This window comes from Stutzerimonas nosocomialis, assembly GCF_005876855.1.
Taxonomy (GTDB): Bacteria; Pseudomonadota; Gammaproteobacteria; order Pseudomonadales; family Pseudomonadaceae; genus Stutzerimonas; species Stutzerimonas nosocomialis.
Genome location: NZ_QLAE01000007.1, coordinates 1 through 56,724, shown reverse-complemented (window position 1 = coordinate 56,724; position 56,724 = coordinate 1). Strand labels below are relative to the sequence as shown.

50 protein-coding genes and 3 tRNA genes (1 of these 53 only partly in view) are annotated in these 56,724 nt (G+C 63.9%); 30 read left to right on the top strand and 23 right to left on the bottom strand.

The window, feature by feature from the left end; genetic code table 11:
• Positions 1-257, top strand: partial view of an FKBP-type peptidyl-prolyl cis-trans isomerase gene (locus DN824_RS06150; protein WP_138407466.1) — the 3' portion only. 85 nt of this gene lie to the left of the window's left edge; 257 of the gene's 342 nt are visible here — the last part of the coding sequence; the start codon falls outside the window, past its left edge; it ends in the stop codon at positions 255-257.
• Between the two features lie 52 nt (positions 258-309).
• Positions 310-2,274: a DEAD/DEAH box helicase gene (locus DN824_RS06145; protein WP_138407465.1), complete on the top strand. Its 1,965-nt coding sequence runs from the start codon at positions 310-312 to the stop codon at positions 2,272-2,274.
• A gap of 15 nt (positions 2,275-2,289) precedes the next feature.
• Here the strand turns inward: DN824_RS06145 and DN824_RS06140 are convergent, their stop codons facing one another.
• Complete coding sequence (locus DN824_RS06140; protein WP_138407464.1) at positions 2,290-4,143, bottom strand: sigma-54-dependent Fis family transcriptional regulator; 1,854 nt, start codon at positions 4,141-4,143, stop codon at positions 2,290-2,292.
• Positions 4,144-4,365: 222 nt separating this feature from the next.
• On the opposite strand from DN824_RS06140, the gene DN824_RS06135 reads away from it, so the two are divergent.
• The 6 genes from DN824_RS06135 to DN824_RS06110 are packed head-to-tail and all read left to right on the top strand — an operon-like array spanning position 4,366 to position 10,293.
• The gene (locus DN824_RS06135) at positions 4,366-5,448 is read left to right on the top strand and encodes an ABC transporter ATP-binding protein (protein WP_138407463.1); all 1,083 of its coding nucleotides are present in this window, start codon (positions 4,366-4,368) and stop codon (positions 5,446-5,448) included.
• A gap of 9 nt (positions 5,449-5,457) precedes the next feature.
• Complete coding sequence (locus DN824_RS06130; protein ID WP_138407462.1) at positions 5,458-6,555, top strand: ABC transporter ATP-binding protein; 1,098 nt, start codon at positions 5,458-5,460, stop codon at positions 6,553-6,555.
• Positions 6,552-7,418, top strand: a complete 867-nt coding sequence (locus tag DN824_RS06125; protein ID WP_138407461.1) for a carbohydrate ABC transporter permease — start codon at positions 6,552-6,554, stop codon at positions 7,416-7,418. Before DN824_RS06130 ends, DN824_RS06125 begins: the two co-directional genes overlap by 4 nt.
• A 10-nt stretch (positions 7,419-7,428) precedes the next feature.
• Complete coding sequence (locus DN824_RS06120; protein WP_138407460.1) at positions 7,429-8,229, top strand: carbohydrate ABC transporter permease; 801 nt, start codon at positions 7,429-7,431, stop codon at positions 8,227-8,229.
• Between the two features lie 8 nt (positions 8,230-8,237).
• Positions 8,238-8,510 carry a DUF2160 domain-containing protein gene (locus DN824_RS06115; protein WP_138407459.1) on the top strand — a complete coding sequence of 91 codons (273 nt, stop codon included), beginning with the start codon at positions 8,238-8,240 and terminating at the stop codon, positions 8,508-8,510.
• A 43-nt stretch (positions 8,511-8,553) separates the two neighbouring features.
• The gene (locus DN824_RS06110; RefSeq protein ID WP_138407458.1) at positions 8,554-10,293 is read left to right on the top strand and encodes an ABC transporter substrate-binding protein; all 1,740 of its coding nucleotides are present in this window, start codon (positions 8,554-8,556) and stop codon (positions 10,291-10,293) included.
• Between the two features lie 67 nt (positions 10,294-10,360).
• Here the strand turns inward: DN824_RS06110 and folD are convergent, their stop codons facing one another.
• On the bottom strand, positions 10,361-11,215 hold the full coding sequence (folD, locus tag DN824_RS06105) for a bifunctional methylenetetrahydrofolate dehydrogenase/methenyltetrahydrofolate cyclohydrolase FolD (protein WP_138407457.1): 855 nt from the start codon (positions 11,213-11,215) through the stop codon (positions 10,361-10,363).
• 268 nt (positions 11,216-11,483) lie between these two features.
• Here folD and DN824_RS06100 point away from each other — a divergent pair.
• The 3 genes from DN824_RS06100 to DN824_RS06090 all read left to right on the top strand — a co-directional run bounded on the left by DN824_RS06100 (position 11,484) and on the right by DN824_RS06090 (position 11,807).
• Positions 11,484-11,560 (top strand) — tRNA-Arg (locus DN824_RS06100).
• Positions 11,561-11,591: 31 nt separating this feature from the next.
• Positions 11,592-11,667: transfer RNA gene (locus tag DN824_RS06095), tRNA-His, on the top strand.
• Positions 11,668-11,722: 55 nt separating this feature from the next.
• Positions 11,723-11,807 (top strand) — tRNA-Leu (locus tag DN824_RS06090).
• Positions 11,808-11,918: 111 nt separating this feature from the next.
• Here DN824_RS06090 and DN824_RS06085 read toward each other — a convergent pair.
• Entirely contained in the window at positions 11,919-12,611 is a 693-nt protein-coding gene (locus DN824_RS06085; protein ID WP_138407570.1) for an RES family NAD+ phosphorylase, read from the bottom strand.
• Complete coding sequence (locus DN824_RS06080) at positions 12,608-13,012, bottom strand: antitoxin Xre-like helix-turn-helix domain-containing protein (RefSeq protein WP_138407456.1); 405 nt, start codon at positions 13,010-13,012, stop codon at positions 12,608-12,610. The genes DN824_RS06085 and DN824_RS06080 overlap by 4 nt, the downstream gene beginning before the upstream one ends.
• 322 nt (positions 13,013-13,334) lie before the next feature.
• Between DN824_RS06080 and tig the strand changes: the two genes are divergently transcribed.
• From tig to DN824_RS06050, 6 genes are all read left to right on the top strand, one after another.
• Positions 13,335-14,645: a trigger factor gene (tig, locus tag DN824_RS06075; protein ID WP_138407455.1), complete on the top strand. Its 1,311-nt coding sequence runs from the start codon at positions 13,335-13,337 to the stop codon at positions 14,643-14,645.
• 90 nt (positions 14,646-14,735) lie between these two features.
• Positions 14,736-15,380 carry an ATP-dependent Clp endopeptidase proteolytic subunit ClpP gene (gene clpP / locus DN824_RS06070; protein WP_138407454.1) on the top strand — a complete coding sequence of 215 codons (645 nt, stop codon included), beginning with the start codon at positions 14,736-14,738 and terminating at the stop codon, positions 15,378-15,380.
• A gap of 100 nt (positions 15,381-15,480) precedes the next feature.
• A complete protein-coding gene (gene clpX / locus DN824_RS06065) occupies positions 15,481-16,761 on the top strand; it encodes an ATP-dependent Clp protease ATP-binding subunit ClpX (protein ID WP_138407453.1) in 1,281 nt (426 codons plus the stop codon).
• A 130-nt stretch (positions 16,762-16,891) separates the two neighbouring features.
• Positions 16,892-19,288, top strand: a complete 2,397-nt coding sequence (lon, locus tag DN824_RS06060) for an endopeptidase La (RefSeq protein WP_138407452.1) — start codon at positions 16,892-16,894, stop codon at positions 19,286-19,288.
• Between the two features lie 131 nt (positions 19,289-19,419).
• Positions 19,420-19,692, top strand: a complete 273-nt coding sequence (locus DN824_RS06055; RefSeq protein WP_004422505.1) for an HU family DNA-binding protein — start codon at positions 19,420-19,422, stop codon at positions 19,690-19,692.
• Positions 19,693-19,897: 205 nt separating this feature from the next.
• Positions 19,898-21,754, top strand: coding sequence for a SurA N-terminal domain-containing protein (locus tag DN824_RS06050; protein WP_138407451.1), 1,857 nt, complete (start codon positions 19,898-19,900; stop codon positions 21,752-21,754).
• A gap of 94 nt (positions 21,755-21,848) precedes the next feature.
• Here the strand turns inward: DN824_RS06050 and fabI are convergent, their stop codons facing one another.
• Genes fabI through DN824_RS06020 form a run of 6 tightly spaced genes read right to left on the bottom strand, consistent with a single transcriptional unit; the run spans position 21,849 to position 30,081 of the window.
• Positions 21,849-22,643: an enoyl-ACP reductase FabI gene (gene fabI, locus DN824_RS06045; protein ID WP_138407450.1), complete on the bottom strand. Its 795-nt coding sequence runs from the start codon at positions 22,641-22,643 to the stop codon at positions 21,849-21,851.
• Positions 22,624-24,273 carry an ABC transporter ATP-binding protein gene (locus DN824_RS06040; protein WP_138407449.1) on the bottom strand — a complete coding sequence of 550 codons (1,650 nt, stop codon included), beginning with the start codon at positions 24,271-24,273 and terminating at the stop codon, positions 22,624-22,626. The genes fabI and DN824_RS06040 overlap by 20 nt, the downstream gene beginning before the upstream one ends.
• A 1-nt stretch (position 24,274) precedes the next feature.
• The gene (locus tag DN824_RS06035; protein WP_138407448.1) at positions 24,275-25,294 is read right to left on the bottom strand and encodes an ABC transporter permease; all 1,020 of its coding nucleotides are present in this window, start codon (positions 25,292-25,294) and stop codon (positions 24,275-24,277) included.
• Between the two features lies 1 nt (position 25,295).
• Positions 25,296-26,369, bottom strand: a complete 1,074-nt coding sequence (locus DN824_RS06030; protein WP_138407447.1) for a microcin C ABC transporter permease YejB — start codon at positions 26,367-26,369, stop codon at positions 25,296-25,298.
• 2 nt (positions 26,370-26,371) lie between these two features.
• A complete protein-coding gene (locus DN824_RS06025; RefSeq protein WP_138407446.1) occupies positions 26,372-28,258 on the bottom strand; it encodes an extracellular solute-binding protein in 1,887 nt (628 codons plus the stop codon).
• Positions 28,255-30,081, bottom strand: coding sequence for an extracellular solute-binding protein (locus DN824_RS06020; RefSeq protein ID WP_138407445.1), 1,827 nt, complete (start codon positions 30,079-30,081; stop codon positions 28,255-28,257). The genes DN824_RS06025 and DN824_RS06020 overlap by 4 nt, the downstream gene beginning before the upstream one ends.
• A gap of 164 nt (positions 30,082-30,245) precedes the next feature.
• Between DN824_RS06020 and DN824_RS06015 the strand changes: the two genes are divergently transcribed.
• On the top strand, positions 30,246-31,688 hold the full coding sequence (locus DN824_RS06015; protein WP_414718398.1) for an HDOD domain-containing protein: 1,443 nt from the start codon (positions 30,246-30,248) through the stop codon (positions 31,686-31,688).
• Here the strand turns inward: DN824_RS06015 and DN824_RS06010 are convergent.
• Positions 31,676-33,238, bottom strand: a complete 1,563-nt coding sequence (locus DN824_RS06010) for a LysM peptidoglycan-binding domain-containing protein (RefSeq protein ID WP_138407443.1) — start codon at positions 33,236-33,238, stop codon at positions 31,676-31,678. The two genes, DN824_RS06015 and DN824_RS06010, sit on opposite strands and share 13 nt — an antisense overlap.
• A 101-nt stretch (positions 33,239-33,339) precedes the next feature.
• A complete protein-coding gene (gene gloB, locus DN824_RS06005; RefSeq protein WP_138407442.1) occupies positions 33,340-34,116 on the bottom strand; it encodes a hydroxyacylglutathione hydrolase in 777 nt (258 codons plus the stop codon).
• A 104-nt stretch (positions 34,117-34,220) separates the two neighbouring features.
• Between gloB and DN824_RS06000 the strand changes: the two genes are divergently transcribed.
• The 8 genes from DN824_RS06000 to DN824_RS05965 all read left to right on the top strand — a co-directional run bounded on the left by DN824_RS06000 (position 34,221) and on the right by DN824_RS05965 (position 42,914).
• Positions 34,221-34,979, top strand: coding sequence for a class I SAM-dependent methyltransferase (locus DN824_RS06000; RefSeq protein WP_138407441.1), 759 nt, complete (start codon positions 34,221-34,223; stop codon positions 34,977-34,979).
• Positions 34,980-35,056: 77 nt separating this feature from the next.
• Entirely contained in the window at positions 35,057-35,512 is a 456-nt protein-coding gene (gene rnhA / locus DN824_RS05995; RefSeq protein WP_138407440.1) for a ribonuclease HI, read from the top strand.
• An 11-nt stretch (positions 35,513-35,523) separates the two neighbouring features.
• Positions 35,524-36,270: a DNA polymerase III subunit epsilon gene (gene dnaQ / locus DN824_RS05990; protein WP_138407439.1), complete on the top strand. Its 747-nt coding sequence runs from the start codon at positions 35,524-35,526 to the stop codon at positions 36,268-36,270.
• 72 nt (positions 36,271-36,342) lie between these two features.
• Positions 36,343-38,595 carry an Orn/Lys/Arg family decarboxylase gene (locus tag DN824_RS05985; RefSeq protein ID WP_138407438.1) on the top strand — a complete coding sequence of 751 codons (2,253 nt, stop codon included), beginning with the start codon at positions 36,343-36,345 and terminating at the stop codon, positions 38,593-38,595.
• 175 nt (positions 38,596-38,770) lie between these two features.
• Positions 38,771-39,583 carry a crotonase/enoyl-CoA hydratase family protein gene (locus tag DN824_RS05980; protein WP_138407437.1) on the top strand — a complete coding sequence of 271 codons (813 nt, stop codon included), beginning with the start codon at positions 38,771-38,773 and terminating at the stop codon, positions 39,581-39,583.
• A 37-nt stretch (positions 39,584-39,620) separates the two neighbouring features.
• Positions 39,621-41,303, top strand: a complete 1,683-nt coding sequence (locus DN824_RS05975; protein WP_138407436.1) for a FimL-related protein — start codon at positions 39,621-39,623, stop codon at positions 41,301-41,303.
• The gene (nudC, locus tag DN824_RS05970; RefSeq protein ID WP_138407435.1) at positions 41,303-42,136 is read left to right on the top strand and encodes an NAD(+) diphosphatase; all 834 of its coding nucleotides are present in this window, start codon (positions 41,303-41,305) and stop codon (positions 42,134-42,136) included. The genes DN824_RS05975 and nudC overlap by 1 nt, the downstream gene beginning before the upstream one ends.
• A gap of 130 nt (positions 42,137-42,266) precedes the next feature.
• Positions 42,267-42,914: a hypothetical protein gene (locus DN824_RS05965; RefSeq protein ID WP_138407434.1), complete on the top strand. Its 648-nt coding sequence runs from the start codon at positions 42,267-42,269 to the stop codon at positions 42,912-42,914.
• A 58-nt stretch (positions 42,915-42,972) separates the two neighbouring features.
• Here the strand turns inward: DN824_RS05965 and DN824_RS05960 are convergent, their stop codons facing one another.
• The 4 genes from DN824_RS05960 to DN824_RS05945 form a co-directional block, all read right to left on the bottom strand.
• The gene (locus DN824_RS05960; protein WP_138407433.1) at positions 42,973-43,740 is read right to left on the bottom strand and encodes an SDR family oxidoreductase; all 768 of its coding nucleotides are present in this window, start codon (positions 43,738-43,740) and stop codon (positions 42,973-42,975) included.
• A 59-nt stretch (positions 43,741-43,799) separates the two neighbouring features.
• Positions 43,800-44,867, bottom strand: coding sequence for a phosphotransferase family protein (locus DN824_RS05955; protein ID WP_138407432.1), 1,068 nt, complete (start codon positions 44,865-44,867; stop codon positions 43,800-43,802).
• Positions 44,868-45,067: 200 nt separating this feature from the next.
• Positions 45,068-45,382: an SCP2 sterol-binding domain-containing protein gene (locus tag DN824_RS05950; protein ID WP_138407431.1), complete on the bottom strand. Its 315-nt coding sequence runs from the start codon at positions 45,380-45,382 to the stop codon at positions 45,068-45,070.
• Positions 45,383-45,442: 60 nt separating this feature from the next.
• On the bottom strand, positions 45,443-46,153 hold the full coding sequence (locus DN824_RS05945) for a histidine phosphatase family protein (protein WP_138407430.1): 711 nt from the start codon (positions 46,151-46,153) through the stop codon (positions 45,443-45,445).
• Between the two features lie 183 nt (positions 46,154-46,336).
• Here DN824_RS05945 and sohB point away from each other — a divergent pair, with 183 nt between their 5' ends.
• Together sohB and DN824_RS05935 are read left to right on the top strand one after the other, a co-directional pair.
• Positions 46,337-47,362 carry a protease SohB gene (sohB, locus tag DN824_RS05940; protein WP_138407429.1) on the top strand — a complete coding sequence of 342 codons (1,026 nt, stop codon included), beginning with the start codon at positions 46,337-46,339 and terminating at the stop codon, positions 47,360-47,362.
• A gap of 9 nt (positions 47,363-47,371) precedes the next feature.
• A complete protein-coding gene (locus DN824_RS05935; protein WP_138407428.1) occupies positions 47,372-48,364 on the top strand; it encodes a YhdH/YhfP family quinone oxidoreductase in 993 nt (330 codons plus the stop codon).
• A 248-nt stretch (positions 48,365-48,612) separates the two neighbouring features.
• Here DN824_RS05935 and DN824_RS05930 read toward each other — a convergent pair whose 3' ends face one another.
• The 3 genes from DN824_RS05930 to DN824_RS05920 form a co-directional block, all read right to left on the bottom strand.
• Entirely contained in the window at positions 48,613-49,113 is a 501-nt protein-coding gene (locus DN824_RS05930; RefSeq protein WP_138407427.1) for a DUF934 domain-containing protein, read from the bottom strand.
• A complete protein-coding gene (locus DN824_RS05925) occupies positions 49,097-50,755 on the bottom strand; it encodes a nitrite/sulfite reductase (RefSeq protein ID WP_138407426.1) in 1,659 nt (552 codons plus the stop codon). The genes DN824_RS05930 and DN824_RS05925 overlap by 17 nt, the downstream gene beginning before the upstream one ends.
• Positions 50,756-51,103: 348 nt before the next feature.
• Entirely contained in the window at positions 51,104-51,322 is a 219-nt protein-coding gene (locus tag DN824_RS05920; protein ID WP_138407425.1) for a DUF2970 domain-containing protein, read from the bottom strand.
• Between the two features lie 286 nt (positions 51,323-51,608).
• Here DN824_RS05920 and DN824_RS05915 point away from each other — a divergent pair, with 286 nt between their 5' ends.
• A complete protein-coding gene (locus DN824_RS05915; RefSeq protein WP_158295367.1) occupies positions 51,609-52,295 on the top strand; it encodes a substrate-binding periplasmic protein in 687 nt (228 codons plus the stop codon).
• On the opposite strand, the gene DN824_RS05910 is transcribed toward DN824_RS05915, so the two are convergent.
• The 3 genes from DN824_RS05910 to DN824_RS05900 form a co-directional block, all read right to left on the bottom strand.
• Complete coding sequence (locus DN824_RS05910; protein ID WP_138407423.1) at positions 52,292-52,696, bottom strand: 3-phosphoshikimate 1-carboxyvinyltransferase; 405 nt, start codon at positions 52,694-52,696, stop codon at positions 52,292-52,294. The two genes, DN824_RS05915 and DN824_RS05910, sit on opposite strands and share 4 nt — an antisense overlap.
• A 68-nt stretch (positions 52,697-52,764) precedes the next feature.
• Positions 52,765-54,084: a leucine-rich repeat-containing protein kinase family protein gene (locus tag DN824_RS05905; protein WP_138407422.1), complete on the bottom strand. Its 1,320-nt coding sequence runs from the start codon at positions 54,082-54,084 to the stop codon at positions 52,765-52,767.
• Positions 54,085-54,342: 258 nt separating this feature from the next.
• Positions 54,343-55,380, bottom strand: a complete 1,038-nt coding sequence (locus DN824_RS05900; protein ID WP_138407421.1) for an RNA methyltransferase — start codon at positions 55,378-55,380, stop codon at positions 54,343-54,345.
• A gap of 136 nt (positions 55,381-55,516) precedes the next feature.
• On the opposite strand from DN824_RS05900, the gene DN824_RS05895 reads away from it, so the two are divergent.
• Positions 55,517-55,819: a DUF1883 domain-containing protein gene (locus DN824_RS05895; protein WP_138407420.1), complete on the top strand. Its 303-nt coding sequence runs from the start codon at positions 55,517-55,519 to the stop codon at positions 55,817-55,819.
• Between the two features lie 145 nt (positions 55,820-55,964).
• Here DN824_RS05895 and DN824_RS22870 read toward each other — a convergent pair whose 3' ends face one another.
• Entirely contained in the window at positions 55,965-56,318 is a 354-nt protein-coding gene (locus DN824_RS22870) for an Imm50 family immunity protein (RefSeq protein ID WP_138407419.1), read from the bottom strand.
• Between the last annotated feature and the right edge of the window lie 406 nt (positions 56,319-56,724).

Below are 56,724 nucleotides of genomic sequence, written 5' to 3'. Positions count from 1 at the left end.
ATGGCACCCTGGAGGACGGCACGCGGTTCGATTCCTCCCATGCGCGCGGCAAGCCGTTTCAGTGCGTGATCGGTACCGGCCGGGTCATCAAGGGTTGGGACCAGGGGCTGATGGGGATGCGCGTCGGCGGCAAGCGTCGGCTGTTCGTACCGGCATCGCTGGCCTACGGCGAGCGGCAGGTGGGCGAGCACATCAAGCCGCATTCCAACCTGATCTTCGAGATCGAGCTGCTCGAAGTGCTGACCCGCGACGACTGATCCAGAACCCGGCCCAGTCACCTCGGCCATCCCTTCCGGTTGGACCCTTTCGATGCCCTCCGCTGTACAGCGCTACACGCAACTCATCGCCAAGGCGCTCGCGCGCTATTTCCCACGCACCACCGCCTATCTGCGGGCCGAGCGCGAGGCCGCCGCCCGTGCGGCGAAACCCAAGCGCCGCAAGGCGGCGACGAAGCCGCGCAAGACCTCGTCCCGGGCCAAGACGGCGTCCGCCGAGGGGAGCGGAAAGCGCAAGGCCGCAGCGACACCGAAGGTAGCCCGCGCGCGGGGCATCTACAGCGCGACGCCGATGCCCGTGACGCAGGCGAAAATCCAGGCGATGCGCGCCCAGGTCGCGGCTGCGGCGCGGGCCGGCGTGGTCAGCGAGCCGTCTCCGGCGCAGTGGGCGATGATCCTCAGCGACCAGCCGCTGACCCGGATCTTCGCCGGGGCCGGGTCGGGCAAGTCGACGACGCTGGTGCTGCGCCTGGTGTTCATGCTCCGCCACCTGGACATCGAGCCCGGGCGCATCACGGTGATCTCCTTCACCAACGCCTCCTGTGCGGAGTTGCGCGCGCAGCTGATCAGGGTGCTCGCGTTCTGGCAGCATCCCTTCGACCAGACGCAGGCGCGCCAATGCGTGCGTACCTTCCATTCGGCGATGGGGGTGATGGCCAAGGCGCTGCTGGGCAATCCGGCCTGGTTCGAGCAGCTGGGCGAGGGCGCGGCGGCGGGTACCAGGGAGCTGGACAACCCCCTCGCGGGCGGCCGGCTCGGCGCCGCGCAGCGGCAGCTGCTGCACCAGGCGTACGACAGTGCCTATGCCGGTGACGCTCGTTTTCGCCGCCATGTCCACGCCTTGCTCGGCTCCTCACCACCCGATGAAAGCGAGCCGCTGCCCAGAGCGCCGACGACGCCCTTCAGGCTCGAAGGCGAGCTGAGCCCGGCGCCGCTGCACGAGGCCTTCTTCCAGCAGGCCGGGTTCATGCAGAGCATCGGCCTTTGCATCGGCAGCCTGGACCCGCAATCGCTGGCCTGCAGCGCTCGCGAGCGGACGTTCTGCGAGGCGCTGGTGCTGTTCTGGGAACATTTCCAGGCCGCGCTGCGAGCCCGAGACCTGATGACCTTCGATGACGCCTTCGCCCAGCTGACCGCGAGGCTGGCCGGCAACGAGCCGATGCCCGGCGAGCTGCTCGAGCCGTTCGGGCATCTGTTGATCGATGAGTTCCAGGACATCTCCCCGCAGATCGTACAGTGGCTGCAGGCGCTGCACCGGCGGCTGGCTGGCGAGCGGCGGGCGGTCAGCCTGATGGCCATTGGCGACGACTGGCAGTCGATCTACGGCTGGCGGGGCAGTTCGCCGGAGCTGTTCATCGATTTCGATCGACACTTCCCGGTCAAGGGCAAGGCGCGCAGTACGCAACTGGTGCTGGGTACCAACTACCGCTCCATCGAGCCGATCATCCGCGACGGGGAAGCGGTGCTTTCGGCGGTCGCCTGCAAGCAGCCCAAGCAGAGCGAAGCGGTTCGGCCGCTGCAGGACGGCGATCATGGCGTCCGGCTGGTCACGCCCTTCGACATCCGCACGGGATTGCCGGGCCTGCTGCAGGAGATCGCGACGCAGTGCCGGCATGCCGCCGCGCGCGGCGGGCGCGAACGGACGGCGGTTTTGCTGCTGAGCCGGCGAAACGAGCCCCTCAAGCAGATCCAGGCACAGCTGGCGCCCGGCTTGCCGGTGAAGGCGATGACGATTCACCGGGCCAAGGGGCTGCAGGCGGAGGTGGCGATCATCGTCGACGACTGCCTGCCGGGCGCCCCGCACCCGCTGCGCAACGCGTTGTATGCCCGGTGCGGTTTCTTTCGCAGCAGCTATGACCAGGCGATGGCCGATGAGTCGCTGCGGCTGGCGTACGTCGCGATCACACGGGGTGTGAGCCGGGTGCTCTGGTTCGCCCGCAAGCCCCAGGGCGCCACCGCGCTGCTCGGCCCGCGCGAATCCCAGGGCAGGGCGCGATGAGTGCCGTATCGGGCGCTATGCGGAGTCGATGGAGGAATACAGCCCTTCGGCGCGCAGGCGCTTGTAGAGCGTGTTGCGGCTGATGCCCAGGCGCCGTGCGAGGTTCGAGACATTGCCGCCGCACGCCGCGAGCTGTTCGCCCAAGGCCCTGCCATCGAGCGATCGGAACGGCAGCACGTCGGAGAGCGTGGCGAGGGACCGGCGCTCGCAGGTCGAGGCGTCGAGATCGGCGAAGAAGTCTTCCGGCAGGTGCTCGAGGCCGATCGGCTGCTCCTCGGCCAGCGCCAGCGCGACCTGAACGACGCTGCTGGCCTGACGCAGATTGCCCGGCCAGGGATGCCGCGCGAACAGCTCCAGCACTTCCTGGCTCAGGCCTTGCGTCTGGTGCGGTTCGCGGTGCTGCGCCCACAGCTGCTGAAACAGCGCCTGACGGTCGCTGCGCTCGCGTAACGGCGGAAGGGTCAGGCTAAGCCCGCTGATGCGGTAGTACAGGTCCTGCCGGAAGCGCCCGGCCTGGATCTCCTCGCGCAGCGAGCGATGGGTGGCGCAGATCAGCCGAAAATCCACCGCGCAGGGCTCGCCGCCCCCGAGCGGTTGCACGCTGCGCTCCTGCAGCACGCGCAACAGCCGCGCCTGCAGCGCCGGCGGCATGTCGCCTATCTCGTCGAGAAACAGGATGCCGCCGTTGGCCTTGCGGATCAGCCCGACGCTGCCCTTGTGGCTGGCGCCGGTAAAGGCGCCTTTTTCGTAGCCGAACAGCTCGGACTCGATCAGCTCGGCCGGTATCGCCGCGCAGTTGACGGCGATCAGCGGCGCATCGGCCCGGCTGCTGCGCCGATGCAGCACCCTGACCAGCACTTCCTTGCCAACGCCGGTTTCGCCCTGGATGAGCAGGGGGATGTCCTTCTCCAGCAGACGCTGCGCCTGCTCGACCTTGGCGTGCACGCGGGGATCGCCCAGTTCGATCGCCGGAGATGCGTGCCGGTGCGCGCAGGCCTGGGCCGGGCGCCTTGGCCGCAACGGGCGGCGCAACCGACCGTGGAAGCGATGCCGACCGGTCGCATGCAGCACCAGCGGGCGATCCTCGGGCTGATCCAGCAGCTGGCGCAGCGGCAGGTCGAACAGCGACTCGATGCGCATCCGCGCCAGCGGCATGCCCAGCAGGCTGTCGGCCCGCCGGTTGGCGCAGACCACTTCGCCCGCTTCGTCGAAGATCAGCAGGCCCGCCCACTGGCTGTCGAGGCTGTCCTGTCCGGTGTTGAAGGTCAGCTGGAAATAGTCGTCATGGAACAGGTTGAGCAGCAGGCGGTTCTCCACCGACTGGCTCATCACCTTGACCATGCCCAGGGTGTGGGAGGGCGGCAGGTAACTGTCGCTGGAGACATCGAGCACGCCGACCAGCCGCCGCTCGGCATCGAAGATCGGCGCCGCCGCGCCGGTGAGGTAGCGGTTGGCCTCGAGGAAATGCTCGTCGCGCTGGATGTGCACCGCCTGGCCGCTGAACAGCGCCGTGCCGATCGCATTGGTGCCGGTGGTGCGCTCGACCCAGCTGGCGCCGCTGGCGAACCCGGCCTGCTGCGTCGGCTCGACGAAGCGCCGGTCGCCCCAGGCCTGCAGGAGCCGACCCTGGTCGTCCGCCAGCAGGATCAGGCAACGGGTGTTGGAGAGGATGTTGTCGTAGTAGGGCAGCACCTCGCGCTGGGTCGTGTGCACCAGGCGCTCTCGCCGCTCGAGCAGGAGGCTGACCTCGTCGGCCGCGGGTCGACCGAAGACCGGATGGCTGCGGTGGGTGAGGCCGTATTCTTCGCACCGCGCCCAGGACTCTCTGATCATGGCGTGATGGGATGCGACCTTGGCGCTATGGACCATGGCTGTGCCTTGCGCGCTGCGCGTTCTTGTTGTTCTGGCGAGGCTCGCGGGGGAGCTAACTGAACAGTCTTGTTCAGATCTGTTCACTGTCAATGTTCGAAAATGTTCATTTGAACAGCGGCAAACTCCGTCTCCAGCGGAGAAGGGCCGTGCCAGACGCGGCCGTGGGCGATGGCATGGTTGTCGCTATGGGAGTCGGCATGACAACCATAAGGATGCGTCATGTCACTTACCCTGGATCATGTCTCCAGAGCGGTGGACGGCCAGCTTCACATCGATGAGGCGAACCTGCATTTCGAGCCCGGTTCCTTCAACGTGCTGATCGGTCGCACGCTGTCCGGCAAGACCTCGCTGATGCGCCTGATGGCCGGGCTGGACAAGCCGACCCGCGGACGGATCCTGATCGACGGGGTGGACGTGACCGGCGTGCCGGTGCGCAAGCGCAACGTGTCGATGGTCTATCAGCAGTTCATCAACTACCCGACCTTGAGCGTCTTCGAGAACATCGCCTCGCCGTTGCGCCAGGCCGGCGTGGCCAGGGCCGAAGTCGAGCGCCGGGTCCGCGAAACCGCCGAAATGCTGCACATCGAGGCGTATCTGGATCGGCTCCCGCTGGAGCTCTCCGGCGGGCAGCAGCAGCGCACGGCGATGGCCCGCGCGCTGGTCAAGGACGCCGAGCTGGTGCTGTTCGACGAGCCCCTGGTCAACCTCGACTACAAGCTGCGCGAGGAGCTGCGCCAGGAGATGCGCGAGCTGTTCCGCACCCGCCGCAGCATCGCGGTATACGCCACCACCGAGCCCAACGAGGCGCTGGCCCTGGGCGGCACCGCCACCGTTCTGCACGAGGGACGGGTGCTGCAGAGCGGGCCGACCGCCGAGGTCTACCATCGGCCCAACCAGATGCTCGCGGCCGAGCTGTTCTCCGAGCCGCCGATCAACCTGTTGCCCGGGCGCATCGCCGCCGCCGAGGTGAGCTTCATGGATTGCCTGCACTTTCCCCTGAACGCCGACCTGCGAACGCTCGGCGAAGGCGATTACCGCTTCGGCGTCAGGCCGAGCCACATTGGCCTGGTGCCTTCTAACGACGATGACCTCGAGGTATCGGGCAGCGTCGAGCTGGCCGAAATCAGCGGCTCGGAGACCTTCCTCCACGTGCGCAACGACCACTTCGGCCTGGTGCTGCACCTGCAAGGGGTGCACGACTACCCGGTGGATTCGCCGATCCGCGTCTACATCCCGACCCACAAGCTGTTCGTGTTCGACGCGCAGGGCCGCCTGGCCCAGGCGCCGGCGCGGCGTGCCTAGGAGCTGACCATGGCCGAAATCCGCCTGCAGAACCTGGCCCACAGCTATGCCGAACGGCCGGCGGGGCCGCAGGACTATGCGATCCGCGAGATGGACCATGTCTGGGAGCAGGGCGGCGCCTACGCCCTGCTGGGGCCGTCCGGCTGTGGCAAGTCGACCCTGCTCAACATCATCTCCGGCCTGCTCAGCCCGTCCGAAGGCAAAGTGCTGTTCGACGCGCGGGAGGTGAACCGGCTGACGCCGGAGCAGCGCAACATCGCCCAGGTTTTCCAATTTCCGGTGGTGTACGACACCATGACGGTGTTCGACAACCTGGCCTTCCCGCTGCGCAATCAGGGCCTGGCCGAGGCGCGGGTGACGAGCAAGGTGAACGAGATCGCCGAGGTACTGGACCTGCAGCCGTTGCTGGGCCGGAAGGCGCGCAACCTGACGGCCGACGAGAAGCAGAAGGTCTCGATGGGGCGTGGCCTGGTACGTGACGACGTCTCCGCGATCCTCTTCGACGAACCGCTGACGGTGATCGACCCGCACCTCAAATGGAAGCTGCGGCGCAAGCTCAAGCAGATCCACGAGCAGTTCAACATCACCATGATCTACGTCACCCACGATCAGCTGGAGGCCTCGACCTTCGCCGACAAGATCGCGGTGATGCACGGCGGGCAGATCGTCCAGTTCGGCACGCCGCGCGAGCTGTTCGAGCGGCCACGCCACACCTTCGTCGGTTTTTTCGTCGGCAGCCCCGGGATGAACCTGATCGAGGTCCAGGCCGAGCAGGGCGGCGTCGGCTTCGGCGAACAGCACCTGCCGCTGCCCGAGGCGCTGCGCGGGCAGCTTCCGGCGCTGGCGGGCAAGCGCCTGCAGATCGGCATCCGTCCCGAGTTCATTCATGTCGTCGACGAGCCCTGTGCCGGCGCGATGCAGGCCGAGGTGGTGCGCCTCGAAGACCTGGGCACCTACAAGATCCTCAGCGTTCGCCTGCAGGGCCATCTGCTCAAGGCCCGCCTGCCGGAGGAGCAGAGCCCGGCGCGCGAGGTGGTCTGGGTGTCGTTCCCGGCGCAGTGGCTGATGCTTTATGCCGACGACCTGCTGGTGGAGGCGCACCCATGAACCGCACCCCTAACAACCGCGCCTGGTGGCTGGTGTTGCCGGTATTCGCGCTGGTGGCCTTCAGCGCCGTCCTGCCGATGATGACCGTGGTCAACTATTCGGTGCAGGACATCTTCGATTCCTCGACCCGCTTCCTGGTCGGTGCCGACTGGTACCGCCAGGTGCTGCGCGACCCCCGCCTGCACGACTCGCTGCTGCGCCAGTTCATCTTTTCCGGCTGCGTGCTGCTGATCCAGATTCCGCTGGGCATCGCCGTTGCGCTGACGATGCCGACCCGGGGGCGCTGGGCCTCGTTCTGCCTGATCGTGATGGCCATTCCGCTGCTGATTCCGTGGAACGTGGTGGGGACCATCTGGCAGATTTTCGGCCGCGCCGACATCGGCCTGCTGGGCTACGCGCTGAACGCCCTGGGGATCAGCTACAACTACGCCTCCAACACCCGCGACGCCTGGGTGACGGTGCTGGTGATGGACGTCTGGCACTGGACTTCGCTGGTCGCGCTGCTCTGTTACTCGGGGCTGCGCGCGATCCCGGACGTGTATTACCAGGCCGCGCGTATCGACCGCGCCTCGGCCTGGGCGGTGTTTCGCCACATCCAGCTGCCCAAGCTCAAGAGCGTGCTGCTGATCGCCGTGATGCTGCGCTTCATGGACAGCTTCATGATCTACACCGAACCCTTCGTGCTGACCGGCGGCGGGCCTGGCAACGCGACCACCTTCCTCAGCCAGACGCTGACCAAGATGGCGGTCGGCCAGTTCGACCTGGGGCCTGCGGCGGCGTTCTCGCTGATCTACTTCCTCATCATCCTGCTGGTGTCCTGGCTGTTCTACACGGCCATGACGCACGGCGATCAGACGCGCTGAGGAGCCAACCATGAGCCTGCGCAAGCGTGTCGTGCTGCTGGTGTACATCCTCTTCCTGATGGTGCCCATCTACTGGCTGATGAACATGTCGTTCAAGAGCAACACCGAGATACTCGGTGGGCTCACGCTCTGGCCACGGGACTTCACCCTGGACAACTACCGGGTGATCTTCACCGACCGATCCTGGTACAGCGGCTACATCAATTCGCTGTACTACGTCTGTCTCAATACGGTGATCTCGCTGGTGGTGGCACTGCCGGCCGCGTACGCGTTCTCGCGCTTCCGCTTTCTCGGCGACAAGCACCTGTTCTTCTGGCTGCTGACCAACCGCATGGCGCCGCCCGCGGTGTTCCTGTTGCCGTTCTTCCAGCTCTATTCGTCGATCGGGTTGTTCGACACCCACATCGCCGTGGCGCTGGCGCATTGCCTGTTCAACGTGCCGCTGGCGGTGTGGATTCTCGAGGGCTTCATGTCGGGCGTGCCCAAGGAAATCGACGAGACGGCCTACCTCGACGGCTACAGCTTTCCCAAGTTCTTCGTGAAGCTGTTCATCCCCCTGATCGGCTCGGGGATCGGCGTGACGGCCTTCTTCTGCTTCATGTTTTCCTGGGTGGAGCTGCTGCTGGCCCGCACCCTGACCTCGGTCGATGCCAAGCCCATCGTCGCCGTGATGACCCGGACCGTTTCGGCTTCCGGCATCGACTGGGGCGTGCTCGCGGCGGCGGGCGTGCTCACCATCCTGCCCGGGATGCTGGTGATCTGGTTCGTTCGCAATCATGTGGCCAAGGGTTTCGCCCTTGGCCGGGTATAGGAGGCGACATGAGCTGGATGGCCTGGACCCTGCCCACGGCGCTGTTTTTCTGCGCGATAGGGCTGACGCTGGTGACCATGACCCTGTGGGAGCTGCGCCATCCCTGCGCGCCGCGTCGTGGCTGGCTGCCGATCACCACCACCCGGGGCGACCGGCTGTTCATCGGATTGCTCGGCAGCGCCTACTGGCACCTGATGCTGGTGGGGCTGACCGACTGGAGCATCTGGATAGCGTCCGCGCTGTCCGTCGTCTGGCTGTTTGCGGTGATGCGCTGGGGGTGAGCCGCAAGGCCGCTCTGTTCCGAATAACCCAATGGAGGTGTCTATGTTCGACAATAAAAACAACACCCGACAGGGCATGGCGCTGGCGGCCCTGCTGACGTTGTCCGGCGTCACCGGCTCGGCCTGGGCCGATGCCTACGAAGAGGCGGCCAAAAAGTGGATCGAATCCGAGTTCAACCCCTCGACGCTGACGCCCGAGCAGCAGATGGAGGAGTTGCGCTGGTTCATCAAGGCGGCCGAACCCTTTCGCGGCATGGATATCAACGTGGCGTCGGAGACCATCACCACCCACGAGTACGAATCCAAGACCCTGGCGCGCGCCTTCCAGGAGATCACCGGCATCCGGCTGCGCCACGACCTGATGCAGGAGGGGGATGTGGTGGAGAAACTGCAGACCCAGATGCAGTCGGGCAAGAACATCTACGACGGCTACATCAACGATTCGGACCTGATCGGCACGCATTTTCGCTATGGCAAGGCGGTCGCCATCAGCGACATGATCGAGAACGAGGCCAAGGACTACACCTTGCCGACCCTCGATCTGCAGGACTTCATCGGTCTGTCGTTCACCACCGGGCCGGACGGCAAGGTGTACCAGCTGCCGGTCCAGCAGTTCGCCAACCTCTACTGGTTCCGCGCCGACTGGTTCGAGCGTCCGGAACTCAAGGCGCAGTTCAAGGAGCGCTATGGCTACGAGCTGGGTGTGCCGATCAACTGGTCGGCCTACGAAGACATCGCCGAGTTCTTCAGCAAGCACGTGAAGGAAATCGACGGCCAGCGGGTGTATGGCCACATGGATTACGGCAAGAAGGACCCGTCGCTCGGTTGGCGCTTCACCGATGCCTGGTTCTCCATGGCCGGTGCCGGCGACAAGGGCCTGCCCAACGGGTTGCCGGTCGACGAATGGGGCATTCGCGTCGAGGATTGCCATCCGGTGGGTTCGAGCGTCTCGCGCGGCGGCGCGACCAATGGTCCGGCGGCCGTCTATGCCACCCAGAAGTACGTCGACTGGATGCGCGAGTACGCGCCGCGCGAAGCCCAGGGCATGACCTTTTCCGAGTCCGGCCCCGTGCCTGCGCAAGGCAACATCGCTCAGCAGATCTTCTGGTACACCGCCTTCACGGCCGACATGACCAAGCCGGGGCTGCCGGTGGTCAACGAGGACGGTACGCCCAAGTGGCGCATGGCGCCGTCGCCGAAGGGGCCGTACTGGGAGGAGGGCATGAAGCTCGGTTATCAGGACGCTGGCGCCTGGACCTTCCTCGACTCGACCCCGGAGAAGCGCCGGCTGGCGGCCTGGTTGTACGCGCAGTTCACCGTGTCCAAGACCGTATCGCTGAAGAAGACGCTGGTGGGGCTGACGCCGATCCGCGAGTCGGACATCAACTCCCAGGCGATGACCGAGGCAGCGCCGAAACTGGGCGGCCTGGTGGAGTTCTATCGCAGCCCGGCCCGGGTGCAGTGGACGCCGACCGGCACCAACGTGCCGGATTATCCGCGCCTGGCGCAGCTGTGGTGGCAGTTCATCGCCGAGGCGGCCAGCGGGGACAAGACGCCCCAGGAGGCGCTCGATGGCCTTGCCGAAGCCCAGGACACCATGATGGCGCGACTGGAGCGCGCCAAGGTGCAGCCCAAGTGCGGCCCGAAGATGAACGAGCCGCGCGACCCCGAGTACTGGCTGAGCCAGCCCGGCGCGCCGAAGCCCAAGCTTTCCAACGAAAAGCCCCAGGGCCAGACGGTGAGCTATGGGGAACTGATCAAGTCCTGGCAGACGCCGCGCTGATCGCGCTGCGCCCGTAACGCAAAACGGCACCCGAGGGTGCCGTTTTCATGCCGGCTTCAGGCGAGCATCAGGCGTGCAGATGCTCGGCCGCGTGCAGGGTGTTTTCCAGCAGGCAGGCGCGGGTCATCGGGCCGACGCCGCCCGGGACCGGCGTGATCCAGCCGGCACGCTGCAGGGCCGGCTCGTACTCCACGTCGCCGACCAGCTTGCCATCGGCCTGCCGGTTGATGCCGACATCGATGACGATCGCCCCCGGCTTGATCCACTCGCCCTTGACCAGTCCGGTAATGCCGGTGGCCACCACCACCAGGTCGGCGCGGCGGACGTGGTCGGCCAGGTCTCGGGTGAAGCGGTGGGTGACGGTGGTCGTGCAGCCGGCCAGCAACAGCTCGAGGGCCATCGGCCGGCCGACGATGTTCGATGCGCCCACCACCACGGCGTCGAGCCCGTAGAGGTCGACGCCGGTGCTCTGCAGCAGGGTCATGATGCCCTTGGGGGTGCAGGGCCTCAGCAGCGGCATGCGCTGGGCGAGGCGGCCGATGTTGTAGGGGTGGAAGCCGTCGACATCCTTGTCCGGGCGGATGCGTTCGAGCAGCAGGGAAGCGTCCAGGTGCCTGGGCAGCGGCAGCTGGACGAGGATGCCGTCCACCGACGGGTCTTCGTTGAGCTGGTCGATCAGCTCGAGCAGGGCATCCTGTGCGGTGTCGGCGGGCAGGTCATAGGCCTGGGACTTGAAACCGACCTCTTCGCAGTCCTTGCGCTTGTGGGCCACGTATACCTGCGAAGCCGGATCGGTGCCGACCAGGATCACCGCCAGGCCAGGCGCCCGCAAACCCTGTTCGCGACGCTCGGTAACCTGCCTGGCGATCTGTTGGCGGATATCGGCTGCGATCGTTTTACCGTCGATCAATTGTGCGGTCATGACGCTTGGCTAACCATCGGATGGGTTGAAAAAGGACGCGCATTCTCGCATGGTGAGGCGGCCCGGCAAAGGCGGCGAGCCCCGGTTTCCCTGTAACTCCTTTATCTCGCTGAAATTTTTCGAGATTTACTGTTGACGGGTAGCGGGCTGCTCTATAAGATTCGCCCCGCTTGTCGAGCACAGCCTACCGCTGGGTAAGATGGCGGTGAGGGAGAAATCCTTCGCAGCCGGAGCTTCAAGTCTGCGCTCCGAATAGAATGCAGATAAAGCGCCCGTAGCTCAGCTGGATAGAGCATCCGCCTTCTAAGCGGATGGTCGCAGGTTCGAGTCCTGCCGGGTGCGCCATTAGGCGTCTGGCACAAGCAAATGCAATATGGTGGGCGTAGCTCAGTTGGTAGAGCACAGGATTGTGGCTCCTGGTGTCGTGGGTTCGATTCCCATCGTCCACCCCATATTCGAAAAGCGCCAGGCACCTCGCCTGGCGCTTTTGTTTAAAGCCCCGTTTTTGCGGACGTGGTGAAATTGGTAGACACACCAGATTTAGGTTCTGGCGCCGCAAGGTGTGAGAGTTCGAGTCTCTCCGTCCGCACCATAGATGTCGCTGCATTGCCGAGTTGCCAGAAGCCCCGTGATGGGGGCTTTTTTGTGCCTGGCGTTTGATCGGGTCGGTGAGGTAGTGGTGCTTGCGGTGGTCGGTGCGCCGTCAGGTGGCGCTGATCAGGCTGACGCTGGAGATGTCGCCGTTCCAGATCATTTCATAGTGAGCTGTCTGGATAATCGAGGCCACTGGCCTGGGTGTCATCAGGGCCCAGCAAACCTTTCCTTCCTTTCTCACTGAGCGATAGCGAAGCCCCGGTTTCCCGGCTTCCTTGATCGACTTGCCAAAGTCCCGGGAATACCGGTAGTCGCTCGGGTGATAGATAGGATCGTTGAAGGGGAGGCCTGTGGCGTCCAGCATGCCGCTTTCGTCGAACAGGCACGACAGGCCGCGGAAGGTGAAGCGCTCGAAGCTCAGGCCTGCGACCTTCGACCAGTACAGCGCCTGATGGTGGCGGACCTCCGCGAGCGCCGTGTCCATGGTCGCGGCGAGGTAGAGCACGCCGTAGCTTCCGTCGCTGAAGCGAGATCCCGCGGGGTTCACATGGGTGAAGGGTGCTGTCGCATACGAACAGCCCGGGATGCCGAACGGAATTTCTTCGCGCGGGATCAATTCCAGGCGGCCGGTCTCGTTCTGCAGTCTGGGGTTGGTCAGAGCCTGGAGCTGGTACAGCGTTTCGAACTCGCTGGCGTCTGCGACATCATCGAACAGCGCGATCGGTGGGAACTTGGAGTTGACCAGGCGATAGGCCTGTTGCTGACCGCCGGATCGCTCCGCCAGTTGCCGTAGCGGCGTCACCACTGTGCGCCCCGCAGGCTGTCGATGCGCCTGAACGTTTCGTACAGGGAGATCATGTCCCCTTGCGACATGACGTCCAGCGGCGACCGTCCATTGAAAAAGGCATTGCCGTTGGCCATTGCCGGGAAGCCGTAGGCATTCTCCGGATTGTCGAACAGCGTCCGCAGGGCGGCATGAATGTTCAATACGAAACTGATGCGCTGCATCTGGTCCGGGTCCAGGCTCACCGACCAGGCGGAGTCACCCAGCTTGGCCCTTGAATGAGTGCTGCGCGAGATGCGCAGGATCCGGCAAGCCTGTTCAGTGGAGGCCTGCCATCTGTCGAGAATGTTCACGGCCGCTCTCAATCCGGTGGCGCCCTGATCCCGGGTAAGTGGCTGCGCCTGTGGCATCGCTGTCATGGCTCTTCTCCTGTGTCTGTAGATTCAATATAGCATCCTTTGTGTCTGCAGATAGGAATCGTCGTAATGCGCCTGTCGAGGCAGAGGGGCGCGCATTCGGAGTGAGTAGTGAGTAGTGAGTGTTTGAGGGCTTTTGCCTCGTGTTCCTTTCCCGCTTTTTTCTTCTTTATGGCGTGTCGGCGCCTGTAGCCCGCACCATGCGCCTGTCGTGAGCGATGCGGGTGACGGGTGCGGGGTGACTTCTGTCAACCGAGTCTCTAGAATGCATGCCCAATTCTTGGGCCGGAACGCCCGGCTAATGTCTGTGCAACGAGGAAAATACATGCAAGTTTCTGTTGAAAGCACCTCCGCTCTTGAGCGCCGCATGACCATCGGCGTGCCCGCCGAGCGCATCGAGACCGAAGTCAACAAGCGTCTGCAGCAGACTGCCAGCCGGGCGAAGATCCCGGGCTTCCGCCCCGGCAAGGTGCCCATGAGCGTCATTCGTCAGCGTTACGAAGCGGCCGCACGTCAGGAAGTCCTGGGCGACGTCATCCAGGCCACCTTCTATGAAGCCGTGGTCGCCGAGAAGCTGAACCCGGCCGGTGCGCCGGCGGTCGAGCCGAAGGTGTTCGAGAAGGGCAAGGATCTGGAATACATCGCCACGTTCGAAGTCTTTCCTGAATTCCAGGTAGCCGGTTTCGACGGTATCGAAGTCGAGCGCCTGAGCGCCGAGGTCGCCGAGTCCGACGTCGACAACATGCTGGAAATCCTGCGCAAGCAGAACACCCGCTACGAAGCGGTCGATCGCGCCGCCGAGAACGGCGACCAGCTGACCATCGATTTCGTAGGCAAGATCGACGGTGAAGCCTTTGCCGGTGGTTCGGCCAGCAACACTCAGCTGGTGCTGGGTTCGGGCCGCATGATCCCGGGCTTCGAGGATGCACTGGTGGGCGTCAAGGTCGGTGAAGAGCGCGTGATCAACCCGACCTTCCCCGAGGACTACCAGAATCTGGACCTGGCCGGCAAAACCGCCGAGTTCACCGTGACCGTCAACGCCGTGGCTGCACCCCAGCTGCCGGAACTGGACGAAGCGTTCTTCGCTCAGTTCGGCGTGCAGGAAGGTGGCCTGGAAGGCTTCCGCGCCGAGGTTCGCAAGAACATGGAGCGTGAGCTGCGTCAGGCGATCAAGTCCAAGGTCAAGAATCAGGTGATGGAAGGCCTGATCACCACCAACCAGATCGACGTGCCGAAGGCCCTGATCGACAACGAAGTCAATCGTCTGCGCGTCCAGGCCGTCCAGCAGTTCGGTGGCAACATCAAGCCCGACCAGCTGCCTGCCGAGCTGTTCCAGGAGCAGGCCAAGCGCCGTGTCGTGCTGGGTCTGATCGTCGCCGAAGTGGTCAAGCAGAAAGAGCTCAAGCCTGACGAAGCCCGCGTCCGCGAGCTGATCGAAGAGATGGCCTCGGCCTATCAGGAGCCCGAGCAGGTGGTGTCCTGGTACTACAAGAACGACGAGCAAATGAACGAAGTCCGCTCGGTTGTGCTCGAAGAGCAAGTTGTAGATACTGTTCTGCAGCAGGCTAAAGTGACCGACAAATCGGTCTCCTACGAAGAAGCAGTGAAGCCTGTGGAAGCGTCGCAAGCTGCCTGACTTTCTTCACATCGTTTGATGCGCAACCATAAGCCAGCCTCGTGCTGGCTTATGTCTTTGACGGCATGACATAGGGAGTATCGCTGGAACATGTCCCGTAATTCTTACATGCAAGCGCAAGCACCGGACATCCAGGCCGCCGGTGGCCTGGTCCCGATGGTTATCGAGCAATCGGCCCGGGGTGAGCGTGCGTACGACATCTATTCGCGTCTCCTGAAGGAGCGGGTGATCTTCATGGTCGGCCAGGTCGAAGACTACATGGCCAACCTGATCGTCGCGCAGCTGCTGTTCCTCGAGGCGGAAAACCCGGACAAGGACATCCACCTTTACATCAACTCGCCGGGCGGTTCGGTTACCGCCGGGATGGCCATCTACGACACCATGCAGTTCATCAAGCCCGACGTTTCGACGATCTGCATCGGTCAGGCCTGCAGCATGGGTGCGCTGCTGCTCGCCGGCGGCGCCGCTGGCAAGCGCTACTGCCTGCCGCATTCGCGGATGATGATCCACCAGCCTCTGGGCGGCTTCCAGGGGCAGGCTTCGGACATCGAAATTCACGCCCGCGAGATCCTGACGATCCGTGAGCGGCTGAACAAGGTCCTGGCCGAGCACACCGGTCAACCGATCGAGGTCATCGCCCGCGACACCGATCGCGACAACTTCATGAGCGGCGACGATGCCGTCACCTACGGCCTGATCGACCAGGTTCTGCGTCACCGTCAGGTCGCCAGCTGATTCCACCAGGGTCTGCGATGTCCGGCTGCCTCGTGGGCTTGAAAAAGCCCACGATTGCCTTCATCTTGTGTTCCAAGCCTTCCCCGATTGGATTGATCGAATGACTGACACCCGTAACGGCGAAGACTCCGGCAAACTGCTTTATTGCTCTTTTTGCGGCAAAAGCCAGCATGAAGTTCGCAAATTGATTGCCGGACCTTCGGTCTTCATCTGCGACGAGTGCGTCGACCTGTGCAATGACATCATCCGTGAGGAGGTGCAGGAAGCCCAGGCCGAAAGCAACGCGCACAAGCTGCCTGCGCCCAAGGAGATCAGCGGCATCCTCGACCAGTACGTCATTGGTCAGGAGCGCGCGAAGAAGATCCTGGCGGTGGCCGTTTACAACCACTACAAGCGGTTGAACCAGCGCGACAAGAAAGAAGAAGTCGAGCTGGGCAAGAGCAACATTCTCCTCATCGGGCCCACCGGCTCCGGCAAGACGCTGCTGGCCGAAACCCTGGCTCGTCTGCTCAACGTACCGTTCACCATCGCCGATGCGACCACCCTCACCGAAGCGGGGTACGTGGGCGAGGATGTCGAGAACATCATCCAGAAGCTGCTGCAGAAGTGCGATTACGATGTCGAAAAGGCCCAGATGGGCATCGTCTACATCGACGAGATCGACAAGATCTCCCGCAAGTCCGACAACCCCTCCATCACGCGTGACGTGTCGGGCGAGGGCGTGCAGCAGGCGCTGCTCAAGCTGATCGAAGGTACCGTAGCTTCGGTTCCTCCCCAGGGTGGTCGCAAGCATCCGCAGCAGGAATTCCTGCAGGTCGATACGCGCAACATCCTGTTCATCTGCGGCGGTGCCTTCGCCGGTCTGGAGAAGGTCATTCAGAACCGCTCCACCCAGGGCGGTATCGGTTTCAACGCCGAAGTCCGCAGCAAGGACCCGGGCAAGAAGGTCGGCGAGGCGCTGCGTGCCGTCGAGCCGGACGATCTGGTCAAGTTCGGTCTGATCCCCGAGTTCGTTGGTCGTCTGCCGGTCATCGCGACCCTGGATGAGCTGGACGAGGCGGCGCTGATCCAGATTCTGACCGAGCCCAAGAATGCGCTGACCAAGCAGTATGCGAAGCTGTTCGAACTCGAAGGGGTCGATCTGGAATTTCGTCCCGACGCGCTTCGCTCGGTTGCCCATCGGGCGCTCGAGCGGCGGACCGGTGCGCGTGGCCTGCGTTCGATCCTCGAAGGCGTGCTGCTCGACACCATGTACGACATCCCGTCGCAAAAAGATGTCAGCAAGGTGGTCATCGACGAGAGCGTCATCGAAGGTACGTCCAAGCCGCTGCTGATCTACGAGAACAGCGAGCCGCCTGCCAAGGTGGCGCCTGACGCGTGATAGAAAAGGGGCCTCCGGGCCCCTTTGCTTTTTAGCCGCTGTCCTTGTTTTTTAAGGGTGACACCCTCATCTTAATTCGAAGGGCACCCTGTCCGTTTCGGCCCTAGGGGCCGCAGTAGAGCTGAGACTTATGAATACAACCATCGAATTGCCCCTCCTGCCGCTGCGCGATGTGGTGGTGTATCCGCACATGGTGATTCCGCTGTTCGTTGGCCGCGAGAAGTCCATCGAGGCGCTCGAATCCGCCATGGTCGGCGACAAGCAGATTCTGCTGCTGGCGCAGAAAAACCCGGCTGACGACGATCCGGGCGAAGAGGCTCTTTATCGGGTCGGCACCGTGGCCACCGTTCTGCAGCTGCTCAAGTTGCCCGACGGTACGGTCAAGGTGCTGGTCGAGGGCGAGCAGCGGGGGCAGATCGAGCGCTTTTACGAGATCGACGAGCATTGCCGCGCCGAAGTGAGCCTGATCGACGAATCGGCCGTGGCCGAACGCGAGGCGGAAGTCTTCGTTCGCAGCCTGCTCAGCCAGTTCGAGCAGTATGTGCAGCTGGGCAAGAAGGTGCCGGCCGAGGTGCTTTCCTCGCTCAGCAGCATCGACGAGCCGTCGCGCCTAGTGGATACCATGGCCGCGCATATGGCGCTGAAGATCGAGCAGAAGCAGGAAATTCTCGAAATCACCGACCTGGCTGCCCGCGTCGAGCATGTGCTGGCGTTGCTGGATGCCGAAATCGATCTGCTGCAGGTTGAGAAGCGCATCCGTGGCCGGGTGAAGAAGCAGATGGAGCGCAGCCAGCGCGAGTACTACCTGAATGAGCAGATGAAGGCCATTCAGAAGGAGCTGGGCGACATCGATGAGGGCCACAACGAGATCGATGATCTCAAGAAGCGCATCGAGAACGCTGGCCTGACCAAGGACGCCCATGCCAAGGCGCAGGCCGAGCTGAACAAGCTCAAGCAGATGTCGCCGATGTCCGCCGAAGCGACCGTGGTGCGCACCTACATCGACTGGCTGGTGAACGTGCCATGGAAGGCGGCGAGCAAGGTCCGCCTGGATATGGCCAAGGCCGAAGAAGTGCTCGACGCCGACCACTTCGGTCTCGAAGAGGTCAAGGACCGTATTCTCGAGTATCTCGCGGTGCAGAAGCGCGTGAAGAAGCTCAAGGGGCCGGTGCTCTGCCTGGTGGGGCCGCCCGGTGTGGGCAAGACGTCGCTGGCCGAGTCCATTGCGCGCTCGACCAATCGCAAGTTCGTGCGCATGGCGCTGGGTGGCGTGCGGGACGAGGCCGAGATCCGTGGGCATCGCAGAACCTACATCGGTTCGATGCCGGGTCGCCTGATCCAGAAGATGACCAAGGTCGGCGTGCGCAACCCGCTGTTCCTGCTCGACGAGATCGACAAGCTGGGCAGCGACATGCGCGGCGATCCGGCCTCGGCGCTGCTCGAGGTGCTCGATCCCGAGCAGAACCACAATTTCAACGATCACTATCTTGAGGTCGATTACGACCTGTCCGATGTGATGTTCCTCTGCACCGCGAACTCGATGAACATTCCTGCGCCGTTGCTCGACCGCATGGAAGTCATCCGCCTGCCTGGGTATACCGAGGACGAGAAGGTCAATATCGCCCGACGCTACCTGGCGCCCAAGCAGATTCAGGCCAACGGCATGAAGAAGGGCGAGCTCGAGTTCGACGAGGCGGCGCTGCTCGACATCATCCGCTACTACACCCGCGAAGCGGGCGTTCGCAGCCTGGAGCGGCAGATTGCCAAGGTCTGCCGCAAGGTGGTCAAGGAGCATGCTGCCGAGAAGCGCTTCCAGGTTCAGGTCACCGCCGATTCCCTCGAGCATTTCCTGGGTGTACGCAAATTCCGCTACGGTCTTGCCGAGCAGGAAGACCAGATCGGCCAGGTGACGGGGCTGGCCTGGACCCAGGTCGGTGGAGAGCTGCTGACGATCGAGTCTGCCGTGGTTCCGGGCAAAGGCCAACTGATCAAGACCGGTTCGCTGGGCGACGTCATGGGCGAGTCCATCACCGCTGCGCTCACCGTGGTACGCAGCCGCGCCAAGAGCCTCGGCATTGCGTCCGATTTCCAGGAGAAGCAGGACATCCACATTCACGTGCCCGAAGGCGCAACGCCCAAGGACGGTCCGAGCGCAGGTATCGGCATGTGCACCGCACTGGTTTCGGCATTGACGCACATTCCGGTGCGCGCCGATGTCGCAATGACAGGTGAGATCACTTTGCGTGGTCAGGTCCTTGCCATCGGTGGACTCAAGGAGAAGTTACTTGCCGCTCATCGGGGTGGAATCAAGACGGTGATCATCCCGGAAGAGAATCAACGTGATCTGAAAGAGATTCCTGAAAATATTAAGCAGGACCTGCAGATTAAACCGGTCAAGTGGATTGACGAGGTCCTGCAAATTGCGCTGCAATACGCGCCGGAGCCCTTGCCCGATGCGGCTCCCGATCTGGTTGCAAAGGATGACAAGCGCGAGTCTGATTCCAAGGAGCGAATCAGCACGCATTAGCCGGAGGCTTCCTTGACACAATTTTGAGGCCCTTGTTATAAACCGGCTCTTTGTGTCTGTGCCATTCCAGCACCGCTTTGCTTACACCTAAAAAATTATAGATAGACTCAACAGAAATAAGGGGACTTAGAGTGAACAAGTCGGAACTGATCGATGCCATCGCTGCATCTGCTGATATCCCGAAAGCTGTTGCTGGCCGTGCGCTGGACGCAGTGATCGAATCCGTCACTGGCGCTCTGAAGGCTGGTGACTCCGTGGTACTGGTTGGTTTCGGTACTTTCGCCGTGAAAGAGCGCGCTGCTCGCACTGGCCGCAACCCGCAGACTGGCAAGCCGATCAAGATCGATGCTGCCAAGATCCCGGGCTTCAAAGCTGGCAAGGCTCTGAAAGACGCTGTTAACTAAGCGTTTTCCGATCCGTTCGGTGCTCGGTTAGACTGGCACTGATCTGGAGCGGTTGAACCGGCAGGCAGCGCCTGTTGCGCGCCGGTACCGGGATAGCCCAACCGCTCCAAAGCTCCGAGAAGGCGCATCCATGGATGCGCCTTTCTTCTATCTGGATTCCACCCATGCTGCAGGTAGGCACGTGCAGCTGTTACCTGGGGGACGCATGCTTCAGAACATCAGGGACAATTCACAAGGCTGGATTGCCAAAACCATCATCGGCATCATCGTCATGCTCCTGGCGCTGACCGGCTTCGACGCGATTTTCAACGCGGTGAGCAATAGCCGGGATGCCGCGTCGGTAAATGGCGAAGAGATCTCGCAGGACGAGCTCACCCAGGCGGTAGAGCTGCAGCGCCGCCAGCTAGCCCAGCAGCTTGGCCGCGATTTCGATCCGTCGTTGCTCAACGACAGGTTGCTGCGTGAGTCGGCGTTGAACTCCCTGATCGAGCGGATGCTGCTTCTCCAGGCGGCCAAGTCGGCCGACTTCGCCTTTTCGCAGCAGTCGCTCGACCAGCTGATCCTGCAGACGCCTGAATTCCAAGTCGAGGGCGCGTTCAATGCCGCGCGGTTCGATCAGGTGCTGCAGCAGATGGGCTACACCCGTATGCAGTTCCGTCGTCTGCTGGAGCAGGAAATGCTCATCGGCCAGCTGCGGGCAGGTATCGCTGGAACGGGCTTCGTGACCGACCGGCAGATCGAGGATTTCGCCCGGCTTGAACGGCAGACCCGCGATTTCGCGGCAGTGACCGTCGCAGCCGATGCCGCGGCTGTCGAAGTCGGCGACGACGAGGTGCGCGCCTATTACGAAGCGCATGCCGACCAGTTCCGTACCCCCGAGCAGGTGGTACTGGAGTACGTTGAGCTCAAGAAGGATGCATTCTTCGACCAGGTCGACGTATCCGACGAGGAACTGCAGGAGCTGTACCACAACCAGATCGCCAACCTTGCCGAGCAGCGCCGTGCCGCGCACATCCTGATCGAGCCGGGCGATGGCGTGAGCGACGAGCAGGCACGCGAGAAGGTCGAGGAGATCCGCAAGCGCGTCGAGGCGGGTGAGGACTTCGCGGCGCTGGCCAAGGAGTTTTCCCAAGACCCGGGTTCGGCAAGCGAGGGCGGTGACCTGGGTTACGCGGGCCCGGGAGTGTACGACCAGGCGTTCGAAGACGCGCTCTACGCGCTTGACGAGAATCAGCTGTCACAGCCGGTGCGCTCGGAGTTCGGCTGGCATCTGATCAAGCTGCTCGGTGTGCGCTCGCCGGAAGTGCCGACGCTCGAAAGCATGCGTCCCGAGCTGGAACGTGAACTCAAGGCCCGCCAGGTTGAACAGCGTTTCGTGGAAGCCAGCAAGCGCCTCGAAGACGCGGCGTTCGAAGCCTCCGACCTTGGCCAGCCGGCCGAGGAGCTGGGCCTCAAGGTTCAGACCACGCCTGCCTTCGGCCGTGAAGGCGGAGAGGGGATCGCTGCCAACCGCCAGGTGATCCAGGCGGCGTTCAGTGAGGAAGTGCTGGTCGATGGCAACAACAGCGGTGTGATCGAACTGGATCCAGACACGTCTATCGCCCTGCGGGTCAAGGAGCATCTGCAGCCCGAGGCGCTCGAGCTGGATGAGGTGCGCGACGGCATCGTCGAGCAGCTTCGCCGCGACAAGGCGACCGAGCAGGCGCGCAGCGAAGGCGAGAAGCTGCTCGCCAGTCTGCGAGACGGGCAGGAGCGTTCGGTCGAGTGGCAACAGACGGAAGCAGCCACGCGCAACCAGGAAGGTGTGGACCCGGCGCTGCTGCAGGCGGTGTTCCGCATGCCCAAGCCTGAAGTCGCCGACAAGCCGAGCTACTCGGGTGTTTCGCTGCCCAATGGCGATTACGTGGTGCTCCGCCTGAGCGGTGTCAGCGAGCCGACCGAAGCCTTGTCCGATGAAGAGAAGCAGGACTATCGTCGCTTCCTCGCATCGCGTGCCGGGCAGCAGGACTTCGCCGCGTTCCGCGCCAAGCAGCAAGCCGAGGCTGAGATCGAGCGTTACTGATATCTGAAAGCAAGGCGCCTGCAGCCCCGCTGTAGCGCGCCTGAGGCAACAAAAAACCCGCATCGCTGCGGGTTTTTTCGTTTCAGGGTGGCGATCAGTCTTCGATCGCACCCATCGCGGTGGTGTTGAACCCACCGTCCACGTACAGGATTTCGCCGCTGATGCCCGAGGCCAGGTCGGAGCAGAGGAATGCGCCGGCGTTGCCGACTTCCTCGATGGTCACGTTGCGGCGCAGCGGGGTCTGGCGCTCGTTGGCTGCCAGCATCTTGCGGAAGCTCTTGATGCCGGATGCGGCGAGGGTGCGGATCGGGCCTGCCGAGACCGCGTTCACGCGGGTGCCTTCTGGGCCCAGGCTGCCGGCCAGGTAGCGGACGCCGGCCTCGAGGCTGGCCTTGGCCATGCCCATGACGTTGTAGTTGGGCATGGTGCGCTCGGCGCCCAGGTAGGACAGCGTCAGGATGCTGCCGCCGCGGCCGTTCATCATCGGCCGGCCGGCCTTGGCCAGGGCGACCAGGCTGTAGGCGCTGATGTCGTGGGCGATACGGAAGCCTTCGCGGGTGGTGACTTCGGTGAAGTCGCCGTCCAGCTGATCGCCGGGGGCGAAGCCTACCGAGTGAACGATGATGTCCAGGCCATCCCACTTCTGGCCGAGTTGCTCGAAGACCTTGGCGATTTCCTCGTCGCTGGCCACATCGCAAGGGAAGCACAGTTCCGGTCCCGAGCCCCAGCCGGCGGCGAATTCCTCGACGCGGCCCTTGAGCTTGTCGTTCTGGTAGGTGAACGCCAGTTCGGCGCCTTCGCGATGCATGGCCGCAGCGATGCCCGAGGCGATGGACAGTTTGCTGGCAACGCCAACGATCAGTGCGCGCTTACCGGTTAGAAAACCCATGTGCTTGTTCCCTCTCATGTTTATCGTCGCCAGTGCCAGGTGCCATGAAGGCGGATTCCAGCAACTGCTGCGTGTACGGGTGTTGGGGTGCAGAAAAAATACTGTCTGCGGGCCCCTGTTCCACGACCTGTCCCTGTTTCATCACGATCAAGTGATGGCTCAGGGCCCGAACAACGGCCAGGTCATGGCTGATGAACAGGAAGGTCAGGTTGTACTTGGCCTGCAATGAACGCAGAAGCTCCACCACCTGGCGCTGTACCGTTCGATCGAGCGCGGAAGTCGGCTCGTCGAGGAGGATCAGCGCCGGTTTCAACACCAGAGCCCGGGCAATGGCGATGCGCTGCCGTTGCCCGCCGGAAAACTCGTGTGGATAGCGATGCCGGGTTTCCGGATCGAGACCTACTTCCACGAGTGCGTCGATGATGGCCTGTTCCCTCTCTGCCGGCGTCCCGATCCGATGGATCTGCAGGCCCTCGCCGATGATCTGGCCGACCGACATGCGTGGGCTCAGGCTACCAAAGGGGTCCTGAAACACCACCTGCATCTGTCGGCGCAGCGGCCGAACCTCGCGCTGGGACATCTTCTCCATCGCCTGGCCCTGGAAGCGAATCTCGCCTGTGCTCGAAAGCAGGCGCAGGATCGCCAGGCCAAGGGTGGACTTGCCGGAGCCGCTTTCGCCAACGATGCCGAGCGTCTGCCCCTGAAGGAGGCTGAAACCGATTCCGTCGACGGCCTTGATGTGATCGACGGTGCGCCGAAGCAGTCCCTTCTTGATCGGGAACCACACGCGCATGTCTTTCACCTCCAGCAACGGCTCGCCCGGCGTAGTCTCCACCGGCCTGCCGCTGGGCTCCGCACCGAGCAGTTCCTGGGTATAGGGATGCTGCGGCGAGCGGAACAATTCTTCACACGACGCCTGTTCGACGACGCGACCGCGCTGCATGACACATACGCGATGAGCGATGCGCCTGACCAGGTTCAGATCGTGGCTGATCAGGAGCAGCGCCATGCCCAGGCGCGCCTGCAATTGCTGGAGCAACTCCAGGATCTTCAGCTGAACGGTGACGTCCAGCGCCGTGGTCGGTTCATCGGCGATCAACAATTCGGGCTCGTTGGCCAGTGCCATGGCGATCATCACCCGCTGGCGCTGCCCGCCGGAAAGCTCGTGGGGAAAGGCGCGGATCCGCTTGCGTGGTTCCGGGATGCCGACCATCTCCAGCAGCTCCAGGGTGCGCGCCGTCGCCTGCCTGCCGCGCAGCCCCTTGTGCAGGGCCAGGATCTCATTGATCTGCTTGCCCACGGTATGCAACGGGTTGAGCGAGGTCATCGGCTCCTGGAAGATCATGGCGATCCGGTTGCCGCGCAGCTTGCGCATCGATTTTTCGTTCGCCTGCAGCAGGTCGTTGCCGCCATAGAGGATCTGCCCGGCCGGATGCGAAGCCTTGGGGTAGGGCAGCAAGCGCAGGATGGAATGGGCCGTTACGGACTTTCCGGACCCGCTTTCACCGACCAGCGCGAGCGTTTCACCTTTGCGGATATCGAAGCTGACGCCTTCGACCACCCGGTGCGGCGTACCGGCGGAGTTGAAGTCGACGGCGAGATCCCTGACTTCTACGAGTGTCTCGTCCATCTTATTTCCTCGGGTCGAACGCATCGCGGGCCGCTTCGCCGATGAATACCAGCAGCGTCAGCATGATTGCGAGCACCATGAATGCGGTGATGCCCAGCCAGGGCGCCTGCAGGTTGGCCTTGCCCTGGGCCACCAGCTCACCCAGAGAGGGCTCGCCTGGCGGCAGACCGAAGCCCAGGAAGTCGAGCGCGGTGAGCGTGCCGATGGCCCCGGTCAGAATGAAGGGCACGAACGTCATGGTCGATACCATGGCATTGGGCAGGATGTGGCGGAACATGATGGCGCCGTTCTGCATGCCCAGCGCCCGGGCCGCGCGCACGTACTCCAGGTTGCGTCCGCGCAGGAATTCGGCGCGGACCACATCGACCAGGCTCATCCAGGAAAACAGCAGCATGATCCCCAGCAGCCACCAGAAATTCGGCTGCACGAAGCTGGCCAGGATGATGAGCAGGTACAGGACCGGAAGGCCCGACCAGATCTCCAGCACCCGCTGGCCGACGAGATCGACCCACCCGCCGTAGAACCCCTGGAGTGCGCCGGCGATCACGCCGATGATCGAACTGAGCAGGGTCAGCGTGACGGCGAACAGCACCGAGATGCGAAAGCCGTATATCACCCGGGCGAGGACGTCCCGGCCCTGGTCGTCGGTACCCAGCCAGTTCATCGTCGATGGCGGGGCGGGAGCGGGCACCTGCAGGTCGTAGTTGATGCTCGAGTAGTAGAAGGGAATCGGCGGCCAGATCATCCAGCCGTCCTTCTCGGCGATGAGTTCCTGGATATAGGGGCTCTTGTAATTGGCCTGCAGCGGGAATTCGCCACCGAAGGTGGTTTCCGGGTAACGCTTGAGCACCGGGAAGTACCACTGGCCGTCGTAGCGCACCACGATCGGTTTGTCGTTGGCGAGGAACTCGGCGCCCAGGCTCAGCACGAAGAGCGCGAGGAACAGCCAGAGCGACCACCAGCCGCGACGATTGGCCTTGAACAGGGCGAAGCGGCGTTGATTCAGAGGAGACAGCGCCATTTCAGGCCTCCCTGCTTTCGAAGTCGATGCGCGGATCGACCAGGGTATAGGTCAGGTCACCGATCAGCTTGACCACCAGGCCGAGGAGGGTGAACAGGAACAGCGTACCGAACACCACCGGATAGTCGCGGTTGATCGCCGCCTCGAAGCTGAGCAGCCCCAGGCCGTCGAGGGAGAAAATCACCTCGATGAGCAGCGAGCCGGTGAAGAACATGCCGACGAACGCGGCGGGGAAACCGGCAATGATGATCAGCATCGCGTTGCGGAACACGTGGCCGTACAGCACGCGATTCTTGCTCAGGCCCTTGGCCCGGGCGGTGATGACGTACTGCTTGTTGATCTCGTCGAGGAAGCTGTTCTTGGTCAGCAATGTGAGGGTCGCGAAGTTGCCGATCACCAGCGCGGTGACCGGCAGCGCGAGGTGCCAGAAATAGTCGAGAATCTTGCCGGCCATGGTCAGTTCGTCGAAGTTGTTCGAGGTCAGCCCGCGTAGCGGAAACCAGTTCCAGTAGCTGCCGCCGGCGAACAGGACGATCAGCAGAATGGCGAACAGGAAGGCCGGAATGGCGTAGCCGACGATGATCGCCGAACTGGTCCAGACGTCGAACGCGCTGCCGTGGCGAGTCGCCTTGGCGATGCCCAGCGGGATCGACAGCAGGTACATGATCAACGTGCTCCACAGCCCCAGCGAGATCGAGACGGGCATCTTCTCGATGATCAGGTCGGTGACCTTCGCGTCGCGGAAGAAGCTCTCGCCGAAGTCGAAGCGCAGGTAGTTGCGCAGCATGATCCAGAAGCGCTCCGGCGCCGGTTTGTCGAAGCCGTACAGGCGCTCGATTTCGGCGATCAGCTCGGGGTCGAGCCCCTGGGCGCCGCGATAGGTATTGCCGGCGACCGCCACCTCGGAGCCACCGCCGGCGATGCGGCTGGTGGCGCCCTCGAAGCCTTCGAGCTTGGCGATCGCCTGTTCGACCGGGCCGCCTGGCGCGGCCTGAATGATGATGAAGTTGATCAGCAGGATGCCGAAAAGGGTCGGGATGATCAGCAGCAGGCGCCGAAGGATGTAAGCGAGCATGCTCAGTGCTCCGCTGCGTCGTCTTCGGGCGCCGCATCGGCCGCCAGCTTCTCGGCTTCCTTGACCTCGTCCGGATCGGCCTTGGGCATGGGCGTGTCAGGCTTGCGCCACCAGGTCATCAGGCCGATGTCCTGGTCGGGTGTCACCTCGGGATGGCCGAACTGGTTCCAGTAGGCCACGCGCCAGGTCTTGATGTGCCAGTTGGGTATCACGTAGTGGCCCCAGAGCAGTACGCGATCGAGCGCGCGAGTGCGGGTCACCAGCTCCTTGCGCGAATCGGCGGCGATCAGCTTGTCGACCAGAACGTCGATGGCGGGGTCCTTCAGGCCGATGAGGTTGCGGCTGCCGGGGTTGTCCGCGCTCGAGGAATGCCAGTATTCGCGCTGCTCGTTGCCGGGCGAGTTGGACTGGCCGAAGCTGCTGACGATCATGTCGTAGTCGCGCGAGCGCAGCCGGTTGATGTATTGCGAGACGTCGACCCGGCGAATCTCCAGCTCGATGCCGAGATCCGCGAGGTTGCGCTTGTAGGGCAGCAGGACCCTCTCGAATTCGGCCTGCACCAGCAGGAACTCGAGCTTCACCGGCTTGCCTTCGGTATCGACCATGCGGTCGTTCTCGATCTTCCAGCCGGCGTCCATCAACAGCTTGTAGGCCTGGCGCTGCTGGTCGCGGATGATGCCGTTGGCTTCGGTCCTGGGCAGCTCGAACGGGCGCTCGAACACCTCGTCGGGAATCTGGCCCCGCAGCGGTTCAAGAATCTTCAGCTCGTCGGCGTCCGGCAGGCCGGTGGCGGCCATCTCCGAGTTGTCGAAGTAGCTGGTGGTGCGGGTGTAGGCGCCATTGAACAGCTGGCGGTTGGTCCACTCGAAATCGAACAGCAGGCCCAGGGCCTCGCGTACGCGCCGGTCATGCAGCAGCGGCCGGCGCGTGTTGAGAATGAAGCCCTGCATGCCGGTCGGATTGTGGTTCTCGATCTCTTCCTTGACGATCCGCCCGTCCCTTACCGCCGGGATGTCATAGGCGGTGGCCCAGTTCTTGGCGCTGGTTTCGAGCCAGAAGTCGAACTGCCCGGCCTTGAATGCCTGCAGTGCGACGTCGTTGTCGCGGTAGTAGTCGAAGGTGATGCGGTCGAAATTGTAGAAGCCGCGATTGACCGGCAGGTCCTTGCCCCAGTAATCCTCGACGCGCTGATAGCGCACCGAGCGTCCGGCCTGGACGCGTTCGATCCGGTAGGGGCCACTGCCGAGTGGCGGCTCCAGTCCGCTGGAGTTGAAGTCGCGCTCGGCCCACCAGTGCTTGGGCAGCACCAACAGCTGGCCAAGGATCAGCGGCAGCTCGCGGTTGCCGGCGTGCTTGAAGTCGAAACGAACCCGTCGGGGGCTTTCGGCGGTGACCTTGGCGACATCGGCGTAGTAGGCCCGGTACCAGGGGGCGCCCTGGCTGATCAGGGTCTCGAAGGTGAAGACCACGTCTTCGGCCGTGACCGGCTCGCCGTCATGGAAGCGGGCTTCGGGACGCAGATGGAAGCGGACCCAGCTGTTGTCGGGCGCGCGCTCGATCTTCTCGGCCAGCAGGCCGTAGACGGTGAAGGGCTCGTCGAGGCTGTTGGTCGTCAGGGTGTCGTAGATCAGGCCGATCTCGTCGGCCGGCACGCCCTTGTTGATGAAGGGATTGAGAGAATCGAAGCCGCCGGAACCCGAGCGCCGGAGCGTACCGCCCTTGGGCGCGTCGGGGTGGGCGTAGTCGAAGTGCTGGAAATTGGCCGGATACTTGGGCTTCTCGCCATAGAGTGTGAGCGCATGCTGGGGCGCCGCCTGGGCCATGCCCGTCAGGCAGAGCAGGGACAGCAAACCGGCGCGCAAAAGCGGGTGCCGAAAGCGTTGTGTCATCGCGTGTTCTCCAAATCCTTCAGCCACCAGGCGCGTAGCCCGAGGGTGTAGGGCGGTGCGGCCACGTGGGCGAACCGGTTGCGGTAGGCCAGTCGGTGGTTGCTGATGAACCAGTTGGGGATGATGTAGTGATTCCACAGCAGCACGCGGTCGATGGCACGCGCTGCCGCTATCTGTTCGTCACGGGTGCTGGCGTTGACGAGCTTGCCCAGCAGTTCGTCGATGATCGGGTTGGCGACGCCGGCATAGTTGCGACCGCCTTTGACGTCCACCTGGCTGGAGTGGAAGTACAGCCATTGTTCCTTGCCCGGGCTCAAGCTCTGGCTGAGGGTCATGAGGATCATGTCGTAGTCGTAGTTGTCGAGCCGCTGCTTGTACTGGGCGCGGTCGACGGTGCGCAGGTTGGCCTGGATGCCGATCCGGCTGAGGTTTTCCGCATAGGGCTGGAGTATCCGTTCCAGGCCCGGGTTGACCAGCAGGATCTCGAACGTCAGCGGATGGCCTTGTGCGTTGCGCAGCCGCTGGCGCGACGGCTTCCAGCCGGCCTCCTCGAGCAGTCCCAGCGCGCTGCGAAGCGTCTCGCGGGGGATACCCCGGCCTTCGGTGTGCGGCAGTTTGAAGGGCTCGGTGAACAGGGCGGGCGGCAGCTGCTTGCGAAATGGCGAGAGCAGCAGCCATTCGCCGCCTTCCGGAATGCCGGTCGCGGCGAACTCGCTGTTGGGGTAGAAGCTTTCGCTGCGCCGGTAGGCGCCATAGAACAGCGCGCGGTTGGTCCACTGGAAGTCGAACATCATGCCCAGCGCTTCGCGGACCCTGGGGTCGGCGAAGGTGGCGCGACGGCTGTTCATGAACAGCCCCTGGGTCTGCGTCGGGATCTGGTGGGGAATTTCCGTGCGGATCACGTCGCCGCGCAAGACGGCTGGAAACTGGTAACCGTTGTTCCAGTTCTTCGCCTGGTGCTCGATATAGAAGTCGAATTCGCCGGCCTTGAAGGCTTCGAAGGCGACCGTGCTGTCGCGGTAGAACTCCACCTCGACGCGGTCGAAGTTGTACTTGCCGCGGTTGACCGCAAGGTCGGCGCCCCACCAGTTCTTCACGCGCTCGAAAACCACCTGGCGGCCCGGCTGGACCTGGGCGATGCGGTAAGGCCCGCTGCCCAGCGGTGGCTCGAACGTCGTTGCCTTGAAGTCTCGATCCTTCCAGTAATGCTGCGGCAGCACCGGCAGTTCGCCCAGGCGCATGATCAGCATCGGATCGGAGCGCTCGAAAACGAAGCGGACCCGGTGCCGGTTGAGGATGTCGACGCGCTTGATGCCCTGCAGGTTGGTCCGGTACTGCGGATGTCCGTCACGGGTCAGCAGGCGATAGGAGTAGGCCACATCGTAAGCGGTGATCGGCACGCCATCATGAAAGCGGGCTTTCTCGCGCAGGTTGAACACCACCCAGCTGCGGTCTTCGTTGTATTCGAGCGATTTGGCGATCAGCCCGTAGTAGGACGCCGGCTCGTCGCCGGATGGGTCGTAGCTGCCGCCACCGACCATCAGCGGTTCGTTGAACTCGCTGACGCCGTACTGGAAGAACCCGGGCGTGGCGACGGGGCTGGTGCCTTTGAAGGTGTAGGGGTTGAGCGTATCGAAAGAACCCGTGGCCATTAGCCTGACCGTACCGCCTCTCGGCGCGTCGGGGTTCACCCAGTCGAAGTGGGTAAAATTCGCCGGGTATTTGAGGGTGCCGAACTGCGCATAACCATGGCTTTCGCTCAGGGTCGCGAGGGCAGGGAAGCTCAAGGCCAGGCATGTCACCAGGAGAAAGAGGGGTCGCATCAGACGGAGATCCGATCCATGGCTGCTTCGAGGCTTTCTGGCTGTTCGGCCCGGTACAGTAACAGCTTGTCTGCACAGGAAAAAGGCTGTACATCTACGGCAAAACACCGTTATCGCGCTGGCCTTCGGGCAAGGTAGTCATCGTGCATACAAACAGCCATGGTCTGCAGTCCTGGCTTGAACGCTTGAGCCAGGCGGAACTCCCTGCCTTGGCTGCTGTGGTCAGCGAACTTCAACGCCTCACCCTCACTCACGACGCCTCGGTCGGCCAGCTCGCCGATGTGCTCCTGCGCGACGCCGCGCTCACCTCCAAGGTGCTGCGGGTCGGCAACAGCAGCTACTACAACCCCTCCCAGGAAACGATCAAGACCATCTCGCGGGCCATCGTCATGATCGGCTTCGAGAACGTCCGGCTGATCAGCCTTTCGGTGAGCCTGATCGACGGCTTGCTGACCCGCGTGCCTCGCGAGCAGTTGCAGGAGCTGCTCGCGCGGTCGTTTCACGCCGCGGTGCAGGCTCGCAACATCGCCGGCTACGTGTCGCGCCAGGAAGAGGAGGTGTTCATCGCGGCGCTGCTGTTCAACCTGGGTGAACTGGCCTTCTGGGGCTGTGGCGGGACGCAGGCCGATGCCCTCGCCGAAGCCCTCGCCCGACCCGGCGTGCAGCGGGACGATGCGGTTCAGCAGGTCCTTGGCACCAGTTTTCGTCAGCTGACCCTGGGGCTGATCAAGAACTGGGGGCTGGGCGAGCTGGCGGTGCTCGCGCAAAGTCCGGGGCGCTCCGCGGACCCTGCGGTGCGTGCGGTGACCCTGGGGGTGCGTATCAGCGAAGCGGCGCTGGAAGGCTGGAGCAGCCCGGGCATGCAACAGGCGATCGCGGAACTGGCGAATTATATTGACGTGACGCCGGAGGAGGCCCTGTCCCAGGTACTGGCCAGTGCCGATGAAGCCGTCAAGGTCGCCACCACCTTCGGCGCAGGTCTGGTGAGCCGGTTGATCCCCAGTACCGATCCGGAGCAGATCAGCCTTCAGCAGGCCCAGCGCAGGGCAAGCCTGCTGCAGTCGGACCTGACGTTGATGCAGCAGGCGTTGCAGGCGCTCGGCCAGCAGGCGACGGGTCGGGGAGAGGTCGGGCTCATTCTGGATACCCTGCTCGAAGGGTTGCACAGGGGTGCCGGTCTCGAGCGGGTGATGCTCGCCGTGCTTGCCGAGCAGCAGACGATGTTTCGCGCCAAGCGTGCCGTGGGCGAGGGCACGCAATCCTGGCTCGACGGGTTCCTGCTGCCTGTGGCGCCGCCGCGACAGCCGCATATCTTCAGCTACGTGCTGCGCCATCGCGAAGCGCTGTGGATGGGGGTTCCGGCCAGCAGCAACCTCAATGACATGGTCAGCGAGCCGATTCGCCAATGGTTGGGCAAGGGGATGTTCTTCATTGCGCCGTTGATGGCCGGTACACGTCAGATCGGCGTGCTTTACGCCGACAGCCGGCTCTCCGGGCGCGCCCTGACGCACGAGCAGTTCGTGGCGTTCCAGCGTTTTACCCAGCTGACCGGCCGCTGCCTGGAGGGCCTCGGTCGAAGCCCCGAGGCTGTGCGTCAGGGAAGGTAGAGCGTCAGCGTCTGCCCGGGCTTGAGCACGCTGCTGCTGGGGTTCCAGCTCTGCAGGCTTTGCAGCTGCACGTTGAACCGCTTGGCGATCATGTACAGCGAGTCACCGCGCTGCACCTTGTAATAGGTCGGGTTGGACGATTTGGGCTTCGTCGCCACGTTGGCCGCCGGTCCCTGAAGGAAGAGCGCCTGGCCGACCCGGAGGTTGCTGCCGGAAAGACGGTTCCAGCGCTGCAGGTCCTGTACCGATACGTTCTGCGCCTTGGCGATGCCCCAGAGGTTGTCACCTTGGCGCACGCGGTAGCTGCGGGGTGTCGAGACGTTGCTTCGCGCCACGGCCTGGCCGAGCGGAGAAGCGGGCTCGGAGGTTGCCGCCGAACCCGGGATGCTGAGCGTCTGGCCGATGCTCAGGCGATCGTCGCTCAGGCGGTTGATCTCGCGCAGGGTGCTGACCGTCAGTTGATGGCGGGTCGCGATGGCGCTCAGGGTGTCGCCGCGCCGTACCTGGTATTGCTGCCAGAGCACCACGTCCGAGGGTTTCATCAGCGCCAGGCTGGCGGAGAGCATTTCTGCCTTTTCCGCCGGGACCAGCAACTGCTGGGGGCCGTCGAGGGTGATGCGCTGCTTGTAGGCGGGGTTGAGCTGGAACAGCTCGTCTTCGTCCAGGTCGGCCATGGAGGCGATCTGGGCCAGGTTCATATGCTGCTTGAGGGGAACCGCTTCGAAGTACGGCTCGTTGGCGATCGGGCTGAGGGATATCCCGTGGGCCTGCGGCGACATCACCATCTGCGACAGGGCCAGCAGCTTGGGCACGTAGTTGCGGGTCTCCTGCGGGAGCGCCAGGTTCCAGTAGTCGGTCGGCAGGCCGAGCTTCTGGTTGCGCTCGATCGCGCGGCTGACGGTACCTTCACCGGCGTTGTAGGCCGCCAGCGCCAGCAGCCAGTCGCCATTGAACATGCCGTGCAGGCGGCTGAGGTAGCTCAGCGCGGCGTTGGTGGAGGCCGTGATGTCGCGCCGGCCGTCATACCAGCTGGTCTGGCGCAGGTTGTAGTGCAGCCCGGTGGACGGAATGAACTGCCACAGGCCAACGGCATGGGCGCGCGAGTAGGCCAGAGGGTTGTAGGAACTCTCGATCACCGGCAGCAGCGCGAGCTCCAGCGGCATGTCGCGCTCTTCGAGCGATTCGACGATGTAGTGGATGTAGGGAGCACCGCGCTTGGTGGCCTGCTCCACGGAGCGGGTGTTGTTGGCGAACAGCAGGCGCTGTTGCTCGATGCGAGGGTTGGAATCGGCAAGGTCCTGCAACTGGAACCCTTCGCGTAGTCGCTCCCAGATATCCTCGTGGGTCACCGGCGTCGGCGTATCGGTCAGCCAGATCGGCTCCTGCTGCAGGCTGCGAGCGAAGGGGCTGGACTTGCGAGGCGCGTCGACGTCGTGCTGGCCAGTGGTGGTTTGACAACCGGTGATGGCCAGGCAGACCGCGAGGGCGAGCACCCGACCGGAGGCTGCCAAAGCGTCCGAATCGAGGCGTTTGAAAGGAGCTGACAGCATTGGCTGGAGGGGTTCCCGGGCGCAAAGGTCGGGCGATTCTAGGAACGCATCCAGGGGGGGTCAAGCGAAGCGGCGCCGTTTTGGGGCACCGTCGACCTTATTCAGAAGCGATCCTTCCAGGCGCGAAGCGCAGCGAACACGTCGATTTCGGTGGCCAATTCGCTGCCACTCTGACGACTCGCCGCTTCCCGCACGCCGGGCTCCGCGCTGCGCAGGAATGGATTGGTCTGCAGCTCCAGGGCGAGTGTGCTCGGCAGGCTGATCCGGCCCTGCTCACGCCAATCGGAGACTTCCTGTAACCGTTTGTGAATGGCCGCATTGCCCGGCTCGACGGCCTGGGCGAAACGCAGGTTGCTCAGTGTGTACTCGTGGGTGCAGTACACCAGGGTCTCGGCGGGCAGGGCGGTGAATCGCCGCAGGGATTGGAACATCTGCTCGGCGGTGCCTTCGAACAACCGCCCGCAGCCCGCCGCGAACAGGGTGTCGCCGCAAAGCAGCCAGGGCGTAGCGCCCTCGTGGACGTAGGCGATATGCCCGAGCGTATGGCCGGGCACGGCGATCACGCGCAGGGTTGCGCCCAGCACCTCGAGGGTGTCGCCGTCGGTCAGGGCGATGTCCCGGCCGGGGATCGACTCGGCCGCCGGGCCGTACACCCGGGCGCCGGTCGCGGCCTTCAGCGCATCGACGCCGCCGACGTGATCGTGGTGGTGATGGGTGATCAGGATATTGGTCAGTTCCCAGTCCGGATGGGCCTCGAGCCAGCGCAGCACCGGGGCCGCGTCGCCTGGATCGACGGCTGCGCAGCGCCGCGCGTCGTCGTCCTGGAGGAGCCATATATAGTTGTCGGTGAAGGCGGGCAGTGCGGTGATGGTGAGCATATTACGGTCGCCAAGAGAGGGACAAAGGCGCATCCTAGCAGGCTCATTGAACAGATGGCCGGCCCTGCGGCGGGCGCCGGCGCAATCGATGAACGGAGTTGACGATGAAGCCCGAACCGTCCACCCAGCTCGATTCCTCCTGGTCGCACATGATCCGCGAGGCCAGCGAATGGTTCGCCGGCCCCCTCGGCCAACAGCTCTTGGCTCAGGAAAGGCGGATTCTGGGCGACGAACTGGACCGCTGCTTCGGCAGTTACCTGGTGCATTACGGCCCTTTTGCCGACTCGCTGCCCGAGTCGCCGATGATCAAGCGCAGCGTCAGGATAGGCGCGGCATTGCCGGGCGTGGAGATCGTCTGTGACGAACAGGCCTGGCCCCTCGGCGAGCACGCAGCCGATATCGTCGTGCTGCAGCATGGGCTCGATTTCAGCTGTTCGCCCCACGCCCTGCTGCGGGAAGCGGCGCGCAGCGTACGCCCCGGCGGCCACCTGCTGGTCGTCGGGGTGAATCCCTGGAGCGCCTGGGGCATGCGCCGCGCAGTGTCCCGCGAGGCCTTTCGCCATGCGCGCTGCATTCGCGCCACGCGCGTCGGGGACTGGCTGAACCTGCTGGGATTCGCACTAGAGAAACGCAGGTTCGGATGCTATTGTCCGCCGCTTTCGTCGAGCCGCTGGCAGTCGCGCCTGGCACGCATGGAGTCGGTCGGCGAGCGGGTTCAGCTGCCCGCCGGCGGGTTCTACCTGCTGGTGGCACGCAAGCTGATGGCCGGGCTCCGGCCTTTGCGCCAGGACCGCCGCGAACGCATGGGCAAGCTGATTCCTATGCCGGTCGCCAAGCTCAGTCGTCGCGACGTCGAGCAATAGGCCTGTCGCCGCGCCAGCCTGCAGACTGCCAGCACTCCCTTAATCAGCCCTGCGGGGCGCGAGGCGTTTTTTCACCCATGAGCGATACCCTGGTAGAGATCTATACGGACGGCGCGTGCAAGGGCAACCCCGGTCCTGGCGGCTGGGGGGCATTGCTGGTCTACAAGGGGGTCGAGCGCGAACTCTGGGGCGGCGAGCCCGAGACCACCAACAACCGCATGGAACTGATGGCCGCCATCCGCGCGCTGGCCGAGCTCAAAAGGCCCTGCGACGTGCGCCTGGTGACCGATTCCCAGTACGTCATGCAGGGCATCACCGAGTGGCTGCCGAACTGGAAGAAGCGGGGCTGGAAAACGGCCGCCAAGCAGCCGGTGAAGAACGCCGATCTCTGGCAGCAGCTCGACGAGCAGGTCAACCGACACCAGGTGCGCTGGGAATGGGTCCGCGGTCACGCCGGCCATCCCGGTAACGAGCGCGCCGACCTCTTGGCCAACCGTGGCGTGGTCCAGGCCAAACGACAACCCATTTTGTAAGCGAGCATCCGATGCGCAGCGTAGTACTCGATACCGAAACCACCGGCATGCCGGTCACCGATGGCCACCGGGTCATCGAAATCGGCTGTGTGGAGGTCATCGGCAGAAAACTGACCGGTCGCCATTACCATGTCTATCTGCAGCCTGATCGTGAAGTGGACGAGGGCGCCATCGCGGTACACGGCATCACCAACGAGTTCCTCGTGGACAAGCCGCGCTTTCGCGACGTCGCCGATGAGTTCTTCGAGTTCATCAAGGACTCGCAGCTGATCATCCACAACGCGGCGTTCGACATCGGCTTCATCAACAACGAGTTCGCCTTGCTCGGCCAGCGCGACCGCGCCGAGATCACCGATCATTGCACGGTGCTCGACACCCTGCTGATGGCGCGTGAACGCCACCCGGGCCAGCGCAACAGCCTCGATGCCCTTTGCAAGCGCTACGGCGTCGACAACTCCGGCCGCGACCTGCACGGCGCCTTGCTCGACGCCGAGATTCTCGCGGATGTCTACCTGACCATGACCGGCGGGCAGACCAACCTGTCCCTGGCCAGCGACGGGGCCGATCAGAACAGCGGCGGCCGTGCCGTGCCCTCGCCGATTCGACGCCTGCCGGCCGATCGCCGGCTCACCCAGGTGTTGCGTGCCAGCGAAGAAGAGCTCGCCCTGCATGTCGCCCGGCTCGCGGCGATCGAGAAGTCGGCCGGTGGCGCCTCGCTCTGGGCGCAGCTGGAACAGCCTTCCACGCCGAACGCCTGACCCCTTCGAAGCCGGGTTTGCCAGCGGCCCTCGAGGCTCTACCCTGAAGGAGAATTCCTTCAGGGGCGGCGCATGTACAAAGACCTCAAGTTTCCAATCCTCATCGTTCATCGCGACATCAAGGCCGACACCGTCGCCGGGGAGCGGGTGCGTGGCATCGCCACGGAGCTGGAGCAGGACGGCTTCACCATTCTGCCGACGGTGAGCTCGGTCGAGGGGCGGATCGTTGCCTCGACCCATCACGGATTGGCCTGCATCCTGGTCGCCGCCGAAGGCGCCGGGGACAACCAGCGCCTGCTGCACGACGTGGTCGAGCTGATCCGTGTCGCCCGTCGGCGGGCGCCCAAGTTGCCGATCTTCGCCCTCGGCGAGCAGATCACCATCGAGAACGCACCGGCCGACGCCATGGCGGACCTCAACGAGCTGCGGGGCCTGCTCTATCTCTATGAGGACACGGTGCCGTTCCTGGCCCGCCAGGTGGCCCGCGCGGCGCGCAATTACCTCGAAGGGCTGCTGCCACCGTTCTTTCGCGCGCTGGTGCAGCACACCGGCGAGTCCAATTATTCCTGGCACACCCCGGGGCACGGCGGTGGCGTGGCGTTCCGCAAGAGTCCGGTCGGCCAGGCGTTCCATCAGTTCTTCGGGGAAAACACGCTGCGCTCGGACCTGTCGGTCTCGGTGCCCGAGCTCGGTTCGCTGCTGGACCATACCGGCCCGCTGGCCGCCGCGGAGGAACGCGCGGCGCGCAACTTCGGTGCCGACCACACCTTCTTCGTCATCAACGGCACGTCCACCGCCAACAAGATCGTCTGGCATTCGATGGTCGCCCGCGACGACCTGGTGCTGGTGGATCGCAACTGTCACAAGTCGATCCTGCATTCGATCATCATGACCGGGGCGATACCGCTGTACCTCACACCCTCGCGCAACGAACTGGGAATCATCGGGCCGATTCCGCTCGGCGAGTTCAGCCGCGAGTCCATTCGGGCGAAGATCGAGGCCAACCCTCTGACGCGCGGCCGTGAGCCCAACGTCCGCCTGGCGGTGGTGACCAACTCGACGTACGACGGGCTGTGCTACAACGCCAACCTGATCAAGCGCACGCTGGGCGATTCGGTGCAGGCGCTGCATTTCGACGAGGCCTGGTATGCCTACGCGGCATTCCACGAGTTCTACGACGGTCGCTACGGGATGGACACGCGGGAGCAGGGGCCGCTGGTGTTCACCACCCATTCGACCCACAAGCTGCTCGCGGCCTTCAGCCAGGCGTCGATGATCCACGTGCTGGACAGCCAGACGCGTCAGCTCGACCGCGACCGGTTCAACGAAGCCTTCATGATGCACATTTCCACCTCGCCCCAATACGGCATCCTGGCTTCCCTCGATGTCGCTTCGGCGATGATGGAAGGGCCGGCCGGCCGCTCGCTGATCCAGGAAACCTTCGACGAGGCCCTGAGTTTCCGTCGCGCGCTGGCCAACCTCGGCGCGAATCTGCCGGCAGGCGACTGGTGGTTCGGCATCTGGCAGCCCGAATCGGCCGAGGGTGTCGACGAGGTGAAGGTGGGCGACTGGCTGCTCGAACCCGATGCGCCCTGGCACGGCTTCGGCGAGATCGCGCCGGACTACGTGCTGCTCGACCCGATCAAGGTCACCCTGGTCACCCCCGGGCTTACCGCATCCGGCGGGCTGGGCGAGAAGGGTATCCCGGCGGCGGTGGTCAGCAAGTTTCTCTGGGAGCGCGGCCTGGTCGTCGAGAAGACCGGGCTGTACTCCATGCTCGTGCTGTTTTCCATGGGCATCACCAAGGGCAAGTGGAGCACGCTGCTGACCGAACTGCTGGAGTTCAAGCGCCACTACGATGCCAATCTGCCCTTGTGCGACGCCTTGCCTTCGGTGGCCCGGGCCGGCGGCTCGACCTACCAGGGCATGGGGCTGCGCGATCTTTGCGACGCGCTGCACGGCTGCTACCGCGAGAATGCCACCGCGCGCGCGATGCGAAGGATGTACACCGTCCTGCCCGAGCAGGCGCTCAAGCCCGCCGATGCCTACGACAAGCTGGTGCGCGGGGAAGTGGAGGCGGTGCCGATCGACGAGCTGGAAGGGCGCGTGGCCGCGGTGATGCTGGTACCTTATCCGCCGGGTATCCCGCTGATCATGCCCGGCGAGCGGTTTACCGCGCAGAGCCGTTCGATCCTCGATTACCTGCGTTTCGCCCAGACGTTCGCCTCGCGCTTTCCCGGTTTCGATGCCGACGTCCACGGCCTGCAGAACGAAGCAGGCCCGTCGGGCGCGCGCTACACGGTCGATTGCATCAGCGGGATCTGAGCCGCTTTTTGCCGTCTATCAGAGGCTTATGGGGGGAACGTCAAAACGCTTCTTAACTCATGCCGTGGGCTGATTCACATCGTCCCGCATCGACATTCCCCCTGCGCTTGTTATAGTTGCGCGGTTTAGACCTCTGTCTTGCATATTGAATGCCCTGGCTGTCGAGGAAGATAGCGTGATCGAGTACAAAGCCTTCCGTATAGAGTTGGCCGACAAGATTGCCCATGTGGTGATCAACCGACCCGAGAAGGTCAACGCCATGAACGCCGACTTCTGGTTGGAGATCGTCGAGATCTTCCGCTGGATAGACGAGACGGACGAGGTGCGCGTGGTCGTGTTGTCCGGCGAGGGCAAGCACTTCTCTTCAGGTATCGATTTGCAGCTTCTGGCCCAGGCGGCCAGCGAGCTGGGCAAGGACGTCGGTCGCAATGCCGAGCGGCTGCGGCGCAAGATCCTTTCGCTGCAGGCGTCGTTCAATGCCGTGGACCTGTGCCGCAAACCGGTGATCGCGGCCATCCACGGCTACTGCCTGGGCGGCGCGATCGATCTGATCTCGGCCTGCGACATGCGCTACTGTACCGAGGACGCGCAGTTCTCCATCCGCGAGATCGACATGGGCATGGCGGCGGACGTCGGCACGCTTCAACGGCTGCCGCGGATCATCGGCGACGGCATGATGCGTGAACTGGCATACACCGGCCGTACCATCGAGGGGGAGGAGGCCAGGTCCATCGGGCTGGTCAACCGCACCTACGCCGATCAGGCCGCACTGCTCGACGGCGTATTCGCCCTGGCACGTGAAATTGCCGAGAAATCCCCGGTGGCGATTCGGGGGACCAAGGAGATGATCCGCTACATGCGCGATCACCGCGTCGATGACGGCCTGGAATACATCGCCACTTGGAACGCTGCCATGCTGCAGTCGGCCGATCTGAAGGTCGCCATGGCAGCGCACATGAGTAAACAGAAGCCGGACTTTGCCGACTGATGCACCACCTGAACGTTGCGCGGGAGGCGCACTAGGCATGGTTACTGGAGCTACATCACTCAGTCTCGTTCGCGATGAGTTGTTCGCCACCATGGAAGAGGCCGAGCAGAGCCTTGAACACTTCATCGTCGATCGCAACAACGGCAGCCTGCTGCAGCAGGCGGTCGAAAGCCTGCACCAGGTGCGCGGCACGCTGAACCTCATCGAGCTCACCGGTGCTGAGCTGCTGGCGCAGGAGATCCTGCAGCTGGCGACCGACATACCGGTCGGTGCCGGCGAAGATCGCGACACCCAGCTCGCGGCGTTGAGCAATGCGCTCTACGTTCTGGGGCGTTACCTGGAGAGCGTCGATGCCAGCCGCCAGGAAATTCCCGAGCTGCTGTTGCCGGCGATCAATGCCCTGCGCCTTGCCGCGGCGCAGCCGCCCCTGCCGGAAAGCTTCTTCTTCAGCGTACGGCTCGACCAGCCGCGTCCAGCCCTGGCGCGTGCGCCCAGCACGCCGGCTGATCTGGCGGGCGAGGCGCGCCGGTTGCGCCACATGTATCAGATCGGCCTGCTTGGCTTCATTCGCGAGCAAAACCTGCCGGCCAGCCTGAAGCTGATGGGACGTGCGCTGACCCGCCTCGACGCACTGTTCTGTCACCATCCCAGCGGCCGACTGTGCTGGCTGAGCAGCGCGGCGCTCGAGGCGCAACTCGACGGCCAGCTGCTGCCGCGCAGGTCGCGCAAGCAGCTGTTCTCCCGGCTCGATCGCGAACTCCGGCAGGTCGTCGCCAACCCGAATTACGAGGCTCCGCGCAACCTGCTCAAGGAACTCCTCTATCTGGTGGCCCTGGCCGACAGCTCGGGGCCTACCGTCAGCCAGGTGCGTGATGTCTTCGGTCTGGCCTCGCTGCCGTTCACCGATCACATGCTCGAAGAGGAATACCATCGCCTGTCCGGTCCGGGGCAGGCGGTGATGAAGTCCCTGTCTTCGGCCATCCGCGAAGAAATGGCCAGCCTCAAGGACATGCTCGACCTGGTCGAGCGCGGCACCGCGCCGGCCGAGGCTTTCTCCTCGCTGCATACTCTGATCGCCAAACTGGCGAAGACCCTGAGCATGGTGGGCCTTTCCTCCGCGGCCAACGCGCTGCATGCACAACTGCAGGTGGTCAGTGCCTGGAGCCATGACGAAGCGCCCAAGCCCGATGCGCTGCAGAAGCTTGCCGATGCGGTGCTTTATGTCGAGAGCATGGTCGCCAGCCTGGAGCGCGGCGAGCGTCGCGATGCACGTCCGCAGATCGCGCAGCCCGGCCAGGAAGGCGAGACCTTCGCCAACCACCAGCTGACCGAGGCGCGCATCGTCGTGCTCGACGAGGCCACCGCCGGTCTGGCACTGGCCAAGCGCGCGATCACCGCCTACCTCGAATCCAACGGCGACAAGCTGCACCTGGCCAACGTGCCGTTCAGCCTGCTGGCCGTGCGTGGCGGGCTGACCTTCCTCGATCAGGATCGTGCGGCGGAGCTCATCGGCGCCTGCGCCGAATACATCCAGAAGGAAATGATCGACAGCCCGCAGATGCCCTCCGAGCAGATGCTCGAAACGCTCGCCGACGCATTGACCAGCCTCGAGTACTACCTCGAAGGCGGCGCCGTACTGCGTCGCGATCAGAGCCGCTCGAGCGTGCTCGACCTCACGGCAGAGAGCGTGCGAGCCCTGGGTCTCCCGGTGGCGGCCTGATGAGCCTTCGCTGGCAGCCCGAGCTGCTCGATCCGGCAATGCCGGGCGGGTGGGCTCTGGTACACAGCCAGCAGCAGTTCCTGTTCGACGACAACGGCGTGCTGTTCCCGCGGGACTGGTTGCGCCGGCTCGACCTGGGCGTGGTCAGCGAACAGGGGTTGGGGTATTTCGACGGAGAGCCGGTGTTCCTCTTCGAGCTGGCCCAGCTCGAGGACGTCCCCGGCGCACGCTGGCAGGGCCTGAGGCAGTTCATGCTGCAGGACGGTGACCGTGATCTGTTCCGCATGCTGGGATTCGCCGCGCAGATCGGTACCTGGGCGCATCAGCACCGCTTCTGCGGCAGCTGCGGCAGCCCCATGCAGCAGCGCACCGGCGAGCGCGCCATGCATTGCCCGGCCTGCGGGTTGCACCAGTACCCGCGCTTGTCGCCAAGCATGATCGTGCTGGTCACCCGTGGTGACGAACTGCTGCTGGCGCGTTCGCCACGTTTCGCGCCCGGGGTCTACAGCACCCTGGCCGGTTTCGTCGAACCGGGCGAGTCGCTCGAGCAGTGCGTCGAGCGCGAGGTGCGTGAGGAAGTGGGCGTTTCCATTCGCGACCTCAGGTACATCGGCAGCCAGGGCTGGCCCTTTCCCCATTCGCTGATGCTCGGCTTCCATGCGCAGTACGACGGCGGCGAAATCGTGCCGCAGCCCGAGGAGATCGAGGATGCGCGCTGGTTTTCCATCCATGCGCTGCCTGGGCTGCCCGCCCGGCAATCCATCGCGCGATACCTGATCGATCTCTACGTGGCGTCGCGCCTGGGGCTGGAGCCGCCGGCCCTTCCGCGCTGAGCGACTGCGAACCACTCCCCATCGCCTTCATGCGCCGCTCCGTCCGATGATCAATGTGCCAAGCAGTCGTCGGTAGGCGCGCAAAGGCGCACGGATAATTTCGGCCTTCCACAGGCAAGGATGAATCCTCATGCAATACCTTGGGCTGGCAATAGCCGTCGCGTTTCTGGCATTGATCGTGGTGTTGGTGGCGTTGCGCCTGTTGCTGGGCGGGCAGTGGCTGCTGGGTTGGCTGCGCGGTACCTTCGGGCTCGTGGTGCTGGCCCTGGGCTCGTTGATCGGGGTGATTGCCTATGACGTGCACAACTACCGGCCGTTGCCCGAGGCCGGTCCGGTGGCGACGCTGACCTTCAATGCCGATGGCCCGCAGCGTTACGACGTCAGGCTGGTACAGGGCAATGGCGAGCGTCGTGTCACGCTGGAGGGGGATCTCTGGCAGCTGGACATGCGCATCCTGCGCTGGAAAGGGCTGGCCGATCTGATCGGGCTGGAGCCCGGCTACCGCCTCGACAGGCTGTCGGGGCGCTACCTGGCCGTCGAGCAACAGGGGCAGGCGCGACATGCGCTGGTGTCGCTGTCCGAAAGCCCGGCGGGCTTGGACTTCTGGCGCTGGCTGCGCCTGAGTGGGCGCGACCTGTATCTCGTCGATTCCGAGGCGCGCCGGGTCAACTACATGCCTGTCGCCGCCGGTGCGGTGTTCCAGGTGAGCCTGGCGCCGACCGGCCTGATGGTACAGCCGATGAACCCGGCGGCGACCCAGGCGCTCAAGGACTGGTGATACCGATACGAACGAAAAAGGGAGCCAACAGGCTCCCTTTTTCGTTCCAGCGGCACTGTCAGGACAGGTAGCCACCGTCGACGTTCAGCGCAACGCCGGTGGTGTAGCTGGAGGCGTCGCTGGCCAGGTAGAGCACGGCGCCAGCCATTTCGCCCGGGTCGGCCACCCGACGCAGCGGGATCTGCTGCAGCGCGAGTTCGCGGATGGCGTCGTTCTTGACCAGCGCGGAAGCGAACTTGGTGTCGGTCAGGCCCGGCAGCAGGGCATTGCAGCGGATGCCGAACTGGGCGCATTCCTTGGCGAACACCTTGGTCATGTTGATGACCGCGCCCTTGGTGATCGAGTAGATGCCCTGGAAGTTGCCGGGGGAGACGCCGTTGATCGAGGCCACGTTGATGATGCTGCCGCCGCCGTGCTCGCGCATCAGCTTGCCGGCCTCGATGGACATGTAGAAATAACCGCGGATGTTCACATCGATGGTTTTCTGGAAGGCCGAGAGGTCGGTGTCCAGCACATGGCCGAACTGCGGGTTGGTCGCCGCGTTGTTGACCAGGATATCGAGACGGCCGAACTGTTCGCGGATCTGCGCGAAGACCGACTGGATCTGCTCCATCTCGCCGATGTGGCAGGCAATGGCGGTGGCCTTGCCACCGGCCGCGGTGATCGCATCGGCCACAGCCTGGCAACCGTCGAGCTTGCGGCTGGACACGATCACGTGAGCGCCCTGCTGGGCGAGCAGCTTGGCGATGGCCTCGCCAATGCCTCGGCTGGCGCCGGAGACGAAGGCGATCTTGCCGTCCAGGTCGAAAAGGGTGGTCTTAGGCATGTCGGGATTCCTTGTTGTTGGTCAGCGGCGCCGCTCGCCGCGATATTGGGCGTACGGGCTCAAAGCGAAGACTGGCCGATCACCTGCAAGGCTTTCTGCTCCAGCAGCCTGTTCATGTGGATGAACTGGGCGAAGCGTTTGTCCTGGGTCTGGCCGTGGTGATAACGGTAGTAGATCTGCTGGACGATTCCGGCCAGGCGGAACAGGCCATAGACATAGTAGAAGTCGATGCAGGGGATCTCGATTCCGGCACGGCTGGCGTAGTAGTCGGCGAACCCCTGGCGGGTGAGCATGCCGGGCATATGGCTCGGCTGGCGGCGGATCAGCTGCATCGGCTGCGGATCATCCGCTTCGATCCAGTAGGCGAGGGTATTGCCCAGGTCCATCAGCGGATCGCCGAGGGTGGTCAGTTCCCAGTCGAGCACGCCGATGATCTGCATCGGGTTCTCGGCGCTGAGAATGACGTTGTCGAAACGGTAGTCGTTATGGACGATCGCAGGCTTGGGGTGGTTGGCGGGCATCTTGTCCTTCAGCCAGGCCTTGACTGGCTCCCAGCCCGGCGCGTCGGGCGTCACGGCCTTCTCGTAACGGTCGATCCAGCCTTCGATCTGGCGTTTCACGTAGCCTTCGGGCTTGCCCAGGTCGCCCAGGCCGCACGCCTGATAGTCGACGTTGTGCAATTCGACGAACTTGTCGATGAAGCTCTCGCAGAGTGCTCGCGTCTGCGATGCATCGAAGCCCAGCTCCGGCGGAAGTTCGGCGCGCAGGATGATGCCCTTGACGCGCTCCATTACGTAGAACTCAGCGCCGATCACCGATTCGTCGGTGCAGTGCACATAGGCCTTGGGGCAGTAGGGGAAGCCCGAGTTGAGCTGGTTGAGAATCCGGTATTCGCGTCCCATGTCATGGGCCGACTTGGCCTTGTGGCCGAACGGCGGTCGCCTCAGGACGAATTCCTGGCCGGGGTACTCGAGCAGGTAGGTCAGGTTGGACGCTCCGCCTGGGAACTGGGTGATGCGAGGCGTACCCTCGAGGCCTCCAATGTGCGCCTTGAGGTAAGCGTCGATCACGTCCGCAGGCAGTTCTTCACCTTGGCGAATCGCGCTGGTCTGGTCGGTAAGCGCCATGTCTATCCCTTCTAATTATGTTCGGTGCTCGAGACGATTCACTAATTTAATGGGCAGCCCCGGTATCGCCAACCCTGGCCCCGGCATTATCGGCGCGGGTGTTGCCCTTCGATCAGAGCGCCTGATTGCGGGCGGCCAGGCAAAAAAAAACCGAAGCCAGAGGGCTTCGGTTCCTTTCTACGGCGAAACGAGCGGCGTCATCAGTTGGGGAACAGTTCGCCCAGCTTCAGAGCCAGCATCATGTCGCCCTCGGTACGCAGCTTGCCCGACATGAAGGCCTGCATGCCGTCGGTTTCGCCGGTCATGATGCCCTGCAGCGTCTCGCTATCCATGATCAGGGTGACGTTGGCGTCGCTGGAGTCGCCCTGCTGGATGTCGCAGGTGCCGTCCTTGACCACGATGTAGTAGTTGTCGGCGTCGGTGATGTTGAACTGGAAGATCAGGTCCAGGCCGGCGGCCGCGCTGGAATTGAATTTCGCCTTCATGCCTTGGATGGTTTGGTCGACGTTGCTCATGGTCATTTCCTTGTGGGTGTGGGGAGGGACACGCCGCGATACCTCGCGGGCTGCTGGAGCCTATCGGTAGGTGACAAGCTCCGGCTTCTTCAACAGTTCCAGGTGCGCGTGACTATTGAAGGAAGCCAGTGCGACCTCTCGGTCGCGAAACTTCAGGAGGCTGATGGATGTGTTGACGATCTGCCAGTTCAACTCGAACGCCTTGATCGGCGGCACGCCAATAACCAGTTGCAACAGGGCGGTGATGGTTCCGCCGGATGTGAACACGGCGATGCGGTCCTTGTTCCCCGCGTGGGCGAGCAGCCGGTCGAGGCCTCCCTGGACGCGGTCGACGAAGGTCTGCCAGCTTTCCAGGCCTTCCTTGTCGTGGTCGCCCGATACCCAGCGCGCGATCACGTAGCTGAACAGGCGCTGGAACTCGGCGCGGTGATCGGCGGCGTTGCGCAAGATGTCCATGGCGTGCGGCTCGACGGCGAGCAGATCCTGCAGGTGCGCGCGGATGACCTCGTCGGCATGGAATTCATTGAAGGCCGCGTCGATTTCCACCTCCAGCGGCGGGCTCGCGGCGTCGTTCATGCGCTGCAGCGCGGCGCGTGCGGTATCGCGCTGGCGGTCCAGTTCGCCACAGAGGCAACGATCGAAACGGATGCCGAGCCGGGCCAGGTGATCGCCGACGGCCTGGGCCTGCAGGTGGCCCAGCGGGGAGAGCACGTCATAGTTATCTGCGCCGAAAGACGCCTGACCATGCCTGATCAGGTAGATACTGCCCATGCCCGCTGCCCCGCTAGCGCTGTTTTTTCGCGAGGGTAGGGACATACCCCACGGGTGTCAACGACAAATCATACGCTTGTTTGAATTGCGCTCGCTGGCCCGTATTCCACCGCGCCGGTATGCTTGAGCGATTACCCCAGGCAGCGCTCTGCGGGCGGTTGGCGTGTGAATTTAGGAGGACGTGTGGATTTTCTTGCCGATTACGCAAGCTTTCTGGCCAAGACCGTGACCCTGGTCGTGGCCATCATCGTCGTGCTGGTGACCATCGCGTCCCTGCGCAGGGGGCGTGCCAAGCAGTCCGGGGGTCACCTGGAAGTGCACAAGCTCAACGATTTCTACAAGGCGATGCGCGAGCGCCTTGAGCAGGCGATCTGGGACAAGGACACCTACAAGGCGCAACGCAAGCGCGAGGCCAAGGCGGCCAAGCAGGCGAAGAAAGGCGGCGCCGACAAGCCACGGGTGTTCGTGCTCGATTTCGATGGCGATATCAAGGCGTCGGCGGTCGACAACCTGCGCCACGAGATTACCGCGCTGCTGACGATGGCCACACCGAAGGACGAGGTGGTGGTGCGTCTGGAAAGCGGTGGCGGCATGGTCCATGGCTACGGGCTGGCGGCGTCTCAACTGGTGCGCATCCGCCAGGCGGGCGTGCCGCTGACGGTGTGCGTCGACAAGGTGGCCGCCAGCGGCGGCTACATGATGGCGTGCATCGGCGAGAAGATCCTCGCGGCGCCGTTCTCGATCCTGGGGTCGATCGGCGTGGTCGCTCAGCTGCCCAACGTCCATCGCCTGCTCAAGAAGCACGACGTGGATGTCGAGGTGCTCACGGCGGGCGAGTACAAACGCACGCTGACGGTATTCGGCGAGAACACCGAAAAAGGACGGGAAAAGTTTCAGGACGACCTGGAAACCACTCACGAGCTGTTCAAGAACTTCGTCGCCCGCTATCGCCCGCAGCTGGCGATCGACGAGGTGGCGACCGGCGAGGTGTGGCTGGGCACCGCGGCGCTCGGCAAGCAGCTGATCGACGAGATCAAGACCAGCGATGAATACCTGGCCGAGCGGGCTGGTGAGTGCGAGCTGTTCCAGCTGCACTACGCACAGAAGAAGAGCCTGCCCGAGCGTTTCGGCATGGCGGCGAGCGCCACGCTCGAGCATGGCCTGCTCAAGGGCTGGACCCGGCTGAACGAACAACGTTTCTGGCAATAGGAGAGCGCGATGAGCAGCTTCAAGGCACTGCAGGCCCGCGAAGGCGCCGACGGTCGGTTCACGACCGCGGTGGTCGAACGCCACGTCGATGACCTGCCGCAAGGCGATGTGTTGATCCGTGTTCGCTACTCGTCGCTCAACTTCAAGGATGCGTTGTCGGCGAGCGGCAACCGTGGCGTCACCCGGCAGTACCCGCATACGCCGGGCATCGACGCGGCCGGAGTGGTGACGGCTTCCGCGGTGCCCGAATTCGCAGAGGGCGATGAGGTCATCGTCACCGGCTACGACCTGGGGATGAACACGGCGGGCGGGTTCGGACAGTACATCCGCGTGCCGGCGGCCTGGGTGATCAAGCGTCCGCACGGCTTGAGCCTGCGCGAGGCGATGATCCTCGGTACTGCGGGCCTGACCGCCGGGCTCTGCGTCGACAAACTCGAGCAGGCCGGTCTGCAGCCCGGCGCCGGCCCGATCCTGGTTACCGGCGCCACCGGTGGGGTCGGTAGCATCGCCGTGGCGCTGCTGGCCAGCCTCGGCCACAGCGTGGCGGCGGTGACGGGCAAGACGGACCAGGGCGAGTTCCTGACCCGCCTGGGCGCCAGCCAGATCGTCGATCGCGCTGCTTTGCAGACCGGTGCGGAAAAGCCGCTGCTCAAGGAACAGTGGGCCGGTGCCGTCGATACCGTGGGGGGCGACGTCCTGTTCAACGTGGTCAAGTCGCTGCATCGTGGCGCGAGCGTGGCCTGCTGCGGGCTGACCGCCGGAACGGAGTTCAGGGGCAACGTGCTGCCCTTCATTCTCAGGGGCGTGAATCTGCTGGGTGTCGATTCGGTCGAGCTGCCGCTGGTGGTCAAGGCCTCGATGTGGGACAAGCTTTCGCTGCAGTGGAAGATCCAGGCCCTTGAGGACCTGGCTCACGAGGTGGAACTCGGGCAGCTGCCGGCAGAGATCGAGCGGATACTGGCAGCAGGGCAGGTCGGGCGGACACTCGTCAGACTGGACTGAGTGTCAATCGGTGCGATAGAGAACGCCAACTACCCTGCAGTGATCGATTGAGAGAGATTAGCGCCATCTCAACGCAACTGCAGGGAATCACCATGAAAGCACTGGTCGCATTGTTCAAGCGCAGCACCTCCGAGACAGCCGGCACCTCGTCGAACCAGACCCCACTCGAACATCCCAATTTCTGGATGTACCAGTGATGAAAAACGAAAAACCCGCCAATCGGCGGGTTTTTCGTTCAAGCGGCAGGCTCAGCCCTGACGTCTGCGAAACAGCGGCAGCGGCTGATCCACCGCGGCCTGGTAGGCCTCGCTGAAATCGCCGAGGCTTTGCAGCGCGTCGTACGGATCACGGTCCGGACGCACGGCGAATGCGTCGAACCCGCAGCGCTGCATCATGAACAGCTGGTCGCGAAGCACATCGCCGATCGCCCGGACCTCACCCTTGTAACCATAACGCTCGCGAAGCAGCCGTGCGGTGGAGAAGTGGCGGCCGTCGGTGAACACCGGGAAGTTCAGCGCGATGACCTGGAATTTCTCCAGGTCGTCGGCGATCAGTTCGATCTCCTCGTCGCTGTCGAGCCACACGCCCAGCCCGCCGTCGCGCGCGCGCAGGGCATGGCCGTGCTCGAGCCACAGCCCCAGCGGGACGATGACGTCGTCGCTGTTGGACAGGCCTTCCAGGGTCGTGTCCTTGGGCAGCAGGTGCCAGGACTCGTCGATCACCTGGCCGTTCTTAATGATTCGCTGCATAGACGCGTTCCTTGAAGGGGGCGATGCCGATACGGCGGTAGGTGTCGATGAAGGGCTCGTCTTCCTCGCGGCTCTCCACGTACACATCGATGATCTTGCTGATGACGTCCGGCATCACGTCCTGGGCGAACGAGGGGCCGAGGATCTGTCCGAGGCTGGCGTTGCGGCTGGCGCTGCCGCCGAGGGAGACCTGGTAGAACTCCTCGCCCTTCTTGTCCACGCCGAGGATGCCGATGTGGCCGACGTGATGGTGGCCGCAGGCGTTCATGCAGCCGGAGATGTTGAGGTCGATGTCGCCGATGTCGAACAGATAGTCGAGGTCTTCGAAGCGGCGCTGGATCGCCTCGGCGATCGGAATCGACTTGGCATTGGCCAGCGAGCAGAAATCACCGCCCGGGCAGCAGATGATGTCGGTCAGCAAGCCGATGTTCGGCGTCGCGAACCCGAGTTCGCGCAGTTCGCCCCAGAGGGTGAACAGGTCGCTCTGGCGAATGTCGGCAAGGATGATGTTCTGGTTGTGGGAGGTGCGGACCTCGCCGAAGCAGTAGCGGTCGGCCAGGTCGGCCAGTGCATCGAACTGCTTGTCGGTGATATCGCCGGGGGCCGTGCCAGTCGGCTTGAGCGACAGCGTCACGGCGGCATAACCCGGCTTCTTGTGCGCGAAGACGTTGCGCGTGCGCCAGCGGGCGAAGCCGGGATGCTCGGCGTCCAGTGCCTGTAACGTGGCGTCCTGGTCTTCCAGCGCTTCGTAGGCCGGCTCGACGAAGAACGCCGAGACGCGTGCGACTTCGGCTTCGGTGAGGATGGTCGGGCCATCCTTGAGGTGCGCCCATTCGGCCGCCACGCGCTCGGCGAAGACTTCCGGCGTCAGTGCCTTGACCAGGATCTTGATGCGCGCCTTGAACTTGTTGTCGCGACGCCCGTAGCGGTTGTACACCCGCAGGATCGCCTCAAGGTAGGTCAGCAGGTGCTGCCACGGCAGGAATTCGTTGATGAAGCTGCCCACGATCGGCGTGCGACCCAGGCCACCGCCCACCGAGACGCGGAAGCCCAGCTCCCCGGCATCGTTACGTACGGCCTCCAGGCCGATGTCGTGCACTTCGATCGCCGCGCGGTCGCTGACCGCGCCATTGACGGCGATCTTGAACTTGCGCGGCAGATGCGCGAATTCGGGGTGGAAGGTCGACCACTGGCGGATGATTTCGCACCAGGGGCGCGGATCGACCAGCTCGTCCTTCGCGACGCCGGCGAACTGGTCGGTGGTGGTGTTGCGGATGCAGTTGCCGCTGGTCTGGATGGCGTGCATCTGCACCGTGGCGAGCTCGGCGAGAATCTCGGGTACGTCCTCGAGGTCGGGCCAGTTGAACTGCACGTTCTGACGGGTACTGATGTGGGCGTAGCCCTTGTCGTAGTGGCGGGCGATGTGTGCGAGCTTGCGCAGCTGGTGGCTGCCCAGCAGCCCATAAGGTACGGCGATCCGCAGCATCGGCGCATAGCGCTGGATATAGAGGCCGTTCTGCAGGCGCAGCGGGCGGAACTCCTCTCCGCTCAGTTCACCGGCCAGATAGCGGCGGGTCTGATCGCGGAACTGCTTTACGCGGTCCTCGATGATCCGTTGATCGTACTCGTCGTATACGTACATGAAGATTCCTGTCGGTCAGGCTGCTTACGGCTGAATGCGCGCACGGCCGCGCACTTCGCAGAGCCGGGCACGATAGCAGCAAGGCGTTATGTGCAAAAGTGATGTTTTTGTATATGAAGCGAACTAATAGTGCTAACGCCCAGGCGGTCCGCCGACTTGAGGGCAGGGCGCTTGTCGTCTTAACTCAAGCCCCATAAGCACAACGACAGGGGATAGGCCATGACCGAGAAATTCGATCCGCACAACCGTGACAGTGGTGTCGATGCCGTCGCGATCTTCGTTCTGATCATGCTGGCGGTCGCCACCGCGGTATTCTGGGTCAGCCACCAGTAGCGCCGAGGCCTCCGGCTAGGGCGTTGCGAGGTGTATGACCAGCAGCACGATGCCCAGGAGCGCCAGCGCGAAGACCGCGGTGAAGCCCAGGCCCAGCAGGATGAAATGCACCGGCTTGCCCCGCGAGAAGTCGCGGGCGCGGTTCTTGCCGCTCTGTACGCCGAGCGCCGCGGCCAGCACGCTCGATAGCATCTCGCCGAACGTCAGGGGTTTTTCATCCGATTCTTCGGTCATGGGCAGGCCCTCCGTAACGGGAGTCTAGCAGCGCGTATCCACCTGGCGAGGCGGGAGACTGCAACGCCTCCATTCGTCGAGGTTGATTTAAGACGCTACGCCCTTTAAAACTCCAGCACGCCGCGTGCACGCGTCGATGCGACCTCGGTCGGGCATCCCAATGGGGCGCCCGTGATGTCAGGGTAAGGAGAAGTCGGTGCCGAAGGACTCAAAGAAATCGAACTGGCGATGCGGGGCGGTTGGCCTGCTGTGGGCGTGCGTGGCGGCCTCGGCGACGGCCGCGCCGGTGAATATCTATGTAGGCCATGGGCAGATGCCGTTCGCCGGCGGCACCGAGCAGGCGCCGGGGCTGTTCGGCGAACTCAGCGAGCAGCTCTGCGCACGGCTGCAGCTCGAATGCCTGTTTCGCAGCGTGCCCTGGCGCCGTGTTCAGCATGAGGCGGCAGCCGACCCGTCCGGGCTAGTGCTCAACCTGGGACGTTTCCCCGAGCGCGAAGACAAGTTCATCTGGCTGGTGGATGTGCTCTCCACCCGCTATTGCGTGGCAAGTCTCGGTCGGCCGTTCGACACGCTGGCCGACGCCCTGGCGAGCGGCCCCGTTGCGGTCATGAGCGGTACGCCGCGTGCGCAGGAGCTGCGCGCGCAGCTGCGGGAGGGCCAGCAGATCGTCGAGGTCGCCGACCCCGAGCAGGGGGCCGAACTGTTGAACAGTGGCCGTGTGGTGGCCTGGTACGAAATCGAGTTGCGCGCCCGTTACCTGTGGCGCCGCCTGGGTTACTCGCAGACCCTGACCATGGGCCGGCCCATCGGGCAGCTGGACAGTTATATCGCCGGCAACACACAGCTGAACGGCGGCCAGGCGCTGCAGCAACGCATGGCCGACGCTTTCGTCGAAATGCAGCGCGACGGCAGCTGGCGGCGGATTCTCGTCGAATACCTGGGAGAGGAAGACGCCGTGCGGCTGCTGCGCTAGCGCAGGGTGGCCTTGAACCAGTCCCACAGCCCGAGCGAAAAGCCCGGGAGCACGTCGATTCCCAGCGCCGACTTGATCAGGTACAGCACCGCCAGGCCGAGCAGCAGGGAAAACAGCAGGAAGACCGCGATGGTGCCGGCCTTGGCCGCGCGCGACAGTTCCTGCTGACCGCGGGTGAGGTCGCGTTTGTTGCGCCCGGCCAGCAGCACGAAATAGTAGCGCCAGCGCCAGATGCGGATGGTTGCTCGCAGGTCCACCCGATGCTGGCCCCACTTTCTCGCGCCGAAGGCGATCTTCAGGGCTTCGAGCTGCTCATCGCTGAAGCTGTCCCGCAGCTCGCCTGGCAGGCGTTCCTTGAGGCCGATGACGAAGGGGTCCTGCTGGATATCGAGGTCTTGCATCTACCGCATCCTTATCACTGGCTGGCGCTGAAAGTGTGTCGCCGTTTGCATTTCGGCCGCCGACGCGATTACTGGAGGGTGGCCAGTTGCCCCGATAGCCACTCGAAGGTGGGGCGCTCGGCGCTCTGCTCCGCGGCGCAGCGGCGCTGCAGTTGCCAGAGTGCATCGAGGCGGGTGGGCTGGCCGGCGGCTTCGGTACGCGTGAGCAGCTCTTCGAGCAGGCAACCGAACGCTCTTGCCTCGACCCGCTGCAGCGCCAGCCCTTGGACGGTACCGGGTTCGAAGAACGAGGCGGCGCCGAAATCGCTGAGCAGGCATCGGCCTGAGGAGTCGACCAGCAGGTTATGGGCGTACAGGTCCCCGTGCAGGACGCCGAGCTCATGCAGGTGAGCCGTGACCGACGCCACCCCCCGGGCTATCCCCAGCGTCTGCTCCAAGCTGAAGCGCTGATTCGCGGCGTAGCAGTCGCGTGTGCAGCTCTCGAATGACGGCGGGCCGGCCAGCGGCTGGAACTGCGGCCCGATCAGCTCGAGCAGCAGTCCTGGCGCTTCGTCGGCATGCTCGACCAACGGCCCGGCCACACGCATCAGGTTCGGGTGCTCGCCCGACGCGACACTGGCGGCCATCTCGCTATGCGCCAGGCCGTCGCTGGTCATGCTGCCTTTGAACAGCTTGACCGCCATGGCGCGCGGCGGCTGGCCAACGGGTTGCCAGGTCGCGCGGTAGATGAGGCCGGATGCGCCCTGGCCGAGCATCTCCCCGAGCGTGATGGCTTCTCGCGGCACCGGCGGAATCGGATGGTTCGCCAGCGCCACGGCTTCGTTGGCATCGCTGAACGGGTTGCCGGCGAAGGCGAGCCAGGTGAGGCGGGGCATCGCCGGCAACCAGTCGGGCAGCGAGGTCAGCTGGTTGGCGGCGATGCGAATCAGCTCGAGGTTGGTGCAACGGCCCAGGCTGGCCGGCAACGCCCGCAGGCAGTTGCCCGCGAGCAAAAGCTTCTGCAGCCTGGCGCATCGGCCGATGGATTCCGGCACCTGTTCCAGGCGGTTGTCGGTCAGCGTCAGCCAGCGCAAGCGCGGCGGCAAGGCTTCGGCCGGCAGGTGGCGGATCTGGTTGGCCTTGAATCCAACCATCTCCAGCTGCTGGCACTGCCCGACGGACGCGGGTACTTCGGCGAAGCGATTGTGCGAGCAGAACAGGATCTTCAGGCGGTGCAGCCGGTGCAGATCCGCCGGCAGGCTGCTGAGCCGGTTGCCCGAAAGGTTGAGGACTTCGAGGCTGTCGGCCAGGTCGAAGATTTGGGGCGGGAACTCGGTGAGGTCGGCCGAGAGGTCGAGCCGGGTCGTGCCGGCCAGTTCGCCGCGCTTGAGTTGCTCCAGTGTGTGCATACGTCGTTCGTCTTCCGTTGGCGTGCGGTCGTGTGACCGTGGCGCTGCGCTGCGACTCATGTCAGCAGGCGCGATCGAAGTGGCCGCTCCGTAAGTCTTCCCGGTATTCAGCGACCAGGTTGGCGCGTATGCAAAAACGGCGGTGATCGTGGCGATGATGCTTCAAAGACAGTTCCTTCGCGAGGGCGTTGTGCCCTGCACTGGGACCACCCACCCGGCCGCCGGTTCGTTTCCCGGGCGGCCCGCTGTGAATCAGCGCTACAAGGCGTTTCGCCGCGACCGGCGGGCGATGACCTCGGTGGCTCGTGCGCGCAGTTGCCCGCAGCCGCCGTCGATGTCCTGGCCAGCGGAGTTGCGTACCTTGGTCAGCACGCCCCGGCTGTGCAGGTAGCGCACCATCTGCACGATACGCTCGCCGTCGGGGCGCTGGAATTCGTCGAGTTCCAGGCTGTTGTAGGGAATCAGGTTCATCACCGCGTACCGGCCCTTGAGCAGGCGCAGGATGCCGTCCATTTCGTCCTGGGTATCGTTGACGCCCTTGAGCAGGGTCCACTGATACTGGATCGGGAAGCCGACCGCTCGCGCGTAGGCTTCACCGAGATCGACCAACTCGTCGGGGTCGATGCGCGGCGCACGGGGCAGCAAGGCCTGGCGCAGCTCGGCGTCGGTGGTATGCAGCGAGAGGGCGAGGGCGGGCTTGACCCGCTGCTGCGGCAAGCGCTCGAACACCCGCGGATCGCCCACGGTGGAGAACACCAGGTTCTTGTGGCCGATGCCGCCGTCCGTGCCGAGCAGGTCGATCGCCTCGAGCACGTTGTCGAGGTTGTGGGCGGGTTCCCCCATGCCCATGAACACCACTTTCTTCACCGGCCGAAAGCGACGGGCGAGGGCGACCTGGGCGACGATCTCGGCGCTGCCCAGCTGGCGCAGCAGGCCGCTCTTGCCGGTCATGCAGAACACGCACCCCACCGCGCACCCGACCTGGCTCGACACGCACAAGCCGTCGCGCGGCAACAGCACGCTCTCGACCATCTGCCCATCGGCCAACTCCACCAGCAGACGGGCCGAGCCGTCGGCGGCGGGATGCTCGGAGCGCAAGCGCGCGAGGCCCGCGATTTCCTCGCTGACCCTGGGTAACCCTTCACGCACGCTCAGCGGCAGAAAGTGTTCGGCCTGCTGCTGCCGACGACCGATCTCCAGCGGCTGGCCCTTGAGCCAGGCACGGGTCATCCGCCCGATGTGCCGGGGTTTGGCGCCGAGGTCGGCGAGGCGCTGGTGGACGTCCTGGATTCGCATAGGGCGCGGATGCTACCACCGCCGCAGCCCCGGCGGTATGGGCCCTGACGTATATGCATGGTCGACTGGCTGGCCGCCGCTCAGGCGAGCGCCGTGCTATTGTCCGCGCCGATCTACAGGCCGACTGGAGCCGACCATGAAATTCATCCACCAGCGCGAACACCTCAACGAAGACGACCTCGTCGTCATCGAGTGCTCGCAACCCTGCAACATCCGCCTGATGAACGATGCCAACTTCCGCAGCTTCAAGAACGGCGGCCGCCATACCTACCACGGCGGCGCGTTCGATCGTTTCCCTGCAAGGATCACCGTACCGAGCACCGGCTTCTGGAACATCACCCTCGACACCGTCACCCGCAAAGCCATCAGCGTGACCCGCAAACCGACGCTCAAGCATTCGATCAAGATCGTTCGACGTTCCAGCTCGAACTTCAGCTGAGCATGCGCAGCCTACTCACCGGCCCACCAAGGCGGCGGTGACGGCAACGGCCTGCCGCTCGTAGCGAACGAACCTTCAACCGCATGTTAGGCTGCTGCCTAGAGCGATCGGCCGGATAAACCATTGATATAACCGGAGACTCGCTCTATACGTAAGTAGCCGAATGAAGCCTGGATGTGGTAGCACGTACTGGTAACGAGAGTGCTAATAAATCACCTAGCCGTGAAACTGTGAATTCGCCTGAAACTTGTGAGGTCCATCCGGCAATTTCCAGAGATTCGATTCCCCAGGCAGCTATGGTGATCTGCGTTGTGTTGGAACCAGCTGGCCACTTACTAGGCATACAGCTTGGCACAACTGGCACGTCGAACCGCAATCGCAAGACCGAACCTTCCCGCCCCAACGCAACTTCATGTATCTCCACAGACGAAAGGTCGCATGCATCGCCGAACAGTGAGCTCACTGCCTTCGGATTATCAAGAAAAGTAACCCAGTGCATGGGAGCACTTAACGTTTGGTTAAGAGGCGGGCTTTAGCCCGTCCCAGTGAGCGAAGCGAACGATTTGAACCACTAGTTAGGTTTCAGCTTTGGTTTTGCACGCTGCGCTAAGATAAGGAAGAGCGGGCCTAAAATTAAAAGTAGGGTGTGTGGCCATTTGCGCAACTCAAACAGAATAGGGAAAGAGTTGTATCGTGGCTTTCGGCGAAGATGAGCAAAAATATTGGCGCTGCATCTATGCTGATTAAGCATGCAAATGCAGATATGGCGGCCAGTCCATAAACTGAGCTAGAGCGCTTCCAAGCAAGGAAGGCAGCATACGCTATGAGGGTGTAAGCGATAAGTAACGGCCAATACACGTTAGGGAGCTGTATCGTTTCCATGGTCGGGCTTTTGTGTACCTAAC

Bases quoted from the DNA above. Each gene is read 5' to 3' on its own strand.
- DN824_RS06145 (WP_138407465.1), top strand. From the start codon at position 310: ATGCCCTCCGCTGTACAGCGCTACACGCAACTCATCGCCAAGGCGCTC.
- DN824_RS06140 (WP_138407464.1), bottom strand. From the start codon at position 4,143: ATGGTCCATAGCGCCAAGGTCGCATCCCATCACGCCATGATCAGAGAG.
- DN824_RS06135 (WP_138407463.1), top strand. From the start codon at position 4,366: ATGTCACTTACCCTGGATCATGTCTCCAGAGCGGTGGACGGCCAGCTT.
- DN824_RS06130 (WP_138407462.1), top strand. From the start codon at position 5,458: ATGGCCGAAATCCGCCTGCAGAACCTGGCCCACAGCTATGCCGAACGG.
- DN824_RS06125 (WP_138407461.1), top strand. From the start codon at position 6,552: ATGAACCGCACCCCTAACAACCGCGCCTGGTGGCTGGTGTTGCCGGTA.
- DN824_RS06120 (WP_138407460.1), top strand. From the start codon at position 7,429: ATGAGCCTGCGCAAGCGTGTCGTGCTGCTGGTGTACATCCTCTTCCTG.
- DN824_RS06115 (WP_138407459.1), top strand. From the start codon at position 8,238: ATGAGCTGGATGGCCTGGACCCTGCCCACGGCGCTGTTTTTCTGCGCG.
- DN824_RS06110 (WP_138407458.1), top strand. From the start codon at position 8,554: ATGTTCGACAATAAAAACAACACCCGACAGGGCATGGCGCTGGCGGCC.
- folD (WP_138407457.1), bottom strand. From the start codon at position 11,215: ATGACCGCACAATTGATCGACGGTAAAACGATCGCAGCCGATATCCGC.
- DN824_RS06080 (WP_138407456.1), bottom strand. From the start codon at position 13,012: ATGACAGCGATGCCACAGGCGCAGCCACTTACCCGGGATCAGGGCGCC.
- tig (WP_138407455.1), top strand. From the start codon at position 13,335: ATGCAAGTTTCTGTTGAAAGCACCTCCGCTCTTGAGCGCCGCATGACC.
- clpP (WP_138407454.1), top strand. From the start codon at position 14,736: ATGTCCCGTAATTCTTACATGCAAGCGCAAGCACCGGACATCCAGGCC.
- clpX (WP_138407453.1), top strand. From the start codon at position 15,481: ATGACTGACACCCGTAACGGCGAAGACTCCGGCAAACTGCTTTATTGC.
- lon (WP_138407452.1), top strand. From the start codon at position 16,892: ATGAATACAACCATCGAATTGCCCCTCCTGCCGCTGCGCGATGTGGTG.
- DN824_RS06050 (WP_138407451.1), top strand. From the start codon at position 19,898: ATGCTTCAGAACATCAGGGACAATTCACAAGGCTGGATTGCCAAAACC.
- fabI (WP_138407450.1), bottom strand. From the start codon at position 22,643: ATGGGTTTTCTAACCGGTAAGCGCGCACTGATCGTTGGCGTTGCCAGC.
- DN824_RS06040 (WP_138407449.1), bottom strand. From the start codon at position 24,273: ATGGACGAGACACTCGTAGAAGTCAGGGATCTCGCCGTCGACTTCAAC.
- DN824_RS06035 (WP_138407448.1), bottom strand. From the start codon at position 25,294: ATGGCGCTGTCTCCTCTGAATCAACGCCGCTTCGCCCTGTTCAAGGCC.
- DN824_RS06030 (WP_138407447.1), bottom strand. From the start codon at position 26,369: ATGCTCGCTTACATCCTTCGGCGCCTGCTGCTGATCATCCCGACCCTT.
- DN824_RS06025 (WP_138407446.1), bottom strand. From the start codon at position 28,258: ATGACACAACGCTTTCGGCACCCGCTTTTGCGCGCCGGTTTGCTGTCC.
- DN824_RS06020 (WP_138407445.1), bottom strand. From the start codon at position 30,081: ATGCGACCCCTCTTTCTCCTGGTGACATGCCTGGCCTTGAGCTTCCCT.
- DN824_RS06010 (WP_138407443.1), bottom strand. From the start codon at position 33,238: ATGCTGTCAGCTCCTTTCAAACGCCTCGATTCGGACGCTTTGGCAGCC.
- gloB (WP_138407442.1), bottom strand. From the start codon at position 34,116: ATGCTCACCATCACCGCACTGCCCGCCTTCACCGACAACTATATATGG.
- DN824_RS06000 (WP_138407441.1), top strand. From the start codon at position 34,221: ATGAAGCCCGAACCGTCCACCCAGCTCGATTCCTCCTGGTCGCACATG.
- rnhA (WP_138407440.1), top strand. From the start codon at position 35,057: ATGAGCGATACCCTGGTAGAGATCTATACGGACGGCGCGTGCAAGGGC.
- dnaQ (WP_138407439.1), top strand. From the start codon at position 35,524: ATGCGCAGCGTAGTACTCGATACCGAAACCACCGGCATGCCGGTCACC.
- DN824_RS05985 (WP_138407438.1), top strand. From the start codon at position 36,343: ATGTACAAAGACCTCAAGTTTCCAATCCTCATCGTTCATCGCGACATC.
- DN824_RS05975 (WP_138407436.1), top strand. From the start codon at position 39,621: ATGGTTACTGGAGCTACATCACTCAGTCTCGTTCGCGATGAGTTGTTC.
- nudC (WP_138407435.1), top strand. From the start codon at position 41,303: ATGAGCCTTCGCTGGCAGCCCGAGCTGCTCGATCCGGCAATGCCGGGC.
- DN824_RS05965 (WP_138407434.1), top strand. From the start codon at position 42,267: ATGCAATACCTTGGGCTGGCAATAGCCGTCGCGTTTCTGGCATTGATC.
- DN824_RS05960 (WP_138407433.1), bottom strand. From the start codon at position 43,740: ATGCCTAAGACCACCCTTTTCGACCTGGACGGCAAGATCGCCTTCGTC.
- DN824_RS05955 (WP_138407432.1), bottom strand. From the start codon at position 44,867: ATGGCGCTTACCGACCAGACCAGCGCGATTCGCCAAGGTGAAGAACTG.
- DN824_RS05950 (WP_138407431.1), bottom strand. From the start codon at position 45,382: ATGAGCAACGTCGACCAAACCATCCAAGGCATGAAGGCGAAATTCAAT.
- DN824_RS05945 (WP_138407430.1), bottom strand. From the start codon at position 46,153: ATGGGCAGTATCTACCTGATCAGGCATGGTCAGGCGTCTTTCGGCGCA.
- DN824_RS05935 (WP_138407428.1), top strand. From the start codon at position 47,372: ATGAGCAGCTTCAAGGCACTGCAGGCCCGCGAAGGCGCCGACGGTCGG.
- DN824_RS05930 (WP_138407427.1), bottom strand. From the start codon at position 49,113: ATGCAGCGAATCATTAAGAACGGCCAGGTGATCGACGAGTCCTGGCAC.
- DN824_RS05925 (WP_138407426.1), bottom strand. From the start codon at position 50,755: ATGTACGTATACGACGAGTACGATCAACGGATCATCGAGGACCGCGTA.
- DN824_RS05920 (WP_138407425.1), bottom strand. From the start codon at position 51,322: ATGACCGAAGAATCGGATGAAAAACCCCTGACGTTCGGCGAGATGCTA.
- DN824_RS05910 (WP_138407423.1), bottom strand. From the start codon at position 52,696: ATGCAAGACCTCGATATCCAGCAGGACCCCTTCGTCATCGGCCTCAAG.
- DN824_RS05905 (WP_138407422.1), bottom strand. From the start codon at position 54,084: ATGCACACACTGGAGCAACTCAAGCGCGGCGAACTGGCCGGCACGACC.
- DN824_RS05900 (WP_138407421.1), bottom strand. From the start codon at position 55,380: ATGCGAATCCAGGACGTCCACCAGCGCCTCGCCGACCTCGGCGCCAAA.
- DN824_RS05895 (WP_138407420.1), top strand. From the start codon at position 55,517: ATGAAATTCATCCACCAGCGCGAACACCTCAACGAAGACGACCTCGTC.
- DN824_RS22870 (WP_138407419.1), bottom strand. From the start codon at position 56,318: ATGCACTGGGTTACTTTTCTTGATAATCCGAAGGCAGTGAGCTCACTG.